Annotated in this window: 58 protein-coding genes and 3 tRNA genes (1 of these 61 running past the window's edge); all 61 read left to right on the top strand. The window is 60.7% G+C overall.

The window, feature by feature from the left end; all coding sequences use genetic code 11:
- A protein-coding gene (gene fliI / locus C8D99_RS00955) for a flagellar protein export ATPase FliI (protein WP_133955417.1) crosses the window boundary here: on the top strand, positions 1-827 show its 3' portion. Its footprint begins 502 nt before the window's first position; the window shows 827 of its 1,329 coding nt (coding positions 503-1,329); its start codon lies beyond the left edge, outside the window; the stop codon is at positions 825-827.
- A gap of 63 nt (positions 828-890) precedes the next feature.
- Positions 891-1,346 carry a flagellar export protein FliJ gene (locus tag C8D99_RS00960; protein ID WP_133955419.1) on the top strand — a complete coding sequence of 152 codons (456 nt, stop codon included), beginning with the start codon at positions 891-893 and terminating at the stop codon, positions 1,344-1,346.
- Positions 1,343-1,960, top strand: coding sequence for a lytic transglycosylase domain-containing protein (locus C8D99_RS15635; RefSeq protein ID WP_133955421.1), 618 nt, complete (start codon positions 1,343-1,345; stop codon positions 1,958-1,960). Before C8D99_RS00960 ends, C8D99_RS15635 begins: the two co-directional genes overlap by 4 nt.
- Positions 1,960-2,625, top strand: coding sequence for a MotE family protein (locus C8D99_RS00970; protein WP_133955423.1), 666 nt, complete (start codon positions 1,960-1,962; stop codon positions 2,623-2,625). Before C8D99_RS15635 ends, C8D99_RS00970 begins: the two co-directional genes overlap by 1 nt.
- Before the next feature lie 20 nt (positions 2,626-2,645).
- Entirely contained in the window at positions 2,646-4,127 is a 1,482-nt protein-coding gene (locus C8D99_RS00975; RefSeq protein ID WP_133955425.1) for a flagellar hook-length control protein FliK, read from the top strand.
- 11 nt (positions 4,128-4,138) lie between these two features.
- Positions 4,139-4,555 (top strand): flagellar hook capping FlgD N-terminal domain-containing protein, encoded by a 417-nt coding sequence (locus C8D99_RS00980; protein ID WP_133955427.1) that lies wholly within the window; start codon positions 4,139-4,141, stop codon positions 4,553-4,555.
- A gap of 153 nt (positions 4,556-4,708) precedes the next feature.
- Positions 4,709-6,601, top strand: coding sequence for a flagellar hook protein FlgE (locus tag C8D99_RS00985; protein ID WP_133955429.1), 1,893 nt, complete (start codon positions 4,709-4,711; stop codon positions 6,599-6,601).
- A gap of 14 nt (positions 6,602-6,615) precedes the next feature.
- Positions 6,616-6,846 (top strand): flagellar FlbD family protein, encoded by a 231-nt coding sequence (locus tag C8D99_RS00990; RefSeq protein ID WP_133955431.1) that lies wholly within the window; start codon positions 6,616-6,618, stop codon positions 6,844-6,846.
- 47 nt (positions 6,847-6,893) lie between these two features.
- A complete protein-coding gene (locus tag C8D99_RS00995) occupies positions 6,894-7,685 on the top strand; it encodes a motility protein A (RefSeq protein WP_133955433.1) in 792 nt (263 codons plus the stop codon).
- Complete coding sequence (locus tag C8D99_RS01000; RefSeq protein ID WP_133955435.1) at positions 7,685-8,407, top strand: OmpA/MotB family protein; 723 nt, start codon at positions 7,685-7,687, stop codon at positions 8,405-8,407. The genes C8D99_RS00995 and C8D99_RS01000 overlap by 1 nt, the downstream gene beginning before the upstream one ends.
- Positions 8,408-8,448: 41 nt before the next feature.
- The gene (locus C8D99_RS01005; protein WP_133955437.1) at positions 8,449-8,895 is read left to right on the top strand and encodes a flagellar basal body-associated FliL family protein; all 447 of its coding nucleotides are present in this window, start codon (positions 8,449-8,451) and stop codon (positions 8,893-8,895) included.
- 44 nt (positions 8,896-8,939) lie between these two features.
- The gene (fliM, locus tag C8D99_RS01010; protein ID WP_133955439.1) at positions 8,940-9,959 is read left to right on the top strand and encodes a flagellar motor switch protein FliM; all 1,020 of its coding nucleotides are present in this window, start codon (positions 8,940-8,942) and stop codon (positions 9,957-9,959) included.
- Positions 9,952-11,100 carry a flagellar motor switch phosphatase FliY gene (gene fliY / locus C8D99_RS01015; protein ID WP_133955441.1) on the top strand — a complete coding sequence of 383 codons (1,149 nt, stop codon included), beginning with the start codon at positions 9,952-9,954 and terminating at the stop codon, positions 11,098-11,100. Before fliM ends, fliY begins: the two co-directional genes overlap by 8 nt.
- 46 nt (positions 11,101-11,146) lie before the next feature.
- Entirely contained in the window at positions 11,147-11,509 is a 363-nt protein-coding gene (locus C8D99_RS01020) for a response regulator (RefSeq protein WP_133955443.1), read from the top strand.
- A gap of 10 nt (positions 11,510-11,519) precedes the next feature.
- Entirely contained in the window at positions 11,520-11,873 is a 354-nt protein-coding gene (locus C8D99_RS01025; protein WP_133955445.1) for a hypothetical protein, read from the top strand.
- The gene (gene fliP / locus C8D99_RS01030; RefSeq protein ID WP_133955447.1) at positions 11,830-12,627 is read left to right on the top strand and encodes a flagellar type III secretion system pore protein FliP; all 798 of its coding nucleotides are present in this window, start codon (positions 11,830-11,832) and stop codon (positions 12,625-12,627) included. Before C8D99_RS01025 ends, fliP begins: the two co-directional genes overlap by 44 nt.
- A 13-nt stretch (positions 12,628-12,640) precedes the next feature.
- A complete protein-coding gene (gene fliQ / locus C8D99_RS01035; RefSeq protein WP_243833792.1) occupies positions 12,641-12,910 on the top strand; it encodes a flagellar biosynthesis protein FliQ in 270 nt (89 codons plus the stop codon).
- A complete protein-coding gene (locus tag C8D99_RS01040) occupies positions 12,907-13,695 on the top strand; it encodes a flagellar biosynthetic protein FliR (RefSeq protein WP_133955449.1) in 789 nt (262 codons plus the stop codon). The genes fliQ and C8D99_RS01040 overlap by 4 nt, the downstream gene beginning before the upstream one ends.
- A complete protein-coding gene (gene flhB, locus C8D99_RS01045) occupies positions 13,692-14,837 on the top strand; it encodes a flagellar biosynthesis protein FlhB (protein ID WP_133955760.1) in 1,146 nt (381 codons plus the stop codon). Before C8D99_RS01040 ends, flhB begins: the two co-directional genes overlap by 4 nt.
- Before the next feature lie 65 nt (positions 14,838-14,902).
- Positions 14,903-16,996 (top strand): flagellar biosynthesis protein FlhA, encoded by a 2,094-nt coding sequence (flhA, locus tag C8D99_RS01050; RefSeq protein ID WP_133955762.1) that lies wholly within the window; start codon positions 14,903-14,905, stop codon positions 16,994-16,996.
- A complete protein-coding gene (flhF, locus tag C8D99_RS01055) occupies positions 16,997-18,382 on the top strand; it encodes a flagellar biosynthesis GTPase FlhF (protein WP_243833793.1) in 1,386 nt (461 codons plus the stop codon).
- Entirely contained in the window at positions 18,375-19,289 is a 915-nt protein-coding gene (locus tag C8D99_RS01060) for a MinD/ParA family protein (RefSeq protein WP_243833794.1), read from the top strand. Before flhF ends, C8D99_RS01060 begins: the two co-directional genes overlap by 8 nt.
- Before the next feature lie 3 nt (positions 19,290-19,292).
- Complete coding sequence (locus tag C8D99_RS01065) at positions 19,293-19,970, top strand: flagellar brake protein (protein WP_133955453.1); 678 nt, start codon at positions 19,293-19,295, stop codon at positions 19,968-19,970.
- 18 nt (positions 19,971-19,988) lie between these two features.
- On the top strand, positions 19,989-21,074 hold the full coding sequence (locus C8D99_RS01070; RefSeq protein ID WP_133955455.1) for a protein-glutamate methylesterase/protein-glutamine glutaminase: 1,086 nt from the start codon (positions 19,989-19,991) through the stop codon (positions 21,072-21,074).
- Positions 21,075-21,105: 31 nt separating this feature from the next.
- Positions 21,106-23,172 (top strand): chemotaxis protein CheA, encoded by a 2,067-nt coding sequence (locus tag C8D99_RS01075; RefSeq protein ID WP_133955457.1) that lies wholly within the window; start codon positions 21,106-21,108, stop codon positions 23,170-23,172.
- A gap of 19 nt (positions 23,173-23,191) precedes the next feature.
- The gene (locus C8D99_RS01080; protein WP_133955459.1) at positions 23,192-23,818 is read left to right on the top strand and encodes a chemotaxis protein CheC; all 627 of its coding nucleotides are present in this window, start codon (positions 23,192-23,194) and stop codon (positions 23,816-23,818) included.
- A gap of 3 nt (positions 23,819-23,821) precedes the next feature.
- Positions 23,822-24,316: a chemotaxis protein CheD gene (locus tag C8D99_RS01085; protein ID WP_133955461.1), complete on the top strand. Its 495-nt coding sequence runs from the start codon at positions 23,822-23,824 to the stop codon at positions 24,314-24,316.
- Between the two features lie 24 nt (positions 24,317-24,340).
- Positions 24,341-25,504 (top strand): hypothetical protein, encoded by a 1,164-nt coding sequence (locus tag C8D99_RS01090; protein ID WP_133955463.1) that lies wholly within the window; start codon positions 24,341-24,343, stop codon positions 25,502-25,504.
- Positions 25,505-25,515: 11 nt separating this feature from the next.
- Positions 25,516-26,268 carry a sigma-70 family RNA polymerase sigma factor gene (locus tag C8D99_RS01095; protein ID WP_338024392.1) on the top strand — a complete coding sequence of 251 codons (753 nt, stop codon included), beginning with the start codon at positions 25,516-25,518 and terminating at the stop codon, positions 26,266-26,268.
- Between the two features lie 122 nt (positions 26,269-26,390).
- Positions 26,391-27,986 carry a DUF342 domain-containing protein gene (locus tag C8D99_RS01100; protein ID WP_133955465.1) on the top strand — a complete coding sequence of 532 codons (1,596 nt, stop codon included), beginning with the start codon at positions 26,391-26,393 and terminating at the stop codon, positions 27,984-27,986.
- 21 nt (positions 27,987-28,007) lie between these two features.
- On the top strand, positions 28,008-28,331 hold the full coding sequence (locus C8D99_RS01105) for a hypothetical protein (protein ID WP_208321024.1): 324 nt from the start codon (positions 28,008-28,010) through the stop codon (positions 28,329-28,331).
- Positions 28,332-28,358: 27 nt separating this feature from the next.
- The gene (locus C8D99_RS01110; protein ID WP_133955469.1) at positions 28,359-28,928 is read left to right on the top strand and encodes a hypothetical protein; all 570 of its coding nucleotides are present in this window, start codon (positions 28,359-28,361) and stop codon (positions 28,926-28,928) included.
- On the top strand, positions 28,918-29,547 hold the full coding sequence (locus C8D99_RS01115; protein ID WP_208321025.1) for a hypothetical protein: 630 nt from the start codon (positions 28,918-28,920) through the stop codon (positions 29,545-29,547). Before C8D99_RS01110 ends, C8D99_RS01115 begins: the two co-directional genes overlap by 11 nt.
- Positions 29,548-29,658: 111 nt before the next feature.
- Positions 29,659-30,105 carry a S1 RNA-binding domain-containing protein gene (locus C8D99_RS01120; protein ID WP_133955473.1) on the top strand — a complete coding sequence of 149 codons (447 nt, stop codon included), beginning with the start codon at positions 29,659-29,661 and terminating at the stop codon, positions 30,103-30,105.
- Positions 30,106-30,200: 95 nt separating this feature from the next.
- On the top strand, positions 30,201-30,713 hold the full coding sequence (locus C8D99_RS01125; RefSeq protein ID WP_208321026.1) for a DUF501 domain-containing protein: 513 nt from the start codon (positions 30,201-30,203) through the stop codon (positions 30,711-30,713).
- 30 nt (positions 30,714-30,743) lie between these two features.
- On the top strand, positions 30,744-32,132 hold the full coding sequence (argH, locus tag C8D99_RS01130) for an argininosuccinate lyase (RefSeq protein ID WP_133955477.1): 1,389 nt from the start codon (positions 30,744-30,746) through the stop codon (positions 32,130-32,132).
- A gap of 336 nt (positions 32,133-32,468) precedes the next feature.
- Positions 32,469-32,544 (top strand) — tRNA-Lys (locus tag C8D99_RS01135).
- Between the two features lie 7 nt (positions 32,545-32,551).
- A tRNA-Glu gene (locus tag C8D99_RS01140) sits at positions 32,552-32,627 on the top strand.
- A gap of 14 nt (positions 32,628-32,641) precedes the next feature.
- Positions 32,642-32,717: transfer RNA gene (locus C8D99_RS01145), tRNA-Thr, on the top strand.
- A gap of 224 nt (positions 32,718-32,941) precedes the next feature.
- The gene (cobC, locus tag C8D99_RS01150) at positions 32,942-33,592 is read left to right on the top strand and encodes an alpha-ribazole phosphatase (RefSeq protein WP_166669943.1); all 651 of its coding nucleotides are present in this window, start codon (positions 32,942-32,944) and stop codon (positions 33,590-33,592) included.
- A gap of 60 nt (positions 33,593-33,652) precedes the next feature.
- A complete protein-coding gene (locus C8D99_RS01155) occupies positions 33,653-34,339 on the top strand; it encodes a sigma-70 family RNA polymerase sigma factor (protein ID WP_243833795.1) in 687 nt (228 codons plus the stop codon).
- 53 nt (positions 34,340-34,392) lie between these two features.
- Positions 34,393-34,998, top strand: coding sequence for a hypothetical protein (locus C8D99_RS01160; protein ID WP_133955481.1), 606 nt, complete (start codon positions 34,393-34,395; stop codon positions 34,996-34,998).
- Positions 34,999-35,036: 38 nt separating this feature from the next.
- Complete coding sequence (locus tag C8D99_RS01165) at positions 35,037-36,794, top strand: BamA/OMP85 family outer membrane protein (protein WP_243833796.1); 1,758 nt, start codon at positions 35,037-35,039, stop codon at positions 36,792-36,794.
- Between the two features lie 21 nt (positions 36,795-36,815).
- Positions 36,816-38,090 (top strand): hypothetical protein, encoded by a 1,275-nt coding sequence (locus tag C8D99_RS01170; protein ID WP_133955483.1) that lies wholly within the window; start codon positions 36,816-36,818, stop codon positions 38,088-38,090.
- A gap of 29 nt (positions 38,091-38,119) precedes the next feature.
- On the top strand, positions 38,120-39,187 hold the full coding sequence (gene lpxD, locus C8D99_RS01175; RefSeq protein ID WP_133955485.1) for a UDP-3-O-(3-hydroxymyristoyl)glucosamine N-acyltransferase: 1,068 nt from the start codon (positions 38,120-38,122) through the stop codon (positions 39,185-39,187).
- Positions 39,187-40,056: a UDP-3-O-acyl-N-acetylglucosamine deacetylase gene (lpxC, locus tag C8D99_RS01180; RefSeq protein ID WP_133955487.1), complete on the top strand. Its 870-nt coding sequence runs from the start codon at positions 39,187-39,189 to the stop codon at positions 40,054-40,056. Before lpxD ends, lpxC begins: the two co-directional genes overlap by 1 nt.
- The gene (fabZ, locus tag C8D99_RS01185; RefSeq protein ID WP_133955489.1) at positions 40,049-40,513 is read left to right on the top strand and encodes a 3-hydroxyacyl-ACP dehydratase FabZ; all 465 of its coding nucleotides are present in this window, start codon (positions 40,049-40,051) and stop codon (positions 40,511-40,513) included. The genes lpxC and fabZ overlap by 8 nt, the downstream gene beginning before the upstream one ends.
- On the top strand, positions 40,510-41,343 hold the full coding sequence (lpxA, locus tag C8D99_RS01190) for an acyl-ACP--UDP-N-acetylglucosamine O-acyltransferase (RefSeq protein ID WP_133955491.1): 834 nt from the start codon (positions 40,510-40,512) through the stop codon (positions 41,341-41,343). The genes fabZ and lpxA overlap by 4 nt, the downstream gene beginning before the upstream one ends.
- The gene (locus C8D99_RS01195) at positions 41,318-41,791 is read left to right on the top strand and encodes a KdsC family phosphatase (protein ID WP_133955493.1); all 474 of its coding nucleotides are present in this window, start codon (positions 41,318-41,320) and stop codon (positions 41,789-41,791) included. The genes lpxA and C8D99_RS01195 overlap by 26 nt, the downstream gene beginning before the upstream one ends.
- A gap of 1 nt (position 41,792) precedes the next feature.
- Entirely contained in the window at positions 41,793-42,902 is a 1,110-nt protein-coding gene (locus C8D99_RS01200; RefSeq protein ID WP_133955495.1) for an LptF/LptG family permease, read from the top strand.
- 21 nt (positions 42,903-42,923) lie between these two features.
- Positions 42,924-43,763 (top strand): LpxI family protein, encoded by an 840-nt coding sequence (locus C8D99_RS01205; RefSeq protein WP_133955497.1) that lies wholly within the window; start codon positions 42,924-42,926, stop codon positions 43,761-43,763.
- The gene (locus C8D99_RS01210; RefSeq protein WP_133955499.1) at positions 43,760-44,908 is read left to right on the top strand and encodes a lipid-A-disaccharide synthase; all 1,149 of its coding nucleotides are present in this window, start codon (positions 43,760-43,762) and stop codon (positions 44,906-44,908) included. The genes C8D99_RS01205 and C8D99_RS01210 overlap by 4 nt, the downstream gene beginning before the upstream one ends.
- On the top strand, positions 44,905-46,005 hold the full coding sequence (locus C8D99_RS01215) for a glycosyltransferase family protein (protein ID WP_133955501.1): 1,101 nt from the start codon (positions 44,905-44,907) through the stop codon (positions 46,003-46,005). The genes C8D99_RS01210 and C8D99_RS01215 overlap by 4 nt, the downstream gene beginning before the upstream one ends.
- A 5-nt stretch (positions 46,006-46,010) precedes the next feature.
- Entirely contained in the window at positions 46,011-47,780 is a 1,770-nt protein-coding gene (locus C8D99_RS01220; protein ID WP_133955773.1) for an ABC transporter ATP-binding protein, read from the top strand.
- Positions 47,777-50,059 (top strand): tetraacyldisaccharide 4'-kinase, encoded by a 2,283-nt coding sequence (gene lpxK / locus C8D99_RS01225; RefSeq protein WP_133955503.1) that lies wholly within the window; start codon positions 47,777-47,779, stop codon positions 50,057-50,059. Before C8D99_RS01220 ends, lpxK begins: the two co-directional genes overlap by 4 nt.
- A 648-nt stretch (positions 50,060-50,707) precedes the next feature.
- Positions 50,708-51,616, top strand: coding sequence for a 3-deoxy-8-phosphooctulonate synthase (gene kdsA, locus C8D99_RS01230; RefSeq protein WP_133955505.1), 909 nt, complete (start codon positions 50,708-50,710; stop codon positions 51,614-51,616).
- Position 51,617: 1 nt separating this feature from the next.
- The gene (locus C8D99_RS01235; protein WP_133955507.1) at positions 51,618-52,673 is read left to right on the top strand and encodes a KpsF/GutQ family sugar-phosphate isomerase; all 1,056 of its coding nucleotides are present in this window, start codon (positions 51,618-51,620) and stop codon (positions 52,671-52,673) included.
- A gap of 85 nt (positions 52,674-52,758) precedes the next feature.
- Positions 52,759-53,940, top strand: coding sequence for a 3-deoxy-D-manno-octulosonic acid transferase (locus tag C8D99_RS15510; RefSeq protein ID WP_274542658.1), 1,182 nt, complete (start codon positions 52,759-52,761; stop codon positions 53,938-53,940).
- The gene (locus tag C8D99_RS01245; RefSeq protein ID WP_133955511.1) at positions 53,937-55,148 is read left to right on the top strand and encodes a hypothetical protein; all 1,212 of its coding nucleotides are present in this window, start codon (positions 53,937-53,939) and stop codon (positions 55,146-55,148) included. Before C8D99_RS15510 ends, C8D99_RS01245 begins: the two co-directional genes overlap by 4 nt.
- Entirely contained in the window at positions 55,145-55,882 is a 738-nt protein-coding gene (gene kdsB / locus C8D99_RS01250) for a 3-deoxy-manno-octulosonate cytidylyltransferase (protein ID WP_133955513.1), read from the top strand. Before C8D99_RS01245 ends, kdsB begins: the two co-directional genes overlap by 4 nt.
- Positions 55,883-55,886: 4 nt before the next feature.
- On the top strand, positions 55,887-57,065 hold the full coding sequence (locus tag C8D99_RS01255; RefSeq protein WP_133955515.1) for a mitochondrial fission ELM1 family protein: 1,179 nt from the start codon (positions 55,887-55,889) through the stop codon (positions 57,063-57,065).
- Positions 57,066-57,159: the final 94 nt, after the last annotated feature.

Consider the following 57,159-nt stretch of genomic DNA (forward strand, 5'->3'; position numbering starts at 1 on the left):
TCGGCATCTTCGCGGGATCGGGAGTGGGAAAGAGCACCCTGCTCGCCATGATGGCCCGGTACACCGAGGCGGATGTGAACGTCATCGCCCTGGTGGGGGAACGGGGAAGGGAGGTCCGGGAATTTGTCGACCGCGACCTGGGCGAGGAGGGACGACGCCGTTCAGTGCTTGTCATTGCCACCTCCGACCAGCCTCCTCTCATCCGTCTCAAGGCATCCCTCACCGCCACCGCAATCGCGGAGTATTTTCGCGACCAGGGAAAAAACGTGCTCCTCATGATGGACTCGGTGACCAGGGTGGCCAGGGCCCAGCGTGAAGTGGGCCTCGCCATCGGCGAACCCCCCACCACCAGGGGATACACCCCGTCTGTCTTCGAAATGCTCCCCCGGCTGCTTGAACGGGCAGGGGCAGGAGAACGGGGGAGCATCACTGGAATCTACACCGTCCTGGTGGAAGGGGACGACATGAACGAGCCCGTGGCGGACACGGTGAGAGGCGTTCTCGACGGCCACGTGGTCCTTTCAAGGAAGATCGCCGCCCGGAATTTCTACCCCGCCGTGGACGTTCTCGAAAGCGTGAGCCGCGTCATGCCCTCCATCGTCGACCCTGAGCACCTGTCAGCGTCGGGGCGGCTCCGGGAGCTTCTCGCCGTCTACGGGGAGGCAGAGGACCTTATAAGCATAGGGGCCTACAAAAGCGGCTCCAACCCGAAAGTGGACTGGGCTGTAGAGCATCTCCAGGGGGTCCATTCCTTCCTCCGGCAGACAGTGGGGGAGAAAGTCCCCTTCGGGGAGATGGAAGGGCAGCTCCTTTCCCTTGTTCCCTGACCGGGGTCAAGGCTGGGCATCCGTTTGCCGATGAATATGTAAAGGCTGCAGCCGGAGGATTTCATGAACGCGAAAGTGAACAGGTTTGAACGTATTCTCAGGACGAAGGTCAAGGTGCGGGATGACGAACGAATCCTTCTCTCCATTGAAAAGAAGGAGGAAGAGCGTCTTCTCTCCGTCCTCGAGACCCTCGGAACAGAAAAGGAAGAAGCTCTCGCCTCCTTCGGTTCCCAGAAGGACGAAACCTTTACCCTGCAGGATATCTGGTTCAGAAGGAAGGCCATCGACCTCCTGGAAAACCGTATCTGCAGCGAGGGAGAGTCTCTTTGCGGGGTGCGGCAGTCCATCGAGGATACCGAGACCAGGCTGCTGGAAAAACACAGGGACGTAAAAGCGATGGAAAAATACATTTCCTTCATGGTCATGGACCTTCAGGACGAAGAGAAAAAACGGGAACAGTCGGAACTGGATGACATCGCAGGCATCCGCCACGGTTCACCGAAGGAGAGAAGACGATGAGAGCGAATCTTTCGGGAGTGTCGAGGGTTATGGGCCGCATAGAGGAGATTGAGCGCAAGATCCGGCCTCAAAAGGACGAAGAAGTGCGGGAAGAGAAGCAGGACCGCTTTGTGGATGTCCTTGAAAGGGCGGAGAAAAAAGAAAGAAACAGGCCGGAGGCGGATGAGAAGACGCGGCACCCCGTCGTTCCCGGCATTGTTTCGCCGGAAAGGACTGTGTCCGGCGGCTGGGAGAACCATATCGCCCCGCTGGCGGCGAAGTACGGCGTGGAAGAAGCCCTGGTCCGTGCGGTGATCCGGATGGAATCGGGCGGGCAGACCGGGGCCGTCTCCCCGAAGGGCGCCATGGGACTCATGCAGCTCATGCCCGGAACGGCACGGATGCTCGGGGTGGACGATCCTTTCGATCCCGTGCAGAATCTCGAGGGCGGAATTAAATACCTTTCACAACTGTCCGATAAGTATCAGGGAGACCTGGTAAAAACTCTTGCCGCCTACAATGCCGGGCCGGGCAGGGTGGACTCCTACGGAGGGGTGCCTCCCTTCGCGGAGACGCAGAAATATGTGAAAAACGTCCTCTCCATGTACCGAAAGAATTCAGGGAGCGATGACTGATGGCTGACGAACCCAGGAATCAGACGGAAGACGTCCTAGAGGAGAGCTCCCCCCGGCCGGTGCGGATAAAGGAAAAGAAAAAGAGCCGGAAAGGAACTCTCCTCTTTTTATTCTTTGTTCTCGCGGCGGGGGCTGCGGCAGGACTCCATGCCTCTGGAAGCTGGGATGCCCGACCGGTGATGTACTGGTCCATCCCCCGCATTCCATGGATCGGGAAGGATCTGGCAACCGCCCTCGGAATTCCCGGAGAATACTCCCTGACTGCCGGGCAGAGACGGACTATCGAGCTTCAGCGCTGGAACGACCGGCTCAACGAAAGGGAGAGGGAGCTCGAGGGGCGGGAAAGACGTCTCGCCGCCCTCTCGGCGGACCTGGAAAAACGGTCTGCTGTCCTGGAAAAAGTCGAGGCGGAACAGACTGCGGCCCAAATGAAACCTCCCGAGAACCTGCAGGAGGAAAAAGAGTACCTGGATATGCTCATGAAAACCTACCAGGAGATTTCTCCCAGGAGGGCGGCTCTCATTCTCGAGCAGCTGAGGGAAGATCTGGCGGTAAAACTCCTTGAGGCAATGCCCCGGGATGCCCGGGCATCCATTCTCGGCCGCATGGAGGCGGTGAGAGCGGCAAGGCTGACGGAACGGCTGGCGGCCGGCGGGTCGCGGTGACACATTCGGAGGTGCGGCCTATGATCTCGCCCATTCTTGCGGCAGGCCGGGAAAAGAGCGCTTCGGAGCTCTCCCCGGATTCAACCGCAACAAAACCGAAACCTGAAGGAGAAAAAAACGGCCTGTTCTCGCGCCTGCTTCACCGGTGCGAGCAGTGTTCCGAGACTCCCGTGCCGGAAGACAGCCGGACGGGTGTCCATTTACAGGTGATCCATGCAGTTTTTCCGGCGATACTCCGGGGAATGAACGGCTCCATCAAAGTTGACGACCCCTCCATGGAGAACGAAGGGGCGGAAGCAACACTTGCCGGCGAAGAACCGGACAGCCTTTTTTCCGGCGAAATCCAGGAAGAGAAAGTGTTTTCCGCGGAAGAAGCGCTTCAGTTTCCGGAGTACCTCCCCCCGGACGGCACAGCCCGCAACGAATCAGAGGCTGCAGCGGCGGTAATGATGGTCCGGGACGTCGTCTCTCTCCTCCCCGCGGGGGAAGGAATCCGGGGGCCTGAGAACGGAGCCGGTCCGGCTGAAGAGAAAGGGACGGTTGCCCTTCCCCCAGGTTCCTCGCCCCTTATTTCCTCCGGAGTAGTTCTCTCTGAGATAAAGGCTGAAACAGGACAAGCTGCTTTTATTCCAAAGGATGGTACGGAGAAGCAAGACGTCCCGGCTGAAAGGGAAGCAATTCTGGAGAAAAACGAACAAACGGCCCGGACTTCCCCTGAAAAACATCTCTCCGATGCTCTTGCAGGGGAAAAACGGGCAACCGATAGAGCTCCCGGTAACGGCGCGGACCTGGGGAACACTGCCGGAGCCCTTCCTGTGGACCATACTCACGGGGAACAGGAAAAGAACGGCGGCACCCAAGGCCGGGACAGCGTACCGTTGTCCTTTGCTTCAGGGAAAGATGCCGTTTTTCAGGGAACTTCAAGGGGCGGCGGAGAGAAGGGAGAGGGACGGCAGTCCCTTTTCGGAAAGAATGACGAGCCGGGCGCGGCCCTTTTCGCACAAAAACCGGCGCAGGGGGCGGACGGAGTCCGTGCCGAAAGACCCCCTCTTCCGGCCGGGTTCGCCCGGGAACTGGCTCTGGCCGGACGGGACGGTGCCGCCCTCGAGGACGGGATGCACAACGTGGTGAGGTTTATGCGGACCGAAGGACATCACAGGGCATCCATGATTGTTGATCCTCCCGCTCTCGGGCGGGTGGAGATCGAGCTTTCCGCTACAACCGGAGGCGTGGAGGCGTCCATCAGGGTCGGCAATGAACAGCTCCGTCAGCTTGTCCAGGACCAGATAACGGTTCTGAGGACCCATCTCCAGCAGCAGGGTGTTCAGGTGGCCGAACTGACGGTTGACATCAGGGACAGCGGCAAAGAGGGGCGCGGAGAAACCAGGGATGGCGCGAAAGACAGGAATCTCCGCGGATCCAGGATGGTCGGGGCGGCAGAAGAAGACATTCCATCCTTTGCGGTGGATCTTGAACAGGGCCTCCTTCACTGGGTGGCCTAGGAGGTGGAGAAATGAACGTATCGGCAGTGAACGGCGGAAATGAAACAAACTATACGGCGGCCGCGAACCAGGCTCTCAGGGAAACGAACAGCGAGCTCGGAAAGGAAGCCTTTCTGAAGATACTCATCGCCCAGCTCAGCAACCAGGACCCCCTCGATCCTCTCAAGGACAAGGATTTCATAGCCCAGATGGCCCAGTTCAGCACCCTGGAGCAGATGACCAACATGAACAAGAGCATCGAACAGATGAACGCCGTGACCAAGGGATCCGCGGTGAACTATATCGGCCGCGTGGTGGAATATCTCGACGACGAGGGGCTGAGTACCTACGGCACGGTGGCCTACGTCCGGTTCGACAAATCAGGGGTCATCCTCACCACCACCGAAGAAATCGAAATTCCCCTCGAAAAGGTCGTGGCGGTGGGCTGAGAAAGGGCTACAGAAAACAGCCGAAACCTCCGATTCAATAGAAGATCGGTTCAATGACGACAAGGACCAACCACCGCCCCCAGGGAAGGCCGGGCGTAACGGAAACTGCAAGGGACTGCGGCATCTCAGAATTGACAGGGAGGAAATAATACCATGCTTCGATCCCTTATGTCCGGCGTATCAGGCGTGCGGGGGCACCAGACCCTCCTCGACGTGGTCGGAAACAACATCGCCAATGTAAATACCGTAGGCTTCAAGAAATCGACCGTGACGTTCCAGGACCTCATGTACCAGACCAGCAAGGGCGCTTCCGCCCCCGGCGAAGCGCGGGGCGGCATCAACCCCATGCAGGTGGGCCTCGGTGTGAACGTGGCCGCCATCGAAACCATCCATTCCCAGGGGCAGCTCCAGTTCACGGGAAACAGGACGGACATGGCCATCGAGGGCGACGGGTACTACGTGGTCAGCGACGGAACGAACCAGCTCTACACCAGGGCAGGTAATTTTATCCTCGACGCGAACGGAAACCTTGTCCAGTCGGGCACCGGGTACATGGTGAAGGGCTTCGGCATGTCCGTGGACCCCAATAACCCTTCCTCCTACACCATGGGCTCCAATCTGATGAACATCAACATTCCCGTGGGGCAGAAGATCCCCGCGAAGGCCACCGAGCTCGCAGGATTCCGGTGCAACCTCGACAGCCGGGTGGATGCCTATCTTCCCATGGGCATCGAGACCAACGACTCTTCACTGACGGTGAACCTCGGGACCGACCGGTATGTTCTCAGCAACATTTCAGGGAACAGCACCCAGGCGGGATTTCTTACCCTGTCCACCGCAGCGGGGGCGACGGCTCCTGCCGGTATAGCGTGCGCCTACGACGGGATCGACGCTACATCAGGATACCCTCTGCTTGACGTCACCCTGACCGGAGCATTCGCCGACCCGGCGAACCCTCTCACCGCGAACTACGACTCGTCAACCGGCACCCTGACCCTGCTCAATTCTTCGAACCAGATTGTTTCGAAAATAGAGCTCTCCGGGTTCATGAACTTCCAGATGGTGACCGATTCCTCCTCGGGAACTGCCGTGAACTACCTCGTGGAATTTGACGACGATGCCGCCACGGGGAACCGTATCCTAAATCTCTGGAGCGAAACGGCCGCCGACCCCGAGACCCTTGAGATCACCATGAACAGCGACGGTACATTCCAGCTTGCCGCTGCGACGTCCGTCGGAGGGAGCCCGTTGAGCGCCCGGGCCACTGAGAACGGCCTCGGCATCACTCTTCTCAATGGAAGCGCATCCGTGGCAACCATCAACCAGAAGATCGCCAGCGTGCACAACACGAAACTCGATGTCTACGACAGCCTGGGAAACGCCCACACCCTCGAGGTGAGCTGGGAGAAGATCGACAACAACCAGTGGCGCTGGAGAGCCTGGCTTCCGTCCGAGCCCGGGATAACCATTTCGAACAATACGGGCATCATGGAATTCAATTCTGACGGCAAAATCACGGCGGGGTCCTCCGGGGTCATCGGGCTGAACTTTGCGTCCCTCGGCGCTGACGATGCCACCATCACCCTCGACTTCACCGGTGAGGCTTTCGGCAAGGATGTCATGGAGGGCGTGACGCAGTACGGTTCTTCCTACACTACCAAGGGATATTTCCAGGACGGCTATGCCATGGGCGTCCTGAACGATTTTGCCGCAGGCAAGGACGGCACCATAACCGGCGTCTACAGCAACGGCGTCAACATCCCGCTGTACCGGATCGCTCTGGCGCTCTTCTCCAACCCCACGGGGCTCACCAAGGTGGGGAGCACGGCCTTCACGGCGAGCAACAACTCGGGCCTCGCCCAGGTCGTGGCGGCGGGTGAAGGCGGAGCGGGCACCATTGCGGGAGGCACCCTGGAAATGGCCAACGTGGACCTTTCCGAGGAGTTCGTCCGGCTCATCGTCGCCCAGCGCGGTTTCCAGGCCAACGCCAGGGTGGTCACCACCAGCGACCAGGTGCTCGAAGAAGTCATCAACATCAAGCGGTAGGGGAGGCCTGAACCATGATCACCCTGCGCAGGATCAACGGCGAAGCCTTCACCGTCAACGCCGATCTCATCGAAACGGTGGAGTCCACTCCCGACACGGTCATCCGCCTCGTCAACGGTCACCGGTACGTGGTGGCCGAACCCATGGATGAAATAGTGGATTTAGTGGTAAAGTACAGGCAGAAGGTTCTTTTCTCCTTCTTCGGGGGAAAATCCCCCCTTCCGGAAGACGGGGAAAAAGACTGATCAATAGTTCCGGCAACTGACGCGGTAACCGGGGAGGCAGGATTTTCGTGGATCTTACAACCGTCATCGGCTTGGCTGTCTGTTTCATCCTCGTCATCGGAGGTGTGGTGGCGGGAGGGCAGGGACTCGCTTTCATCGACTTCCAGTCCATGCTGATCGTCCTCGGGGGAACGAGCGGCGCTCTCATAGTGTCGAATCCTCCCGAGAAGATCAAGGGTTTCATGAAGGTCCTGAAGATGGCCTTTACCGGAGGATCACCGGACCTGGTCTCCCTGGTGCAGACCATAGTGAGCTTCGCCGAGAAGGCACGGCGGGAGGGACTTCTCGCCCTCGAGGCCGATGCCTCGGAACTGGACAACGAATTCCTGAAGAAATCAATCCAGCTTGTTGTGGACGGCACCGACCCTGAACTCGTCAAGGCCATTCTCGACACGGAAATAGGCATTCTGGAGAACCGTCACTCGTCCAACAAGTATTTCTTCGATTCCATGGCCGAACTGGCGCCGGCCTTCGGTATGCTCGGAACGCTCATCGGGCTCATCACCATGCTCGGAAACCTCTCGAATCCGGACGCTCTCGGTCCCGGCATGGCCGTCGCCCTTGTGACCACCTTTTACGGATCGCTCATTGCCAACGGCTTTGCTCTTCCTATAGGAAAAAAGCTCGCCGTGCGCTCCTCCCAGGAAGTACTCTCCATGGAGCTCATGGTGGAGGGGGTGCTTGCCATCCAGGCGGGTGAAAACCCCAGGATAGTGGAGGAGAAACTGAAGGTTTTCCTTCCCCCGAAGCAGCGTCTTGACCTCGAGGAGAAGGCGGCAGAGGCGAAAGGAGGAGCCTGATGGCACGGAAGAGGAAAGAGGAATCATCTCCCGGAGCTCCGCTGTGGCTTGTCACCTATGGTGACATGGTGACGCTCGTCCTCACCTTTTTTGTGCTTCTGTTCTCCTTTTCGTCCATCGACGTCCAGAAGTTCGAGATGATGATCATGTCGTTCCAGGGAGCTCTTGGTTTCATGCCCGGAGGAAAGGCGATACAGCAGGACGCGGCTGTCTTCGGAGGACAGCCGGCCTCCCAGGCCGGAGAGTCCCGCAGGGTTACGCCCAATATCCAGCAGGTCGCCCAGAACCTCAGGAACTACCTCAGGAGCGAAGGGCTGGACAAGCAGGTGGTTGTGCGGATCGACCAGAGAGGCGTGACAGTCTCCCTTTCAGACCAGTTCCTTTTCGATTCCGGAAAGGCGGAACTGAAGCCGGAGGGAATGAGAGTTCTTTTCAAAATAGCGGAGTTCATAAAGGATTCTGTTCCTGCGGTAGCCGTGGAGGGACATACCGACTCCGTCCCTCTCAGGGGCGGAATCTACCGGGACAACTGGGGGCTTTCCTCCGCGAGAGCTGCGGCGGTAGCGTCGTACCTGCAGTACCGGGCAAATTTCGACCCCCGGAAACTGCAGGCAGTCGGTTACGGGCCTAACCGGCCCCTCGTGCCTAACGACACGCCTGAACACATGGCGCTGAACAGGCGGGTGGACCTGGTGTTCCTGTCCCAGCACCCGAAACAGTAAAGCCGGCTCGAGTCAGCGCAGCCGACAAGGGGGATGATCGAATGAAACGGATGTTGCTTTTTCTTTTCCTGGCGCTTCTTCTGCTGTCCCTCGGGTTCGGCGGCGGCGTGTTCGCAGGGAGGATGTGGATGACTCCGGAAGGAGGGGCCTCGGGGACGGTGATCGAAGAACCCGGTCCGGTCTTTTTCGTGGGGGACTTTATTTCCAATCTCGCGGGTGCCGGAAGCCACGTGGTCAACTTCAAGCTCTCCATGGAAATGAGCAGCCCCAGGGCTCTTGAGATGATCTCGTCCCCGAACTGGCTCGCAAGGGTGAAGAACGAGGTGATTCTCCTCGCCAAGGACAGGGTGTTCGAGGACCTGACGAATGCCGAGGGAATTCTTTCCCTCGCCGAGGACATCAAGAGAACGGTCAACGCCATTATGCCCCCCGTGCGGGACAAGGTTCCGGTGATCAGGGTCCTTTTCGAGGGATTTGTTCTGCAGTAGACCGGGCGGGTTTATCCGTACACCGGAAGGAGGTGGGGATTATAGTGACACCGGATGTGCTCTCACAAAGTGAAATAGACTCTCTTCTCGAAGCTCTTTCAAGCGGAAGCGTCGACGTGGACGCCATGCGGAAGGAAGACGAAAAGAAGATCAAGCTCTACGACTTCCGCCGTCCCGACAAGTTCAGCAAGGACCAGCTCCGGGCCATCCAGATGATCCACGAATCCTTCACCCGGCAGCTGACCACCACCATGTCGACCATGGTCCGGTCCATGGTTTCGGCGGAAATCGCGTCGGTGGACCAGTTCGCCTACGACGAGTTCGTCCGTTCCCTGGTCCAGCCCACGGTGATCGGGATCCTCGAGATGTACCCTTTCAGCGGGAATGCCCTCATCGAGATCAACCCGAACCTCGTGTTCGCCATCATCGACAGGATGCTCGGCGGCAAGGGGGAATTTTCGGGAAAGATCAGGGAGCTGACCGACATCGAGAGAACCGTGGTGGAAAGGGTCATCATGCGGATGCTCGAACTCCTGGAGGAGAGCTGGAGTACCGTGGTGGACGTCCGTTTCCGCTACGAGAACCTCGAGAGCAACCCCTTCTTCGTGCAGATCTGCCCGGGAACCGACATGGTGCTCCTGGTCATTCTCAAACTGAAAGTGGGCGACGTGGAGGGAATGGTGAGCATCTGCATCCCCTACTTCCTCATGGAGCCCATCATGGACAAGCTGAGTTCCCAGCAGTGGTTCGCCTCTACGGGCAGGAAGAGCGACGAAGGTTCGCGGGACTATATCCTGAGGCACATGCAGCACGTCCGCGTTCCCCTTGCCCTGGAACTGGGGCACACGGTGCTCAACGTGGCCGATCTTCTGCAGCTCAGGACGGGCGATGTGATAAAACTCGACGAGACCCTTGAGGATCCCCTGAGCGTCCGCGTCGGCAACCTCGTCAAGTTCAGGGCAGTACCGGGTTCGGTAAACGGCAGGTATGCCGCGGAAATTTCTGAGATTATCCCGGGCGAGGATGACCTGCCCGAAAGAGAGGGAGGGGCGGGCAATGATTGACGAACTTCTGAGTCAGGACGAAATCAACGCCCTCTTGTCAGGAGCCGATTTTGGCGGAGACGGAGGAGCAGGAAAGAATGAGGGGGGAATTTCCCCGGAACAGAGGAGCATTCTGGACGACCTGGCAGGTATCTTTTCCACGTCGGCGTCGAGCGTCTATGGCATGCTCGCGGGCAAGGAAGTCACCGCCCTGGTCCGCGAAACTGCGGTGCTTTCCCAGAGAGATTTCATCGCCAGGCCCGAAGGGGCGGCATTTGCCTTCCGGGTCACCTGCGGCGGGCTCAATGACGCCCCCCTGGTGCTCGTCATCACGGAGCGGGGTGCCCTTACCCTCGCCGACCTTATGATGGGCGGAGAAGGAAAGGATCTTCCCGAGGAAGCGGGGGAGCTTTACCTGAACGCCGCCCAGGAAGGACTGAGTCAGGTTGTGGGCGCCGCCTTCACGAGTGTGAGCGGCATGCTCGGAGGAAAGCGCCTCATACCGGAGAACATTTCCTCCGCCCTGGAGCCGGTCGACTGGCTTCCCTTTCCAGCCAGGTCTCCCGAAGAGGCAGCATGGACCATCTCTGCGGTCGTTTCCATCGAGGGGCTCGGCGATTTCCCCCTCTGGGTGCTTCTTCCCCTCGGCACGGCTACGGCACTGGCCGACGAGGTCCGGGAGCTCGTTGACGGGAAGGAGAAAAAAGAAGCTCCGGCAGCCGCCAAGGTTCCTTCGGCAGGACCGAAGCCCGCTCAGGCTGCTCCCCAGGGAGCTTCCCGGATGGATACATCGGCGCCGGAAGCGGATCATCCCTCCTTCGGAAACGTCTATGACCAGTCCTCCGTGGATGTCCGTCCTGCCGAGTTCGTTCCCCTGGTCCAGAAGCCCGGGACAGGATACGGCAGCAGCAGGATCGACCTCGTGGCGGATATTCCCGTCCGGGTGACCGTGGAATTGGGCAGGACGAGAAAAAATATCTCCGATATCTTGAACATGACACCGGGTTCCGTGATAGAATTAGACAAAATGGCCGGTGAGCCTGTGGATATTCTGGTCAATGGCAAGCTTGTCGCCAAGGGCGAGGTCGTTGTCATTGATGAAAATTTCGGCGTCCGCATAACGGAAATCGTGTCTTCCGCAGGAAGGGTCCATTCACTCTAGGAAGGATCCGCCGTTCAAGCTATTACCGAGAGAGGGATGTGGAAGTATGGGGAGGAAAGTGCTGATAGTCGACGATGCCGCCTTCATGAGAATGATGCTGAAGGACATTCTGACGAAGAACGATTTTGAAGTGGTGGCCGAGGCGGAAAACGGGAAAGTCGCCGTGGCCTCCTACCAGAAATTCAAGCCCGACATCGTCACCATGGACATTACGATGCCGGAAATGAACGGAATCGACGCAGTGAAGGCCATCAAGGCTATCGACGGGAGCGCCAGGATCGTCATGGTGAGCGCCATGGGGCAGCAGCCCATGGTCATAGAGGCGATCCAGGCCGGAGCGACAGATTTCATCGTGAAACCCTTCCAGCCTGACAGGGTGGTGGAAGCGCTCAACAAGGCTCTCGGCTAGAAGGATTGTCATGACCCGTTTCTGCGCCGCGGCCGCGCTTCTTCTGATACCGGCCGCCGCGGAGGCTTCTCCGGCTGAATCCCCCTCTCTGACCGGGTACATGATCCGGATAGGGCTGAGTCTTGCCATTCTCGCTCTCGCGGGGTACGGCATGATCCTTTATTCCCGGCGAACAGCTCCCCTGAAGGCCAAGGGAGCCGTAAGCGTACTGGCATCCTTGCCCCTCGGCAAGGATGTTCTTTTTATCGTCCGGCTGGGACCGGACGTGGTTGCCCTGGCATCGGGAGGTGCCGGGACGAGGGTGATCGGCAGGTGGCGATATGAAGACTGGAAGCAATACGGGGACGAAGACCGTCCTCAATAGGATCCTTTTCCTTTTGCCGGTGCTCCCCGCCCTGGCGGCAGCAGTTCCCGCCTTCGGGCAGGACGGGGCTCCGTTCATCCCTCTGCCGGCGCTCCAGTTCGGTGTCCGCATGGCGGAATCTCCCTCCGACGTGGCGGTGACCCTCCAGATTCTTGCCCTCCTGACCGTGCTGAGCCTGGCCCCGGCCATCATTCTCATGGTGACGAGCTTCACGCGTATTCTCGTGGTCCTCGGGTTTGTCCAGCGGGCCATCGGACTCCAGCAGACTCCGCCCAACCAGGTGATCGTGGGCATCGCCCTGTTTCTTACACTTTTCGTCATGGCGCCCACGTGGGGAAAGGTCTACGACGGCGCCCTCTCCCCCTACCTCGCCGGGAACATCAGTTCCGCCCAGGCCTGGGAGGGCACCATACAACCCGTGAGGGAATTCCTTTTCAGGTTCACCAGGCAGGAGGAGCTGTCCCTCATGGTCACCATGGCGAAGATGGAGCAGCCCAGAAACCAGGACGACATCCCCACCAGGGTGCTTCTGCCCGCCTTCATGCTCAGCGAACTGAAGACCGCCTTCCAGATGGGGGTGGTCATCTTCATCCCCTTCATAGTGGTTGACATGATCGTGGCCAGTGTCCTCATGGCCATGGGAATGATCATGCTTCCGCCCATGATGATCTCCCTTCCCTTCAAGGTGCTGCTCTTCGTCATGGCCGACGGCTGGAATCTCGTGGTGACGAGCCTGCTGAAAAGTTTTACCTAGGAGGCGGTGAACGGTGTTTTCGGTGAACATGTACGATGTGCTCAGCAACGCCATCTGGACCACTCTCGTCACTTCCCTCCCGGTCCTCCTCGTGGCCATGCTCGTAGGGCTCGTCATAGGCATTCTCCAGACCGCCACTTCCATTCAGGAGCAGACCCTCATCTTCATTCCGAAGATCGTGGCCGTGCTTCTCGCTCTCGTGGTCTTCGGTCCCTGGATGTTCGGCCGGGTGGGGGACATGGCGAGGCTCATCTTCGGGCAGCTTGAGCGTTTTGTCCGATGACGGCTGAACAGACCAGGTTTGTAACCCTCCTCCTTTTCTACCTCCTCGTGGGGATCCGGTTTACGGGGATGATGTTCTCCGCTCCTGCTTTTATGGCGTCAAGCATGCCCCTTCCTCTCCGCTTCTGGTGCGCCTTTTTTCTCACTCTCGCGGCGGTGGGAACCATCCCTGACGCCTCGGTGCCCGTCGCGGTTTTTGAAAACTGGACCTCCATCCTGCTCGCGGCGGCAAGGGAGTTTCTCGTCGGAGTGGTCATCGGCTTTCTCGCAGCGCTCCCCCTGTACGCGCTGCAGATCTCGGGAGAACTCATCGGCATCTCCATGGGACTCTCCATGGTGAGCCTCATGGATCCCCTGAGCGAGACCCAGGCCTCCATTATCGCCCAGCTCCAGTTCCTCGTGGGACTCTGGTTCTTTTTCCGCTGGAACGGGCATCTCCTGATGACCCAGTCCGTGGTCGAAAGCCTCAGGCTTGTTCCTCCCGGAAAGCTTGCCCTTTCCGTTTCCTGGGATCTTGGTATCGGAGGGTGGCTGCAGCAGGCCTTCGTTCTGAGCCTGCGGTTCGTCCTTCCCTTTTACGGGGCGATTCTCCTGGCGGACGTGGGGCTCGGGTTTCTTGCCAGGACAGTTCCCCAGATGAACATCTTCGTCCTCGGCCTTCCCCTGAAGATCGCCCTCGGTTTTTTCGTGCTCATGGTGGTCCTTCCCGTCACGGTGGAGATCATGGCGGAGCAGATGGAGCGGTTCGTGGAATTCGCCCTCCAGGGAGCGACCGCGTGGCGATGACCTTCGATCTCCAGTTCTTCTCCCAGGAACGGACTGAGCCCGCCACCCCGAGAAAGAGGCGGAAGGAGCGGGAAGAGGGGCGGGTGGCGAAAAGCCAGGACCTCGGAGCAGCGGCCGTCATCCTCGTGGGACTCTTTGCCCTCCTGGTCTTCGGGAGGTTTCTTTTTTCCCGGATCCTTGCTTTCACCACGGACATGATCGCCTTCATGGGAGGGAACACCCTCAGGGAGGACGGCTGGTTTTCAGTGATCCGGGACGAGACCATGTACGCCCTTGTGGTTCCCTGGCTTCCCATCGGACTTGCCGCCGCCGTGGGAGCCCTCATCGTCACCGTATCTCAGGTGGGTTTTTTCATTACCGCGAAGCCCCTGGCTCCCAAAATGGACAGGTTCAATCCCGTCTCGGGACTGAAAAAAGTCCTGTCCCTCCGATCCCTGGTGGAGATGGTGAAGGGGCTGCTCAAGGCGGCCCTGTTCGCCCTGGTGATCTATTTTTCCCTCCGGAAGGACACCCCCGAACTGGTCCATGCCATCCGCTTCCCCCTCGAGGCGGGGGTTTCCCAGCTCCTGTGGAAGCTTCTTGGGCTGAGCTTCCGCCTGGCCTTCCTGCTCCTCGTCATCGCCGTGTTCGACTACGCCTACCAGAAGTGGGAGTTCGAGCGGTCCATAAAGATGAGCAAGCAGGAGCTGAAGGAAGAGTACAAGCAGATGGAAGGAGACCCCCAGATCAAGAGCAAGATACGGCAGAAACAGCGGGAGCTTGCCCGGAACCGGATGATGTCCTCCGTTCCCAAAGCGGACGTGGTGATTACCAACCCCACGCACCTGGCGGTGGCCCTCGAATACGACAGGAAAGTCATGGACGCCCCGGTAGTCTGTGCAAAGGGCAGCGGTTTCCTTGCCCGAAAAATACGGGAGGTCGCCGAAGAAAACAGTGTTCCTGTCGTGGAGAACAAGCCCCTGGCCAGATCCCTCTTTGAAACGCTCGAGGTGGGGGAGGAGGTCCCGGAGGAATTTTACAGGGCCGTGGCAGAAGTGCTCGCCTTTGTCTACAGGATCAGAACGGAAAAACGGCCCGCTTCCCCCGGCGGTAAACGGGAGGGTCCGGAAGAAAAGGACGGGCAGTCCCCGGTTTTCATGTAGAATAGAACGAATCAGGCAGGGTCTCCAAGGGAAGGACGGATAGCGTGGCGGAATCGACGACGAACATGTCAGTGTTCAAAAAGATGCTCCATTATTCGGATATAGGCATGGCAGGGCTCGTGATGCTCATCGTGGTGATGATGATCATCCCGCTGCCCACGTGGCTTCTGGACGTGCTGCTGACGGTGAACATCACCCTCGGCGTGGTGGTCCTGCTCTCCACGTTCTATGCCCAGAGGGCCCTCGACCTCGCCGCCTTCCCCACCATGCTCCTGATCGTGACCCTTTTCCGCCTCGCCCTGAACGTCTCCACCACGAGACTCATTCTGCTGAACGCCGATGCGGGCCAGGTCATCAGCGCCTTCGGCAATTTCGTGGTGGGTGGAAACTACGTGGTCGGAGCCGTGGTCTTCCTCATCCTCGTGATCATCCAGTTTCTCGTCATTACCAAGGGCGCCGAACGGGTAGCTGAAGTTGCGGCACGGTTCACCCTTGATGCCATGCCGGGCAAGCAGATGGCCATCGACGCCGACCTGAACGCCGGGCTCATCGATGAGTCCGGCGCCAGGGAGCGGCGGCTCACTATCCAGCGGGAGGCGGATTTCTACGGCGCCATGGACGGAGCCTCCAAATTCGTCAAGGGAGACGCCATCGCAGGTCTCATCATCACTCTCATCAACATTATCGGCGGCCTGTCCATCGGGGTGCTCCAGCGGGGACTTCCCCTGGAGAGGGCCCTCGGCCTGTACAGCCTCCTGACCGTGGGAGACGGCCTCGTCTCCCAGATTCCCGCCCTCCTGTTCTCCACCGCCACCGGCGTCATCGTCACCCGGGCGGCAGGGCAGACGGACCTTGGAAAGGATATTTTCACCTCTCTGACCAACTATCCCCGGCCGCTCTTCATCGGCGCCGTGCTGCTCTTTGCCCTTGCCATGGTGCCGGGGCTTCCCACCATTCCCTTTCTTCTCCTGGGTTCCTTCCTGACACTCATGGGCTACTGGGTCTACAGGGAAGGGAAGATCCAGGAAGCCGAAGGCGGGGAGAAGCGGCGGGAGGGAGGGAAACCCCAGGCGCCGGGCGCTCCCGGAGAAGGGGCAAAGCCTCAGGGGGCCCCGTCCTCACCGGAGGATGTCATGCGTCTCCTGACCGTGGATCCCATGGAGGCGGAAATCGGGTATGCCATCATTCCCCTCGTGGACCCCGGCCAGGGAGGGGACATGCTGGACCGCATCGGGACCATCAGGAAGCAGATGGCCATGGAACTCGGTCTCATCGTGCCCCCCATACGGATCCGGGACAACATCCAGATCAAGCCCACGGAATACATTCTGCGGGTCAAGGGGGCGGAGACGGGACGGGGAGAGCTTCTCCCGGACCATTATCTCGCCATGAACACCGGGTCCGCGGAAGAGGAGATCGTCGGGGTTCCCGCCGTGGAGCCCGCCTTCGGGCTGCCCGCGGTGTGGATCTCTCCGGAGATGCGGGACAAGGCCGAATCCCTCGGGTACACCGTGGTGGATGCTCCATCGGTTCTGGCGACCCATCTCTCGGAGGTCATCAAGCGGTTCGGCGCCGACCTGCTCACCAGGCAGGAGGTACAGAAACTCACTGACATGGTGAAGGAAGCCGCACCGGCCGTGGTCGAGGAGATGATGGCCGCCCTGTCCCTCGGCGAGATCCAGAAGGTCCTCCAGAATCTCGTCAGGGAGCAGGTTCCCATCCGGGACCTGGTGAGCATCTTCGAAGCCCTGGCCGACTACGGCAAGACGTCCCGGAGTGTGGATTTCCTCACGGAACGGGTGCGGGAATCCCTGGCCCGGCTGATTACGATACGCATGCAGGATGAAACCGGCACCGTTACCGTTGCCACCCTTTCTCCCAACTGGGAGCAGAAGATCAAGGCCGCCATGGAAGGCGACCTTCTCCGGGGATGGCAGTTCAACATGGATCCCAGGGAAGTCCAGAAGATGATGGGAGCCGTTTCGAGAGCCGCGGAGGATATGTCCGTGAAGGGCATGGTTCCCGTTCTGCTTGTTCACCCCGATGTACGGCTCGTCATGCGGCGGATTCTTGAAGGATCGTTGCCAAGCCTGTTCGTGATATCCTATAATGAAATATCGCAGGGTGCACAGCTTAAATCGGTCGGGATGGTGGAATAATTGGCAATAAAAATCAAGAGGGGGACGCAGATCACCTTCGAAGCGAAAGATGACGCTGAAGCACTCCGGACCGTCAGGGACCGTCTCGGGCCGGACGCGGTCATTCTTTCCTCCCGGCAGGTGAAGACCGGTGGTTTTCTCGGTCTCTTCCGCCGCACCGTCCTCCAGGTGAGCGCCGCTGTTCTCGAGGAAGAACGCCGTTCCGAGAGCGACACGGAGAAAAAGGAACGGCTCGCGGCATTCCAGAAACTGCTGGAGATAAAGCAGGCCATGGTTTCACCCGGAGAGGGCGTTACCGGCGGTGAAGCTTCCGTTCTCGACGGAGCGCCGTTTCGGGGAGATCAGGTTCTTTCCGCGGCGGGCGTCTATTCCCCCCGGCCGCCGAAAGTGAAGAAAGAAGTTCTCCCCCGTGAGACTGTCTCTGACGGCGTGGATTTTTCTCGGCAGGGGCTTGCCCTGGCGTCGGAAAAAACGGCCCCTCCGGCGGATCCTCCGGAAACGGTCTCCCCGGAGAAGCTCCAGAACGAAGTCAACGAAATTGCCCGAAGACTGGACCTCGTCCTGAAACGTCTCGAAACCGAGCGGTCCGAACCGGCCCCTCCTCCGCCACCGTCCGACGGGGGGAAGGATATCCTGGCAAAACTTCTTGCCGCGGACGTGAGTGAAACCCATGCCCGTTCCCTGGTGGAGCGGTTCAGGGACGACCCCCAGGGGAAAGATTTTCCCCAGTGGCTCGGAAGAATGATACCCGTGGCTGCCCAGGAATCCTGGGAAGCCCTGGGAGGCCGGAAGATTATGCTCATCGGCCCCACCGGGGTGGGGAAAACCACCACCATTGCCAAGCTGGCGGCCATTCATTCCCTGTGGAAAAAGAAAAAGGTCTTCCTGCTCACCGCCGACACCTACCGAATCGCAGCGGTGAAGCAGGTGGAAACCTATTCCAAGATCCTGGGAATCCCCATGGACGTGGTGGACGACCCCAGGCATATCGGTCCCGTCCTGGAGAAGACCGGCGAGGCGGACCTGGTTCTCCTTGACACGGCGGGACGCTCCCAGAGGGACGGGGCCCGCATCGAGGAAATGCGGGAACTTTTCCTGGCCTATCAGCCTGACGTGGTCCATCTCGTTCTCGCCGCGAACATGAAATACCGGGACATGCTCGACGTGGTGAAACGAATGGGCGTGGTCCCCATCTCACGGGTCATCTTCACCAAGACTGACGAGACCACCACCTACGGCGCCCTTCTCAACATTCTTCTGGATTTTGACCGTCCTGTCTCTTTCATCACCACCGGACAGAATGTTCCCAACGATATCGAGGTGGCATCGGGAATGCGGCTGGCCGAAATGCTCCTCGGGGAAGAGAGGCGAACAGGCAGTGCCTGACGTCGGGACCAGGAAGGGAGACCAGGCGAAAGACCTGCGGCGTATCGTCGATATGCAGCGCAGGCCTGCCGGCAGACTTACCGGGCTCCGCTCCCTTGCTGTCCTGAGCGGCAAGGGAGGGGTGGGGAAAAGCAACATCTCGGTGAACCTTTCCCTGGCCATGGCCGGGAGAGGCAAACGGGTCGTCCTTCTCGACGCCGACCTCGGGATGGCGAACGTGGATCTGCTCTGCGGCCTCTCGCCCAGGTTCAACCTTGCCCACGTCATTCGGGGACAAAAGCAGGTCCGGGATATCCTTCTTCCCCTCGGGGAGAACCTTTCCGTTCTTCCCGGAGGGCCCGGGGTCCGTGAGCTGGCCGACCTCGACGAGGAGGCCCTTTTAAATCTCATTGACAGCATGTCAATCCTTGAGGGCCTGGCAGATGTTCTCGTTATCGATACCGGGGCCGGCATCCACAGGAACACTATCTCCTTCGGTGCCGCTTCCGATGCAGTGCTGCTTGTGACCACCCCGGAACCCACGTCCATCCGGGACGCCTACGGCGTGCTGAAAGCCCTGGTTTCGGCCACGGCGGGCAAGACGGAGGTGACCGTGGTGGTGAATATGGCGGCCTCTCCGGAAGAAGGGGAGGATGTCGCTGACCGCATCAGGAGCGCCGCGTCCCAGTTCCTCGGCATCTCGCCGGCCTTCGGGGGCACTGTGCTTCGGGACGAGACTGTTCCCCTTTCGGTGAAACGGCGGACGCCGCTCCTTTCCGCCTACCCGGACAGCGACGCCTCCCGGTGCATCAGGGCAGTGGCCGGAAAGATTCTCGGCCTCGGCGGCGAGCAGGAACCTCTTCCTCCGGGCAAGGGAGTCAAGTCTTTCTTTTTCAGGCTTGCCCGCGGGCTGGGATTGGGGCAGTAGGCCATGGAGACCATGACTCCCCGGGCGTTCCTGTCATTCCTGAACGGCAGGATAGGCTCGAAGGTCCTTCTCTTCAACGAAGCGGGGCTCTACAAGGGAACCTATCCCTCCCGGGTGGAAGATGTGAAGGGAGATCTGATCGGCCTTTCCCATCCCCTTCTCCGCGGGGCTCTTCTTCCGGTTCTCCGGAACGTGGAGCTCAAACTCAAGGTGGAGACGGATGGAGCCCTGTACCAGACCACCGTTTCCGTCGCGAGGGGAGGTCCCCAGGACGGTGTCCCCATGCTCTGGGTTGCCCCCGTATCGGATGCGGAGAGGGTCCAGCGGCGCTATTTTGTACGGGTTCCCTGTCTTCTCAAGACATCTTTTTTCCGCCTTGAGGGAGAGGGATTGAAACCCGAAACAGAAGGGTGGGTTTCCGCTGTCTCGCGGGATATCAGCCTGGGCGGGGTCGGGGTTCTGGTGCCCGAGTCCCTTTCGGGTGGTTTCGCGGAACAGGATAGGGTTCTGGTGAGACTTCCCCTGCAGGATGGGACGTTCTATCTCTCCGGAAAAGTTGCGAGAAAGCTGAGAAAAGAGGATGTCTGGGAGATTGGATTCGCTTTTGAATCCATGCCAGGGTCCGTGGAAAAACCGCTCGGCGCCTTCATCCGCCAGCAGGAGCTGGCGGGACGCCAATAAATCAATGAAGGGATTGCCATGACAGAGTCGAGAATACGTGTGCTTGTGGTGGACGATTCGTCCTTTATGAGGAAGGTTCTGAGCGATATCCTCGGAGGAGACCCCCGCATCGAAGTGGCAGGAACTGCCAGGGACGGGGAGGACGCCCTGAGGAAGATCGCGGAGCTCTCCCCCGACGTGGTTACCCTTGATGTGGAGATGCCGAGGAAGGACGGGCTCTCCACCCTCGAGGAGATCATGAAGCAGCGTCCCCTTCCCGTGATCATGGTGAGCAGCCTGACCCAGGAGGGGGCCCAGATTACCCTGCGCGCCCTATCTGCAGGAGCAGTGGATTTCGTGGCCAAGCCGTCGGGGCATATCTCCCTCAACATGAGGGACGTCTCGGCCGATCTCGTTGCCAAGGTCATCGCAGCCAGCACAGCCAGGGTGGGGGGCAGAGAACGGAAGGGAATACGTCCCATGGTGCCTCCCTCCGTACTGCAGCCGGCAAAACCGCGGCTCCAGCCCTCTTTTCCTCCCAGGGCCGGCCGTCCGGAGATCCTTGCCATTGCCGCTTCCACGGGGGGCCCGCGGGCCCTGCAGCAGGTCATTTCCCAGATTCCCGGAAATTTTCCCGTGCCCATTGTCATCGTTCAGCATATGCCGAAGGATTTCACCCTGTCCTTCGCGAAACGCCTCGATGCCATGTCGGAGCTTGACGTGGCAGAAGGCACGGAAGGGATGGATTTGAGACCGGGACTAGCCGTAGTCGCTCCCGGAGGGTATCATATGATAGTACGGCGGAATCAGGCGGGCCGCCTGAGCTGCGGCCTGTCGGACGCCCCGCCCCTCCTCTCTGTGAAGCCGTCGGCGAACATCATGTTTCTGAGCGTAGCCGATGAGCTTGGGGGCAGGGCAGTCGGCGTTATCCTCACGGGAATGGGACGGGACGGTGCAGACGGAGCGGCCGCCCTGAGGTCGAAAGGGGCCAGAATAATCGCCGAATCCCAGGAAACCTGCATTGTGTACGGCATGCCGAAGTCGGCGGTGGAACTTGGAGTGGTGGACGAGCTTCTCCCCCTGTATTCCATACCTGAAGCCATGATCCGAAGCGTGAGAGAATGAACAGACTTTACGAAGCCGGAGATGATCAGCCATGACGAATATGGATATGAGCCAGTACCTGGGGGCGTTTCTCGACGAGGCGGGAGACAATCTGAAACACCTCGACGACCTCATCCTCGCCGTAGAAAAAGACCAGACGGACATGGACAACATCGCGGAGATCTTCCGGTCCGCCCACACCCTCAAAGGCATGTCGTCCACCATGGGATTCGAGAGGATGGCTTCCCTCACCCACGCCATGGAGGACATGCTGGACTCGGTCCGAAGGGGGGCATACACCCTTCGGGCGAAGGATATCGATCTCCTCTTCAGGTCCCTGGACACACTCCAGTCCATGGTTGATTCCATCCGGAACGGAGGCGGGGACGGTTCGGTAGAAACTGAAGACCTCGTGTCCGCCATGAGGAATGCTCAGAAAGAGGATAAAGCGGCCGCCGGGAAACCGGAGGAAGCCCCCTCTCCCGGAGAGGAAATGGATTTCTCAGGGCAGGAACTGCAGTGGATCTCCGAGGCCTCCGGCCTGGGGCTGAACGTATATGAGGTCCGGGTTTCCCTTTCTCCGGACTGCCTCCTGAAAGCCGCCCGGGCCTATATGGTGGTGAGCAGGCTCGATGAAATGGGAGACATCATCAAGACGATTCCTCCGGTGGAAGCTCTCGAAAACGAGGAATTCGACCACGATTTCCTGGTCTATGCCGCCACCTCCCAGTCTCTTGAACAGGTCCGGGAAGCCGTTGCCAGGGTCAGCGAAGTGGTCGGCGCAGATGTCCGGGAGGTCAGCCGCGACAGGGAGCCCCTTCCCGGGGCATCCGCCGCCGCCGAACCCACGGAAGAAAAAACTCCGGCGGCAGGAACACCCCTTGAAGAAAAGGCTCCTCCTGCCGGCGGGAGCTCTCCTTCCGCCGCCGTCCAGCCCCAGCGAAAATCCGAGTCTGCCAAAAAAGCCAACCAGACAGTCAGGGTCGACATCGGACGGCTGGACAAACTCATGAACCTTGTTGGTGAACTCGTTATCGGGCGGGCGCGGATCGAGCGCCTGGTCCAGGAGGCGCACCTCAGGGAGTTTGACGAACCCCTCTCCCAGCTCGGGAGAATTTCCGGGGACATCCAGGAGCTTGTGACCAAGCTCCGCATGGTGCCCGTGTCCTTCATTTTCGAACGGTTCCCCCGCCTCGTGCGGGACCTTTCCAAGACCCTCGGCAAGGAGATCGAGCTGGTTATGGAGGGGCAGGAGACCGAACTCGACAGGACGGTCATCGACGAGATCGGCGACCCCATGGTGCACATCATCCGGAACTCCATCGACCACGGCATCGAAATCCCTGCGGAACGGAAAAAGGCAGGCAAGCCCGAAAAGGGTCTCATCAAGATTTCTGCCTACCAGGAAGGCAGCGGCGTCATCATCGAGGTCACTGACGACGGAAAGGGAATCGACGCGTCGAAGGTCAGGGCGAAGGCCCTGGCGAACGGCACCATCACCGAGGAAGAATCGGCGGCCATGTCCGACGAGGAAGTGGTGAACCTCATTTTCCTGCCCGGCTTCAGTATGGCGGAGAAGGTCACCGACGTCTCGGGGCGGGGTGTCGGCATGGATGCGGTGAAGACAAAGGTTGAGTCTCTCGGCGGCCAGTTTGACGTCTCCACGGAAGTAGGGGTGGGGACCAGGGTCTTCGTCCGCCTGCCCCTCACCCTTGCCATCGTTCTTGCCCTGCTCATCAAGGTCGGGGACGAAACATACGCCCTTCCCCTGGAGAACGTGGAAGAGACGATTCTCGTCAAAAAAGAAAACGTGAAGACCGTCCACGGAACCCCCGCCACCCTCCTCCGGGGAGACGTGCTCACCCTGTGCAACCTTGCGGAAATGCTGGGCACCTCCAGGAACGGGGAGGAGGCAGGGGACGAGTATCCCGTGGTGGTCGTCAAGACGGGGAAGACGCGGATCGGCTTCATCGTGGACGAACTGATAGGCCAGCAGGATATCGTCATCAAATCCCTCGGCCGCTTCCTGTCGAAAATCCGGGGAATTGCCGGCGCGACCATCCTCGGGGACGGAAACGTGGCGCTCATCCTTGACGTGGCCGGTCTGTACGGCAGATAGGGAAAGGAGCCGCCCTTTCATGGATCTTGCAAACTTCAGCAGCCTGCAGCTCGACGCCATGCGGGAAGTGGGCAACATAGGCGCGGGAAACGCCGCCACCGCCCTCTCCATGATGCTCGCGCGCCCCGTGGACATGGATGTCCCCAAGGCGGAACTGGTGTCCATCTATGAACTGGCGGAGTACTACGGAGACCCCCTGACCATGGTGTCGGCGGTGTTCGTCCGTTCCGAGGGCGAGTTCACCTGCAGCCTTATTTTCATCCAGGAAGAGGACGAGGGCAGAAAGCTCGTCGATCTTCTCATCAGCCACCAGATGGGCGGCATGGATCCCGCCTCGGTTCCCGAAGAGATGCGGGACAGCGCACTGACGGAAGTGGGCAACATCATCCTCAGTTCCTTCCTGAACGCCATCAACGTCCTCATCGGGGGAACCCACAGCATTTCGGTTCCCGGAATCGCTCACGACATGCTCGGTTCCATCCTCGACGTGGTGGCCTCCATCTTCGGCCAGTCCGGGGAACACGCCCTGATCGTGGACACGGCGCTGAAAGTGGAGAACGTGGAAGGGGGCATCTCGGGAAAAGTAATCATGCTTCCCGACCCCGGATCTTTGGAAATACTTCTCGGAAAGCTGCAGGTGCTCTGACGAATGGAGAAGGCGCATCACGTCGGGATGGCCGATATGGTGGTCGTATCAGCTCCCGAGTCCCTTGTGACGCTCGGGCTGGGCTCGTGCATCGGACTTGTGCTTTTTGACCAGGCGGCAAAGGTGGCGGGTATGGCTCACATTATGCTTCCCGACAGCCGCGGTGCCGGGCAGAAGGCGCTCGAAAAACCGGGAAAATTCGCCGACACGGCTGTGCCTGCCCTGATCGCGGAGGTCTGCCGGAAGGGGGCCGTCCGGTCCCGCCTGAAGGCCAAGATGGCCGGGGGGTCCCAGATGTTTGCCCTCCCCGGGGCCCAGACCGACTTCCTCGCGGTGGGCAGCAGGAATGCCAGGGAGACGGAGGATCTGCTCAAGCAGCACGGAATTCCCGTGGCAGCCATGGATACGGGAGGAAACAAGGGAAGGACCGTGGAATTCTCCACGAAAACATGGATGCTCACGGTAAAGGTGCTGGGAAAGGGAACGGCGGAAATATAAAACTTCGTCCTGACAGGAGGAGCCATGGAACAGGAACGGAATGAAGTTCGGGAAGACCTGCGCGAGGAAACCGATCTCTCTTCCGCCCCCGCGCCGGATGGCGGAGGACAGGATGCCGGTGGACAGGGGACTCCCGAAGAGACTCCCTCCCTTTCCCTGCTGGATGCCATCCCGAAGGAGACGGCGGACGAGCTGTGCTCCCTCTTCTCCTGCTCCCGGGAGGCCCTTGAAGTCATCCTCCAAAGCACCTCCGGAGATCCGGCCAGGATCCTTGCCCTGGTCAGTGCCCTGACCCCCGAGTATATCGCCGTCAAGGCCCGGTTCGACGCCCGGAAAAGGGGAGAGCTGGGGGGTGCACTGTGTTTCGTGGCCCGGGGCAACACCGGCGAGATCCTGGACGAGAGCTTCTGGGTCAGCGGAAAGAGCCTTCCGGAAACTTTCGACATCGATGCAGGCTGGGAGTCCGTTCGAACGGCCATAGCCACCATAGGGGGCACTCCCGACCGAAATCTCTACACCCGCATGCTCAAGGCGGCCAAGGCCGTCCTTTCCCCCACTGCCGTCAACAAGCTCTACCAGCCGCAGAACTCCCGGGCCGTGAAGGATGAGATACTTTCCGCCCTCGGAGAAGCCTTCGCCGAAATCGTCCATTACGATCTTGTCTACGACCTGAGGACGGAGATCTTCAACAAGGCACGGCTTGAAGCCGGGGGAATCACCCTGGAGGACAAGCCGAAGGAGGCCCCGGCCCGGGAAGAGGAGGGCGAATCGTCGGCTCTCGGCGCCCTGGGAACGGTCCAGGTGCTCTGCAGGCCGGTCCTTGACCCTGTTCACGGCAAGGCGGTCTCCGACCTCAAAAGAGGCGATATCGTCATGGTGGGACTCGAAAAGACGGGCGGTGTTTCCGCCATAATATCAAAGGTTTTCGAACGGTCCGGGGATACTCCGGCTTTCCCCGTCCTTTCCGTGGAAAGGCTGCCGAGCGGGCAGCTTCTCGTGAAGCTCCACATCAGCACGGGCATCGAAGGGGTGCTGAGGGCCGGAACCGACCTGAAACTCAAAACGGGCGGCACGGCGTCGGGGAAGACACAGGGAAAGGACGCGCCTTTCACGGTCGGAAAGGTGTTTACGGGAACAGCGATCTTTCTGCTGCTCGCCGTTATCTTCTATTTCCTCTTCGGACGGTAGGGGGTGCCTTTTTGGTCCTGAAAGCCTCGGATGCCGAACTCTGGGATGAATATCTCCGCACGGGAAGTTCCCGGGCCAGGGAAAATATAGTCAAAAGGTATCTTCCCCTCGTCAAGTACGTGACTGCCAGGATGGCCGTCTCGCCTCCGTCGGGGCTGGACTATGACGATCTTCTCAGTTTCGGCGTATTCGGACTTCTTGACGCCATTGACCGGTTCGACGTGTCCAAGGGGTTTTCCTTTCAGACCTTCGCCGTTCCCCGAATCCGGGGGGCGGTGCTTGACGAGCTCCGGAAATACGACTGGATCTCGAGGACGGGCAGGGAGAAGCTCCAGCGCCTGGGAAAAGCCATGGAGACTGTCCTCCAGGACAGGGGAACCCTTTCGGACCAGGCCCTCATGGACGCCCTGGGAATGGACGAAAAAGAATACAGGGAGACCCTTGAACTGTCCAGCAGGAGCTACATCGTCTCCCTCGACGAAGTGCTCTCCCTGGAGGACGGCGACGTCAGCAGGGAAGGAATCATACCCGACGACGGTGAAAGTGCCGCCGACCTGCTGGAGGATGAGGACGAAACGGTCCGGGTGGCGGGCGCCCTGAAAAGACTGCCTGAACGGGAAATGCAGGTCATTTCGCTGTATTATTATGAAGGACTGACACTCAAGGAAATCGGGAAGGTACTGGGAGTCACCGAATCCAGGGTTTCCCAGATTCACGGCAAGGCCCTCGCGGCCCTTCGGGGGATTCTCGCAGCGAAAGGGTAAGGAGAGCATCACCGGCAATATCCCGGGACTGTGGGGAGTTCCGGGAATCGGAACAGACGAGGCGGGGCGGCGCGGCAGCACTGCGGTTCGCGGAAATGTCCCGGCGCCAGGGAGGGTAAGGGATGGCAGACGACAGGTTTCATCTTGAATTCAGGGAGGACGGAGTCTATCTTTCGGCGTCCGAAGGAGCTGACTATTCCATGCCTTCGGTGGTGGGTTTTCTCAAATCGAAGGGCGTGGAAAACTACAACGGCGACGCGGTGATGACCTTTCTCTCCCGGAAGGACGGCGTTCCCGCCAAGGTGGCGGAGAGAGACCCGGAGCAGGAAAAGGAAGCCTCCCTCGAAGTGAAGATCTCTTCCGATGCCATGGCCGCCGAACTCTGGATCGAACCTCCTTTCGGCGACAAACCCTGGCCCTCGGTGGACCAGGTCGTGGAATTCCTTTCCGCTCAGGGGGTTGTCGAGGGAGTGGACAGGGGGCTTGTTTCCGAAGTGCTGTCCGAAAAAAAAGCAAGATCCTGGACCGTTGTAGCCTCCGGGACTGCGGCCATCGACGGGGCTGAAGCCGACTTCGACTACAAGGTCCAGTTCGGGTCCGCAAAACCGAAGGAAGAAGACGAATCCGGAAGGGTAGACCTCAAGAACCTGAGTTCGGTGACCGTGGTGATGAAAAACCAGATGCTCGCCGAGAAAATTCCGGCCACCGAGGGTATGGACGGCGTCACTGTCAAGGGCCTTGTTCTCAAGGCAAAAAAGGGCAAGGACCGGCCGCTGCCGGCAGGAGCCGGGACCTACGCTTCCGAGGACGGCATACATCTCTTTTCCCTTATCGACGGAAACCTTGTCCTGAAGGGCGGCAAGCTCCACGTGGTCCCCGTCTTTCAGGTGGACGGAGACGTGGATTACAGCGTCGGGAACATCAACTTCATCGGTGCCGTCCTGGTCAACGGGGCTGTCCGTGAGGGGTTCGAGATCGTTTCCTCCGGCGACATTGAAATCCGGGGCGTGGTGGAGGGAGCCCACCTTGCCAGCAAGGGAAGCATATCGGTTACCGGCGGCATCCGGGGCATGAACAAGGCGAAGATCGAGGCGGACGGCAATATTACCGTCGGCTTCATCGACCAGGCCCATGTCCGGAGCGGCCAGAACATCACCGTGACCAACGCCGTTCTGCACAGCGACCTTGCGGCTCACGGCAACGTCACCGTCCTCGGCGGCCAGAAATCCCAGATCGCCGGAGGAAAAGTGCAGGCAGGTCTCGAAGTGCTCTGTCTCACCCTGGGCAGCGAAATGGGAACCAAAACGGAAGTTGTGGTCGGCGTGCTCGCCGAACTCACGGAGAGAAAGAAGCACCTCCTTTCTCTGCTCGCCGAGTCCGAGGAAAAAGGCGAGAAGATCGAGGCGAACCTCTCCTTTTTGAAGAAACTGGAAGCTTCGGGCCAGCTTGACGAAAACAAGCGGGCTCTCATGATCAGTCTCACGAAGGCCAAGTTCCAGCTCCAGAGCCAGCTTGGAAGCGCAAAGGACGAACTCCGGATCATCGAAGAGCAGATGGAGAACAGCAAGACCAAGGGATGTGTCCGGGTGAAGGGAATCTGTTACCCCGGGGTGACGGTCTCCGTCCGGGGCCTGACATACATAGTCCGGGAAAAGCAGCAGTTCTGCTCTTTCGTCTATGACGGAGGAGAAGTCAAGGTCAAACCCTTCGACTACTGAACGGAAGGAAGGTGAACGACCGTGGTGACGCCAGTGAATATGCAGCTCGCCCACTGGAATCTCGAGCATACCGCCCAGCAGCTCCGGGATCCGTCCGCCGCTGCGTTTCAGGCCGGCCGCCAGGGAGAGGGTGCGGCTGCGGCCGTGCACAGGGACAATTCCGTCCAGGGGGCGGAGCAGTCCGCCGAGGAAGAACGTCTCGGGGCGAAGAAAAAGAGGGACACATCGGAAAAAGACGGCAGAAGAGGCAGAAGAAACCTGTCACCCCGGAACGGGGAGGAAGGGGACGACGACGCCCGGCCCTCTTCCGGGGAGGAAAAGGGACGGCTTGATTTTTACGCGTGAACGGACATCCCTGAAGGAGGAAAAGGTGTGGCATCCCAGGCAGCAGGCAAAAATATCGGGTACGTGCTCGTGGACGGAACGGAAGGGACTTTTCGGGGAGCCGTCCTTGTGACGGACTTTCGGGGCATTCCTGCCGACTTCCGGTACACTGACCCCATAACCCCTTCCAAAATCGAAAAAATCCTCTACGGGAACGCCCTCGACGTCTACATCAAGGAAGAACTGATCCTCGAGAGTCTCGTGGGAGCTGTGGAGGTCCCCCCGGTGCTGTGGATCTGCAGAGACGGGGATCTTCTGGACCCGCTGGCGAAACTGGCCAAATCAAAGACGATCCTCCTGGCCCCCACGGCGAGAGCTCCTCTCGATGCCACGGGGGATATGGAGAAGCAGAATGATCCGGGGTCCTATATCGTTCAGGCCGACGGGGTCAGCGCCCCGCTCCGCTTTACCCTGCCCGGGCAAAAGGGCAGGGAGGAGGATGCCAGGTCGGCTGCCTCCATTCTCGTGGAGGCAGCCGCTACCATGGACCTTCTGGAGCCCTTTTCCCGAATGGGGAAGGCCATGAATGCCCTGGGCGAGGAAAAGAGTGGATCTTGACCGGCTCCGGGAGAATATCGCCAGGCTTTTTCTCGGGAAGGTATCCGTCCGTTCCTGGCACCCGGAAAGAGGCGGCGTTGAAACCAGATCTCTGAAACGGAAGACGGACGCCCATGCTCTCAGGCCGCCCCGGAGGGTGCTGGGTACGGTCCTGTACGGAGCGGCCATGGAGTCCATGGTTTCCGGAGGCGTCCTTCCTCTGCCGGAAATGGCCGAAAGGGCCCGGCCGGAAAAAATAACCCTCTCCGTCAGGCCTCCATCGGTGTACGGGTGGAGAAGAGAGGAGACCGGCGGAAGAACACCGGGAAAAATGGAACCCCTGAAAACCGGTCCGGCAAGAAAAGGACTGCGGCTGGCGGCAGGTCTTCCCCAGGAAAGGGAAAACAGACTGCCCCACGCCCGGGGAAAAATCCGGTCACGGGAGGGGGAGATCTCCCTCGCCTTCTATTATCCGGTCATCCAGGACGGTGTGGCGAAAAGTATTCTGAACAAAGAGAAAGGAACGCTCCTTGTTTGGTATAATTCCTACAGTCGAGCTTTTTCTTCCCGGGGCCTTCTCCTTGTCCGCCTGCTGCGGCAGGGAGGGGGGCTCGAATGGAGATGGACCGAAATACAGTGACACAGCCAAACCTGCGGAGGTGGTTTCTACCGGAAACATTCAGCACCACGGCGTTTCTTTTTTCCAGGAACATACATCCTGATCCAATACTCGTGGAGGGTAGAAAACCGCATGGCAGATGAAAGAAAAGCAGAAAGCACCCCCCTCGCTCCCGGGGAAGTGGTGACCTGTACGGTGGAACAGATCATGCCCTACGGCGCTTTTGTCCGGATGAAGACGGGGCAGAGGGCCATGATCCACATTTCGGAGCTTTCCCACAGCTTCGTGAAGAAGGTCGAGGACGTTCTCTCCCTCAGCCAGGAAGTCCAGGCGAAGGTCATCAAAATCGACGAAAAGGGGAGGATCGACCTCTCCCTCAAGAAGATGGAGGCCCCGAGACCCGCTTCCGCCTCCAGGGGCTCGTCGTCCTTCGGGCCGGCCGCGCCTGAGGACACCAGGGACTCCTTCGAGAAGAAGCTGTCCAACTACCTCAAGGCCAGCGAGTCAAAGATCGCCGACCTGAACAACAAGCTCAACAACTCCAGGGCGGCGAAGAAGAGAGGCAAACCGGCGAAGTGAACCGGCTGAACGGAAAGCTTTCAGGGGGGCGGATCCGCCCCCGTTCCTTTTTTGAGCCGCCCCGAGCGGAGGACCTTCCGACCGTCTCACTCCAGATGAAGGGACGAAAGTTTGACCCTGGAATGGTCATCGGCACCGCCCGCCGGTGCGTCTTTGGTCTCCCGTCCGTCATTGTCTGCAGTCCCCTCCGGGACGGGAAGCCCTTTCCTACCACCTTCTGGCTCACCTGCCCCCACCTTGTGAAGCTGTGCGGCGCCCTGGAATCGGAGGGAGCCGTCGCGGAACTCGAACGGCGGAGGATGGAGCGTCCTGATCTGTGGACGGAATACAACCTGTTCCATGCCAGGCTGCGCCTTCTCCTGGTGCAACCCGCCGCCGCACGCTTTCTTCGGAAATACCGCCGAGGAGTGTGGGATACCCTGCGACGCGGAGGGGCGGGAGGAATCGACTATCTCTCCCGCGCACGGGGCGGGGCGAAATGTCTCCACCTCCAGGCGGCATCGTGGCTTGCCCTCGGCTTTCATCCTGCGGGAGAGTTCCTGCACAAAGCCCTCGTTCCCCTGCACTGCGCGGCGCCGGCGGCCTCCGGATGCGTCCGCCGCTGCTGAAGACATTCACCCCTGAAAGGAGACACCTCCATGTGGAAGGGCAGATTTTCCGAAAATACCGCCCAGGCAGTCCAGAAATTTACCCAGTCTCTCGATCTCGACTGGGCGCTCGCCTCCTATGACATCGACGGGAGCATAGCCCACGCCAGAATGCTCGGTTCGGTGGGCCTGATCCCTGCGGACGAAGCCCGGCAGATCGAGGACGGGCTCAGCAGGATCAGGGAAGAAATCGCCTCCGGGGCCCTCGTCCCCGCCCAGGAACTGGAAGACGTGCATATGAACATCGAAAGCCGCCTTATCGAACTCCTCGGTCCTACAGGGGCCAGGCTCCACACCGGGCGGAGCAGGAACGACCAGGTGGCGGTGACCATGCGCCTCTTCCTCCGCGACCGGCTTCACCGCATCGGTTCCGGGATGGACGCCCTTCTTGCCGTGCTGCTGGAACGGGCCGCCCGTCACAGGGACATCATCGTTCCCGGCTTCACCCATCTCCAGCAGGCTCAGCCCATCTCCATGGGGCACTACTGGATGGCCCACTTTTCCGCTTTTTCACGGGACTGCGACCGGCTGCTCTTTGCCCTTGAATCTCTCCGGGAATGCCCCCTCGGTGCGGGAGCCCTCGCCGGGTCCACCCTCCCCCTCGACCGGGAGATGACCGCCCGGGAACTCGGCTTTGCCCGTCCCACGAGAAACAGCCTCGATACGGTGGCCCAGAGGGACTACATGGCGGATTACCACTCCTTCGCCGTCACCTTCGCCACCCACTGCAGCCGGCTCGCCGAGGACTTCGTCATCTACTCCTCCCGGGAGTTCGGATGGCTTCTTCTCCCCGACGCCTTCTGCACCGGCTCGAGCATGATGCCCCAGAAAAAGAATCCCGACGTCCTGGAACTGCTCCGGGGCAAGACAGGACAGATCCTCGGCCATTTCCTCGACCTTCTCGTGACGCTGAAGGGTCTTCCCATGACCTACGACCGGGACCTGCAGGAGGATAAGCGGGGGCTCCAGGCCTCCCTGAGGACCGTGGAGGACATGCTGGCCGTTCTGGTTCCCCTCCTGTCGGCGGTGGAAGTGGACGGGGAAAAGGCCGCTGAGGGAATGAACGACGGATTCCTCCTGGCCACCGATGTGGCCGAATACCTCGTCGCCAGGGGCGTTCCGTTCCGGCAGGCCCACGGAATGGTGGGGGGCCTGGTGAAGGAATGCATCGCCCGGAAAAAAGGGCTGTTCGATCTCACCCGGGATGAATGGAAGGCACTTCTTCCCGAAGCCGGGGAGGATTTGTTTCCTCTCCTCTCGCTCCGCTCGGCTGTGGAGCGGAGGAACACCTACGGGGGCACGGCCTTCGACCAGGTGGCGAAGCAGATTGAAGAAGGAAAGACGTTCCTGGAGAGCTTCAGGGAATCTGTCGAACGCTAGAGATATTAGAGATAGTTCCCGTTCCGGATGAGGCTCGGCCTCTGTTTGTCATCCTGAACGGCCGAAGCGGTCTGTCATCCCGAGGAGCTGTTTCGGCGACGAGGGATCTCGTTTTTAGTTTTGCCGGATTCAAACCCGAGATCCCTCGCGGTCGCTAGGGATGACAACAAGAGCAACACCGAAATCCTCCCCCTCCGGGTATGCTGCGTGATCGCATTCGCTCGGGATGATAACCTTGATAATAAAAAAAGACTATTTTTTAGAACAATCGGTTTTTCGGCTTGACGCCCTCCGATTTTTGTGTAAAATAATCACTTGCGCACGCCGGAAAGAGTCGAGCCGTTAGCTCAGATGGCAGAGCACCGGACTTTTAATCCGGGTGTCGTGGGTTCGACTCCCACACGGCTCACCAGTTTTACGGTCCCATCGTCCAGTGGCCTAGGACACAGCCCTTTCAAGGCTGTGACACGGGTTCGAATCCCGTTGGGACCGCCATTTTTTTATTACGTGCCGGTGTAGCTCAGTTGGCAGAGCAGCGCACTCGTAATGCGCAGGTCTCCAGTTCAAGTCTGGACACCGGCTCCAGTAACAGCAAGGGTTCCCGAAAAGCTCGGGGACCCTTTTTTGTTTTCTGTATGTCACCCGTGTGTACCAGCCTCCACATAGCTTCCAGTATCCGTTCCTCCGGAAAACACCTCTTCAAATCAGAAGGGCATCCTCATAGTACCGTTGCATTGAAAAAGACCTGCGGCAAGCCTCTTTTCGTGCTATCATCGTCGTATCAAAAAGTCCGCTCTTCGGAGGCTATTGTGCCCAGAAAAAGAATACTCCTCGTGCGCCATGGAAAGACGGAATGGAACGGTCTCTCCCGTTTTCAGGGAAAAAGCGATATTCCCCTCAATGACGAAGGAAAATGCCAGGCTGAGCTGCTGGCGGCAAGGCTGGAAGGCTGGGAGCCTGCCGCCGTCTTTTCGAGCCCCCTGTCGAGAGCCCGGGAGACGGCGGAAATTATCGCCTCCCGCAATCCCGGAGTATCTCCTGTCCTCCGTGAGAATCTGGCCGAGATGGGGTTCGGCACCTGGGAAGGCCGTTCGCTCCATGAAATAGAGTCCGCCGACCCCGAATCCTTCTGCCGGTGGAAAGAATCCCCCTTCGAGTGTCCCCCTCCCGGGGGCGAGACCTTCGAATCTGTGAAATCAAGGGTGAGATCCGCCCTGGACGAAATTCTGTCGAAGGACGGGGACAGGACGGTGGCGGTGAGCCACGGAGGAATACTCAGGATGATGCTCGTTCTTCTGCTGGATCTGCCCCCCCGGCAGGTCTGGAGAATGAAAATCTCCAACTGCTCGGCCACCGGTATCGATGTGGGGAAAAGAGGGTCCTCCCTTGCCTTTCTGAACGACGACCTGCACACCAGGATGTCAGGGTCGGATCTGAAAAAACTGCCTTTTCCTGTTTAGACTTCTCTTTCTGTTGCTGATACAATGAACCGAGTTGCGGAACAAAGGAGGCGCTGGGCAATGCCCGACCGGGAGCAGAATGCGCACACCATGGAATCCCATCTCTTCCCCGGAAAAACGGAGGAGGAGGACCGTAACGTCCCCGGAAGAAGGGAACCCCGGGGTCATTCCGGCAATGAAAGAAACCTTTCCCCCGAAAGAGAAGAAGAATTGTGGCGAAGGCTCTCATCCCAGGGCGACGAGGACGCCAGGGACGAGATCATTGTCGCCTATCGGCCCCTTGTCTTCTGGCTGGCCCGGAAATTCCGGGTTCGGCCCTCCTCTTACCAGGATCTCATCCAGGAGGGAATGGTGGCGCTGATACGGGCGGTGGACAAGTTCGAACCCGAACGGCATCTCCGGTTCACCACGTATGCCTTCTACCGGATCAAGGGACAGATGGTGAACTTTCTCCAGAGGAGCGAACTCAAGGCCCCTATTCCCGTGGACGAGGAGTACCTCATGCCTGAGGATTCCTTCACCCCCGATTCCTTTGAAACCCTCATCGCCGTTTCCGAGGAAATGCACCGTCTTCCCGCGAAGGAGGAAGAGATGGTCCAGGCCCTTCTTGTGGAAGGTCAGGACGCGAAGGAAGTGGCCAGGAAGCGGGGCATCGACATCAGCCATGTATACCGGCTCAAGCGGAACGGTATAGCGAAGCTCCGCAGGTGGCTCGGTCCGGAGGGAGACGCCACAAACAGGGCCTGAGACGGGATAAGAGTAATGCGGAAAAGACTTTTATCCCCGGGGGGAACTGACAGATGGAAAAAAAGATCGCCCGGATCACCCGTTGGCTCGACAGATGCGCAAAAGCATGCTCTGCCAGGTCGTGGCAGAGCGCCCTGCTTGACATGGAATGCGCCAAGGCAGAACTTGACGAAGCCCGGAGCGAACTTTGGGCCAGGGCCGAGGGAGGTTCCCAGGCTTCTCCCGTGATACGCAAGGCGGGGCGGTTGACATTGACTGCGGCGCTGGGGCTTTTTCTCGTCCTTTCGGTTGCCGGGCCCCTGGCAGTCCAGACAGCCAGGGAGGCGGTGTCCATCGCTTCAGGCCCCTCCCTGGAGTGGGTGTCCACCGATGAAAAGGCCCTTCTTTCAGCTCTCCGGCGGAGCCTGAGCGACGCAAACCTGGCCCGTCTTTCCGCGGAACCGGGAGATAAAATCAAGCATCGGGAACCAGCAATAACAGCTGCCGCAAGGCCTTCGGACAACAGGAGAAATCTGTCCGTCCTCCAGGGGCGGGAAAATGAAAACCTGCAGAATGGCTCCTCTTCCGGCAGGGAATTTGATACAATAATCACTCTGGTGCAGATCGGGCAGAAGGCGCTTCGGGAAAGAGAGTCCGCGATTCGTTTCGATGCCCCGTAACGAAGATTTTTCTCAATTTCCGGAAGGAGAGATCGTGCGTGAATGAACATCTGAAAAAAACGTGGCGGATCCTGCTGTTCCTCTTTGTGGTGCTCCTGCTGCCGAATGTTGCTGCATCCGCTGCAGAACCGCTGGTTTCTGCCCTTGGCGTGGACGGAAACGACCACGTGGTGGCGGAACATATCCTCGGGGTCGTGGGAACCCGGGTAGGGGAACCCCTGAGCAGGGAGCAGCTCCAGTCCGACGTGGAGGCCATTTACAATCTCGGTTTCTTCTCCTTCGTGGACATCAACCTGCAGAGCATAGCGGGCGGAATCGGCGTAACCTACATCGTCAGGGAGAACCCGGTGGTCGAACAGATCACCTTTTCCGGCAACAACATCTACAAGGACGAGGATCTCCTGAAGGTCGTTTTCACCATGCCCGGCACGGTTTTCAACAGGGTCTTCTTCCGGAACGACCTTGACCGGATCCAGGAGAAATACCACAAGGACGGCTACGTCATGGTCAAGATCGCCGACGTTGTCGTCGAAGGCGGCCTTATCGACGTGAAGATCGTGGAGCCGAAGGTCGGTAACATCATAATCCAGGGAAACAGGAAAACGAAAACGAAGGTCATTGCCCGGGAGATCAAGCTGAAGAAGGGGGATCCCTTCAACACTACAATCCTTAGGCATTCTCTGAACAAACTCCAGAACAAAGGTTTTTTCGATGACGTTAGTATCGGTTTTGAACCGGGTGAGAATGAAGAAGAGACCGATATCATTCTAACGGTCTCGGAACAAAAAACTGGACGAGTTGGTCTTTCAATCAGTCATGGAACAGAAAGCGGCTGGTCGGGCGGCTTGGCTTACACGGATTCAAACTGGAAAGGGCTGGGGCATATTGCGGAAGTGGGTTTTGAAATGGGAGATAACGAACAGTATTGGATTTCCTATGCTGAGCCATACATGGACTCGCAGAATTTTGCCTGGAAAATAGGTTTCTCTAAACGAAAATGGGAAGACCGATACTATTATCGCCGCGGAGTGAAGCAGCTAAAATATGACGATGATGTCAAAAATATCTACCTCGGAGCGGGGAGAAAATTCGGCCGGGATGAAAAATTCAGTTGGTTCCTTACTCTGGATTGGAAAGACGTAGACGCTTTTAATTTCAGAGAAAGAATCCACCCAGGGATCGAAGATGAACTGACGAGGGGAAAAATTTTTGCTCTCATCGGAACTGTATCCAGAAACAACACCGATCCGTACCTTAGCTATTCTAAGGGGGATATCATTGATTTTAATATTGAACAAGCTCTTGAGGCGCTCGGAGGGGAGTACAGCTACACAAAATATTGGCTCCAGGCCAGGTACTATACTCCAGTAAAGGGGCTTGGTGATCTTTTCGACAGGCAATTCGGTGACGAGGACAATCCTGCCATTTTTGCGGCCCGGATAAGGGCAGGCTTCTCGTCTGGTGATGTTCCTACAGCAAGCCTCTATTCTCTTGGTGGTTCAAGTACGTTAAGAGGCTATGACTCAGGATATTTTCTTGGGAGTGAGATGTTTCTCGCAAACTTCGAATTACGTATTCCAATCGAAAAGGCCTTTAGCTTTGTTTTATTCTATGATGCAGGAAATGCATGGAAAAATCCTTGGGACACAAATGGTGGTTCGTTTAGTCTTTCAGATCTCCATGATTCATGGGGAGTGGGTGTCAGGGTCAAGACTCCTTTGGGGAATTTTAGGCTTGACCATGCCACAGGTGAAGATGAATCTAGAACGCATTTTAGCTTCGGGGAAATGTTCTAGGGGAGCGGAGGGCGGAACGCGGTGTCCCCGACAGGGACAGTAATCGGAAACAGCAGAATTTTCATGAGGGCTGTGGCGGTGCTGATCCTCGCCGCAGCCCTCCTTTTTCCGGGGCCGGCCAAGGCGTCCGTCGTCATTGAAGGAGCCCCCCCCTGGCTCAGGGAAAGGATGGAGCGGAGCGCCGCCTCGGTGTGGGCGGAAATCCGGCAGGGCGGCTCTGCCTCGGCGAATGACAGTCTCCGCCTGCTTTCTCTTGTAGCGGAGCGTGTTTTTGCAGGGTTTGATGTGGCGGATTCCTTTTACCGGGGAGAGAAGGCCGTTCTGCAACTCAGGCCCCAGGAAGGAACGGCACCCTGGAAGGTGGAGATCTTTACCCCCCAGCTGGCTTTTCCCGTGGACGGTTGGTTCCGGGAGGATGTTTCGGGACTCGGAGAAAAAATCGTAAGTCACCTGGGTCACCTTCCAGTGGATGCCCTTTCATGGGCTGACGGTTCCCTCAAAGAGCTCATCGACACGCTGTGTTCGCCCCGCCTCCCCGGCTGGAGCGCCTCCCTGCTTGTGAGGCTCGAAAAGGAGGGGCCCATCCTCAGGGTATCCTTTGTTCCCAAGCCCCCCTTTGTCCTGGCCGTGGTTCCCAGGGTCTCATCGGATACCCTTCCGGTGATGCTCCGGTCCGACCTGAACGAAAACATCCTGCGCACCCTTTCTCCGGTGGTGGGGCTGCCCATCGAATGGGTCTCCGTCCACAGGGGCAAGGTGGAAGAAATGGCCGCCGGATCGCTCCGGCAGACGAATATCGTGGGGAACACCCGGTCGGCGGTGGAGGTTTCCTTCAAGGCTGCCCAGATTGCCGCAGCCGACGCCTTCGTGGACAGTCCGAAGTACTCAGTCCGGGCCTGGGTGGCCGCCTATGCCGGATCCGACACGAAATATCCGGAGATCGGTCTCCACATGGGCCGGAAATTTCTCCCCGTATCGGGATGGGACATGGAGTTGTACGGCGAATGGATCCTGTCCGCCAATGATTTTTCCCTCGAAAGCCGGTGGGGAATCCGCTGGAGTCCCTGGAAAAATATCCTTGCCGGCGTTGAACGAGCTTTCCCCGGGAACGTCACCTGGTACCGGATCTGGATTGAAGGCGGCGTTCGGGCTCCCTATCTCTGGTGGCGAATCAGCGAAGACGGAGATCATCACGTGGGTGCGGGGTACAGGCTGAATCAGCGGATTTCACTGGAAATTCACTATGATGGCCGTGACGAGGACAAGGTCAGCATCAGGGCGCTGAGCGACCTCTGAGCGACGGAGCAGAAAGACGGAGAGATCGTATGAAAAGTGAAAAGAAATCCTTGGGAGATATTGCCCGGTTACTCGGAGGAACGGTCATCGGCGACCCTGCGGCGGAATTGAACCGGGCGGCATCGCCTGCAGGGGCTCTCGCAGGCGATATCTGTGCGGTGTGGGAGGTCCGGGATCTGGAAAAAATACAGGGCGGGGTTCACATCCTTGCTTCCCCCGATGCCTTTGTCTCACGGTCCGGACTGACCGGTATTTCGGTGAAGGACCCCCGGGCAGCCTTTCCGGTCCTTCTTTCCCTTTTTCAGCCCGTTCGAAAGGGCAGAGGAGTTCATCCGTCAGCGGTGATTTCTCCCGGCGCCGTTGTGTCTCCCGATGCCTGGATTGGCCCTCTCTGCGTAGTGGAAGACGGCGCCGTGATCGGGGAAGGTGTCCGGCTCCGGGCCAATGTCTTCGTGGGAGAGGGATGCGTCCTTGGCGCAGGGACGGTGGTCGAACCCGGCGCGGTTCTCCTCGAAAAAGTCCGTACCGGAAAGGACTGCCTCATCCACGGCGGTGCGGTCCTCGGGTGCGACGGTTTCGGAATTCTCCCCGCCGCGGAAGGGAACGGGCCCGTTAAAATCCCCCAGCTCGGCGGCGTGGTTCTCGGCGACGAGGTGGAAATAGGAGCTTGCACCACCGTGGACAGGGGGACCCTGGACGACACTGTGGTGGGCAGTTTCACCAAGGTGGACGACCACGCCCATATCGCCCATAACGCGGTTATCGGAAAGAACTGTATCGTGGTAGCCATGACGGGTATCGCCGGAAGCGCCGTTCTCGAGGACAACGTTATCATGGCGGCAAGGAGCGGTGTGAAGGACCATGCCCGGATCGGCAGGGGAGCCACCGTGGCCGCCAACGCCGGGGCCATCAAGGATGTGCCTCCCGGGGCCGTGGTGTCCGGATTCCCCGCCCGGGACCACCGGGAGAACTTCCGGGTTCAGGCGGCCCAGCAGCGCCTCCCGGAACTGCTTCTTCGGGTCCGGAAGCTCGAACAGGCTGTGTTCTCTCCGGATGAAAGCCGCCCCGAAAAAAAGAAGAACGGGGACGGAAAGTAATGGAATACCGGCGGCTGACCCGGGACATTGTTTTTTCCGGTAAGGGGCTCCACACGGGGGAAGACTGCCGTGTGACCCTGACGCCGGGAGTTCCCGGAGAAGGGGTGACGGTGGACCGGGGGCGGGGTTCTTTTCCCCTCGAAACCTGCTCTTTCTCAGGAACCGGGCGGGGGACGGAAGTCTTCCTTCCTGCCGGGCAGTCCGTGAAGACCCCGGAGCATCTTTTCGCCGCCCTCTACGGCCTCGGCATCTGGTCCGTCCGCATTTCCGCGGAAGGGCCCGAAATTCCAGCCCTGGACGGCTGCTCCGCCGCCTTCACGGAGGCCCTTCTGGCAGGCTCAAGCCCGATAGCGGAAGGGGAGGAACAGCCGAAGCCATTCGCCCCTTCAGTGCCCCTGGCAGTGGAGGATCCGGCGCGGAATGCCGTTCTTTTCGCCTTTCCTTCCTATGAGCTGTCCCTTTCTTACGTTATCTCCTACGAGGGGACTCCCATAGGAACCCAGGCGTTCGACTTCCGCCTTTCCCAGGAAAGCTTCCGGTCCCTTCTCGCTCCTTCCCGCACCTTCGCCCTGGCGTCGGAAGTACAGGCCCTTCTCGACCGGGGGCTTGCGAAAGGAGGAAGCCTTGAAAACGCCGTGGTGGTGGGAGAAACATCCGTTTCCGCCGCCGGAGGGCTTCGGTTTCCCGACGAGTTCGTCCGCCACAAGATTCTTGACCTCCTGGGCGACCTCTATCTTCTCGGCCGGCCTCTCCGGGCCCGGGTGGTCGCCCTGAGGGCCGGTCACGACCTGCACTGCCGCCTCGCGGAGAGGCTGATGTTTCTGTCCCGTTCCAGACATTCCCGAAAAAAGGAGACGAACCATGTTTGACATCCAGAAAATCATGAAGTTCCTTCCCCACAGGTACCCCTTCCTTCTCGTGGACAGGGTGCTTGAAATCGACGAACAGCATGCCGTGGGCATCAAGAATGTCACCATCAACGAGCCCTTCTTCCAGGGGCATTTCCCCTCGGAACCGGTCATGCCCGGTGTCCTCGTCCTCGAGGCCATGGGACAGGTGGCGGCCATGATGATGTCCGCCCGGCCCGGAAGTGAAAATCTCATCACCTTCCTCACCGGGGTGGAGAAGGCGAAGTTCAGGAAGCCGGTGAAGCCGGGCGACCAGCTCGTCACCACCGCCGAGATGGTAAGGCTCCGGGGAAAGATGGGCAAGGTCCGCACAGTGGGCCGCATCGACGGGGCTGTGGCCGCCGAGGCGGAGTTCAGCTTCGTGGCCGCCGAAACCCTGGCAGCCCCTGCGGGGAAGGAAGAGGCGGAAAAAGCATGAGCTTTATCCATCCCACGGCTCTCGTTTCTCCGGGGGCCGAACTCGGGGAGGACGTGACCGTCGGCCCCTACTGCATCGTCCAGAACCATGTAAAAATCGGGAACGGTACGGTACTCTCCTCTTTCGTCACCCTCCTCGACTTCGTGGAGATCGGCGGCAACTGCCGCATCGCCCAGAACGCCGTAATAGGAGGCGAACCCCAGGATCACGGCTTCAAGGGGGAGGAATCCTGGGTCAGAATCGGCAGCGACGTCATTATCCGGGAAAACGTCACCATCCACAGGTCCACCGGCGAAGGCACCGCTACCGAGGTGGGCGACGGCTGCTTCATCATGGAGGGCGTCCATCTGGGACACAACGTGGTCATCGGGAAGAACGTCACCATGGCCAACAAAGTGGGCATGGCGGGGTTCTCCTCCGTGGGCGACGGGGCGGTCCTGGGCGGCATGGCCGGAGTCCACCAGTTCGTCCGGGTGGGGAAGCTGTGCATGATCGGCGGCCTGTCCAAGATCGTGAAGGACATCCCCCCCTTCCTCATGGCGGACGGACATCCGGCGGGCATTTTCAGCCTCAACAAGGTGGGAATGCGCCGGGCGGGGTACGACGGTCCGGCACGGGCGGCGGTGAAATCCTTCTACGATCGCCTGTTCCACGGCGGGCTTCCTTTCCGTAAATCCCTGGAGCAGCTGGCTGCTTCGGAGGAAGGAATGAGCGGTGCCGCCCGGGAAATAGTCGAATTCTGCACCGGGTCGAAACGGGGGGTCTCCCTGTGGCACCGGCACCACAGGGGAGGAGAGGACGGGCATGACGATCAGGCTCCTGGCGCTTGACGTGGACGGCACTCTCACCGACGGGGGCGTCTACATGAACGGGCAGGGGGCCGAGTTCAAGCGGTTCGATATCCGGGACGGCATGGGGATTGTCCGCCTCAGAAAGGCCGGAGTAGAGATCGCCCTGATCAGCGGGCGGCATTCGGCGGCCACGGAGCAGCGGGCCCGGGATCTCGGCATCACCCGCCTCTGCAACGGCGTGGCCGACAAGATGCCGGTACTTGCCGCCCTCGTGGAGGAGCTGGGGATAACCTTCGCCGAAACGGCCTACATGGGTGATGACGTGAACGACGTGGAATGCCTCCGGGCGGCGGGCCTGGCCCTGGTTCCGGCCGACGGCGTGCCGGAGGCCCGGGCGGCCGCCGATTACGTGACTTGTTCCCCGGCGGGAAGAGGGGCCGTCCGCGAGGCAGCCGAACTCATCCTCGCCGGAAACGGAGGGCTGTGACGTGGCGGGAAAGGGCAGGACCTTCGGTCTTCTCGACAGGTACATTCTGAAGGAGCTTTCCGGCTCCTTTCTTTTCGGCGTCACGGCCTTCACCATGGTGTTCGTGGCGGGGGACCTGCTCTTCCAGGCGGCGAACCTCATGATCGAGCAGGGGGTCTCCCTTTCGGTGGTGACGCGGCTCTTCGTCTATCGCCTCCCCGAGGTGGTGGCCATGACCCTTCCCATGGCGAGCCTGCTGTCGTCCCTGCTCACCTTCAGCCGCCTGTCCACGAACAGCGAACTCGTGGCGCTCAAGGCGGCGGGCATCCCATTCCACCGCATTCTCCGTCCCGTCTTCCTCGCCTCCATACTGGTGGGCATCGGGGCCCTTGCGGGCAACGAAACCCTGGTCCCATTCTCCAACAGGGCGGCGGAGAACCTCATGAAGTTCGAGGTCATGCGGGAGAAACCGTCCCTGCTCAAGGAAAAAGTCTTCCTCCGGGAGGAGAGCAGGGGGGTCCTCCAGCGGGTGATCTACCTGGACCAGCTCAAGGCCCGGGAGGGCACCATGAAGGACGTGATCATCCAGGAGTTCGAGGGTGGGCGCCTCAGCCGCATTTCTTTGGCCGACAACGGGATCTGGGGGGACGGTGAATGGTGGCTTCAGGACGGGCAGGTCTTCGAGGTCACCCGGGAAGGGCGGGTCAACCCCCTTCTCCGGTTCCAGCGCCAGAAGCTCCAGCTGAACCTGACCCCCGCCCAGGTGGAAAAAGCCTCCCGCAAGCCCTCCGAGATGAGTTCCACGGAACTTCTCGTCCAGATTGCACTCCTCTCGAAGGAGGGCCGGAACCTTGCCCCCCTCAAGGTGATGTTCCATCTCCGGCTCGCCCTTCCATGGGCAAGCGTGGTTCTTGCCGTCCTCGGCGCCAGCCTGGGAGTCCGGTCGAGCAGGGCGGGCCCGGGGATCGGCTTCGGCCTCAGCGTCCTCATCGTGTTCGCCTATTACGTCACCATGTCCTTCAGCCGCGCTCTCGGCGAAGCGGGATACCTGTTCCCTGCCATTGCCGCCTGGATACCAAACGTGGCATTCCTCCTCGTGGGGGGATACTTCGCCCGCCGGGCAAACGGCTGACACGCTGAAAGGATTGATCTCATGAAAAACATGCCAGGTCCCGCCGCTCTCATCGCCGGAAATGGAGCCCTTCCGGAGGAAACCGCCCGGCAGATGGCCGGATCGGGGATGGACGTCACCGTCTATTCCTTTCCGGGCGGAGCGGAGGACCGGTTCCCCTTCCTTCCGGAGGACCGGGTGCTTTCTCTCCTCTCCCTTCCCGGAGGGGACGGGAAGCTGAGCCTTCAGGCCCTCCTTGCCGACCTCAGGAGCAGGGGTATACGGTCCGTCTGCATGGCGGGGCTCATCCCCAAGACGATGATGTACGGTGCCGCCGCTGACTCTTCTCTGCTCGGCATGCTCTCTTCGGACGGGAACGATGATCACAGCCTCCTGGGCCGCATCGTGGGTGCCTTTGAGAGCTTCGGCCTCCAGGTTCTCCCCTATGCGGGATTCGTAGGTGAAAGCCTGGCCACGGAAGGTTTTATTGCGGGCCGGGAACCGTCAGGGAAGGAGCGGGAGGACGTGAACTGCGGAAAGCGGATTCTGTCCGTCACCCTTCCCCTCTCCTTCGGCCAGTCCGTGGTGGTGGCCCGGGGCGCGGTGGTCGCCGTGGAAGCCATGGAAGGCACCGACGAAATGATCCGGCGGGCGGGCGCTCTTCTTTCGGGAGCGCCCGGCGTGGTGGTGAAGATGATGCGCCCCGACCAGGACATGCGGTTCGATCTCCCCACCGTGGGGACGGGAACCCTCCGGGCCATGGCGGCAGCAGGACTGACCTGCCTTGCCGTGGAGGCCGGGCGGACCATCATCCTGGACCGCCCTGAATTCGCTTCCCGGGCTGAGAGCCTGTCCATCGCCGTGGAGGGCATCATTCCGTGACACCGGCCGGGCGGGGGATTTTTTTCAGTTGCGGCGAGGTCTCCGGAGACGGGTATGCCGCCGCCGTTCTGGAAGCCCTGCGAAGGAGGGGATTTTCAGGCCCCCTCTTCGGCATGGGGGGATCCCTGGCCGCAGGGGCGGGAGCGGAGATCGTCTCCGACTCCAGGGCCCTTCACCTCATGGGCGTGGCGGACGTCCTTCCGGCCATTCCCCGGCTTCTCCGGCTCAAACAAAGCCTCGTCGGCCTCATCCTCTCCCGGCGGCCCGGTGCCGTGCTCCTCATCGACAGCCCGGACTTCCACCTTCCCCTCGCCGCCTCGCTCCGCAGGAGCGGATGGAGGGGCCCCATCGTGTACGCCGTGCCTCCCACGGTGTGGGCCTGGCGTTCGGGGAGGGTGAAGAACCTCCGCCGGGACACGGACCTCTGCCTCCCCCTGTTCCGGTTCGAGCACGAGTATCTTCTCAAGGCCGGGGTCAATTCGGCATGGAAAGGGCATCCCCTGGTGGACGAATTTTCCTCCCCCCTCCCGAAGGAGACTGATCCGAAACAGATCGCCCTCCTTCCGGGGAGCAGGCGGTCCGAAGTGGTCCGCCTTCTGCCCCCTCTGAAGGAATGCGCTTCCCTTTTGAAGGACAGGGGATACCGTCCGGTGTTCTCCATCGCTCCCGGAATGCCGGAAGATCTCAGGAACCGCCTCCGGGACGAACTGAAAGGCCATGAAACCTGGGAAGGCCCCGGGCGGGATCTCCTGGCGTCGAGTGCCGCGGCGGCGGGGGCGAGCGGCACTGTGGCCGTGGAGGCCATGATGCTCGGCAGATTCATGGCCGTTCTCTACAGGGGAGGCTTTCTCTCATGGCTCGCCTGGAAGACCCTGGTGAAGACGCCCCGCATTTCCATCCCCAACCTCCTTGCGGGGGAGGAGCTGTACCCCGAGTTCATCCAGGGCAGGGCCACGGGCAGGAACGCCTTCTCGGCCCTTCTGGGCTTCCTGGAGGACGAGCGAATCGCGGAGCATGTCCGGGCGGGCCTCCTGTCGGCCAGAAGTGGCATGGGATTCCCCGGGGCCGTGGATTTCTGGGCTGAGCACCTTGAAGCCCTGGTTTCGGGACAATCGGCCTTCCAGGGGAAAGGCGGTGACCCATGAAGTCCATTCTTCTCCTTGCCAACGGCCCGGGAGAGCTCTGGGGGTGGGTCCGGCCCGTGGCGGCGGAACTGAAGCGCCGTTCCCGGAAGGTCTCCCTCCTTCTCCTTCCCTGCCAGTTCGCCTCCGGCGAGGAGCGAAGAGTGGCGGAAAGCCTCGTCCCTGACGAACTCCGGGGGCCTTCGGGTCTCGCGGGAACGCTGAGGGACGCACTGTCCCTGGGCCGGACGGCGGAGGCTGTCCTTCAGCTCGGGGGTGACCTGGTCTGGGGGCGGATAGCCGCCGGGGCTGGACGGGCCCCTCTTTTGTGCTATGCTTACGGCAGAAAAAACGGCCTGTCCCGGTGCGACAGGGTTTTCACTGCCTTTCCTGCCATGGCGGAAGCCATGGGGGAAAGGGTACGGGTTGCCGGAGACCTGGTCAGGGATTCACTTGCCCTTGACGGACCCTTTCCTTCGGGTGAAGGTGAAGACCGGTCAGTCCTGTTTTTTCCCGGCAGCCGGGCCGCCATCCGGGAGTTTTCCTTCCCCTTTCTCAAGGAAATGCTCCCTTTCCTGAAGAAGAACGCTCCGGAATGGCGTTTCCGCATCGTCCTCTCCCCTTTTTCCACGCAAGGCGAGGAGGCAGTGTGGCAATCCGCAGGCTTTTCCACTGCCAGGGGAGCCGAAGCTTTCCGGGGAGCGGGGTTTGCCGTCACCCAGCCGGGGACCAATACCCTGGAACTCATGCACAGGGGAATTCCCTTCTGCGTGCTCGTTCCATTCGCTTCTCTCCGGAAGGTGCCCCTTCCGGGGCTTCCCGGGCTGATCGCCTCCCTTCCGGGAATCGGGCCGAGGTTTCGTGAGGCGGCGCTCAGGCGCCGGAGGAGAAAAATGGAGCTTCTGGCCTGGCCGAACCGCCTCGCCGGAAGGATGATGGCGGAAGAATGTATAGGGGACTATTCCCCCGAAACGGCGGCGGAGGCGGTGATTCCCTGGCTTCGGGACCGTTCCAGGCGGGACACCCTCCGGGACGCTCTCGGGGAAACGGCCGCATCCGCACCCTCCGGCGCCGCCGCGAGGATCGCCGACGAAACAGAAAGGATGACTGTCCGGGTATGAGCCTGATGACAACGCAGCAGGGCGGCGAAAGCCCGGGAAAAAAATCCGTCTACCTTCGGCTCCTTGCCAGCGCACGCCCCTACCGGAAACGTTTTTTCTGGGCGGTGGGGTGCATGCTCCTCGCTTCGGCATGCAACGTGGTCCCTCCCTGGCTTCTCAAAAACGTGGTGGACGACGTCCTCATCGCCCGGAACCTGGCCATGCTCAACGCCCTCCCCTTTCTCCTGGTGGGCCTCTTCGCAGGAAAGGGCATCGCCTCCTACGGCCACCAGTACCTGATGAACTGGGTCGGACAGAACGTGGTCATGGACCTCCGCCTGCGGCTCTACGACCACCTCCAGAGAATGTCCCTCCGGTATCTCCACGGAAACCGCCTCGGGGAGATCATGTCCCGGATCACCAACGATGTGACCATCCTCCAGAACCTGGTCACCTCAGTGGTGGTCAACCTTGTGGTCCAGTCGGTCACTTTCCTCGGCATGGTGGGGTTTCTCTTCTATATCAACTGGAAGCTCACCCTTATCACCTTCGCCATCCTGCCCCTCACGGTGCTGATCCTCGACCGGGCGTCGAAGAAGCTCCGGATCGTGGGGCACGCCATCCAGAGCGAACTCGCGGGACTCTCCGCCGTGGTGCAGGAGGCCTTTTCGGCGGTGCGGGTCGTCCGGTCCTTCGCCACGGAGGACCTGGAACTTTCCCGATTCCGCAGAAGCAACCGGGAAAACTTCAGGGCGGTGATGCACGGCGTCCAGGTGCAGGCGGCCCTCGCCGCCATCATCGAGCTGGTCCTCATCGCCGCCCTGGCCCTCATTCTCTGGCTCGGCGGAAGGGAAGTGGTGGGAGGCGGCCAGACACCCGGAGAGCTCATCGCCTTCCTGGGGTACCTCGGTTTCCTTGTCCAGCCCATCCGGGTCTTCACCTCCGTGGTCAGCTCCATGCAGCTCGGCCTTGCCGCCGCGGAGCGCATCTTCAGCCTCCTGGACATTCCCGGGGAGGTCGAATCCCCGGTGAACCCCGTCCCCCTGGGGGTGCTGGAAGGGCGTGTCACCTTCCGGAACGTCACCTTCTCCTACGCGGAGGGGCAGCCGGTCCTCAGGGATATCTCCCTTGAAATCGTCCCGGGGGAAAAGGTGGCCCTGGTGGGCCCGACGGGCTCGGGCAAATCCACCCTGGCCGACCTCATCCCCCGGTTCTACGATCCAGACAGCGGAACCGTCCTTGTGGACGGCGCGGACCTCCGGCGGGTCAACCTCCGGGAACTTCGGAAGCAGATCGGCATCGTCCCCCAGGAATCCCTCCTGATGAAGGGGACCATCGCCTTCAACATCTCCTACGGCCTGCCGGAACTTTCTTCTGAACAGATACGGGAGGCCGCGGACATCGCGGGGATCCTCTCTTTCATTGAATCCCTCCCCGAAGGGTTCGAAACCGAGGTGGGAGAGCGGGGCGTCACCCTGAGCGGAGGGCAGAGGCAGCGCATCGCCATAGCCCGGGCGGTGGTCCGCGACCCGAGGATCCTCATCCTCGACGAGGCCACCTCCTCCCTGGACCTCGAAGTGGAACGTCAGGTCCAGGAGGCCATGAACCGGGCCATGAAGGGACGGACCTCCCTCGTCATCGCCCACCGCCTTTCCACCGTACGGAATGCCGACCGTATCGTGGTCCTCGACGGCGGGCGCATTGTCGAGCAGGGACGGCACGAGGAGCTTCTCACAGGCGGAGGAATGTACGGCAGGCTCTACCACCTCCAGTTCGACCGGGGAACGGGACAATGAGCCTCCTCAAGAGCTACCTTTCCTTCGCCCGGGGAGAAGCGCCCCTCTCCCCCTGGGGGATCACCTACCCCTTCGGGCTCGTGGCAAGAGCAGTGGTAACCCTCCGGAACTTCGCCTACGACCACGGCTTCGTTCCTCCCGTGGAGCCCTCCCTCCCCGTGATCAGCGTGGGGAACATCACCCTGGGCGGGACGAACAAGACCCCCTTCGTGGAAATGCTCTGCCGCATGCTCCTCGAGGCGGGTATCCCCGTGGGGATTGTCAGCAGGGGGTACGGCGGAACGACCGAGGACCCTGTGGTCCTCTCCTCGAACACCCTTCATGGAAGCGACGGCTTCTGCGCGGACGACATCGCCGCCCTCCGGGGGCTCGTGGGCGACGAACCGCTCCTGCTGGCCTCCCGGCTGCGGGGCGTTCCCGTGGCTGTTTCCAAGGACCGGCTCCGGGACATCGAAGCCCTCTCGGACAGGAATGTGAAGCTCATCGTCGCCGATGACGCCTTCCAGCACCGGCGGATGGCCAGGGATGTGGATATCGCCCTGGTGGACGCCTGCTGCCCCTTCGGGAACGGGTGGGTGGCCCCCGCGGGTATCCTCAGGGAGCCCCCCGCCGAGCTGTCCCGGGCCTCCCTGGTGGTGATCACCAAGTCGGACCAGGTTCCGGAGGAAAAGCTGCGGACCCTGGCGGATGAAATCCGCCGGTTGGTGCCGGAGGAAAAGGTATTCTACTCCAGGCTCTCGGTTCCCACCTGGCGGCGGTGGAACGGGTGCTGGAGCGGAGAGCGATGCGCCGCCCCCCGCACCGTCCTCGCCTTTTCCGCCATCGGAAGCCCTGAAAGCTTCCGGAGATCCCTGGAGCAGCAGGGAATCGCCATTCTCCGGGAACACAGGTTCAAGGACCACCACCGGTACGGCCGGGAGGACATGGAAATGCTGGAGGAGGCCTTCGCCGGGAGCGGGGCGGAAGCCATGACCTGCACCGAGAAGGATATCTACAATCTCCCCACCGACTGGAAACCCTCCCGGGACATCCTCGTCCCCCTCATCTCCACGGAGCTCGACGACGAACCCCGCTTCAGGAAGGCCCTCGCGGAAGCTCTGCGGCCGAGGATCGTGGTGGCGTCCAACGGCTACGGCGAAGACTCCATGGGAGCACTCCTTGCGCGGAAGCTCAGGGAGCGGTTCCCCGCTGCGGCGGTCTCCTCCTTCCCCATCGTGGGCAAGGGGGAGCATTACCTCAAAGAAGGCATTCCCGTGGACTCCGTGCCCGAGGATTCCCCCAGCGGCGGGGTCATCAAGTACCGCCTGTCCGACCTCTGGAGGGACCTTCGGTCGGGTCTTCTCCGCTCCATCGCCCGGCAGATGGGGGCGTGGAAGCGGCTCCGGGGGGCCATCCGCACCCCCGTCTGCGTGGGGGACGTCTACCTCCTGCTCCACGCCCTGTGGGGCCAGGGACAGCTTCCTGTCCTTGTGGCCACCGCCAAGACGGTCTACCTCAGCGGGCACTGGCGGCTCGAGCGGTTTATTATCAAGCACAGGAGCCGCATCGCCTGGACCCGGGACAGGGACACCGCGGAGGAACTTCTCCGGTCCGGCGCCGCCGCCCGGTTCGACGGCAATCCTATAATGGACCTGACCTGTGATAATACTATCGAGAAGGTCTCATGGGGCAAAAAGGGCGGTTTCCGGATCCTGCTCCTGCCCGGCAGCCGCCGGAGGGCCTACGAGGACGTCCGCCTCCTTCTCGACGCCGTGGAACTGCTGAGTGAACGGATGGCCTGCTCGTACCTCATGGTGATCGCCCCCACCCTCGACATGGAGGAGCTGCTGGCCTCCTGCCGGGGCTGGACCTCCTTCGAGGAGGACGGACGGATGGGAATACGGAAAGGAAAGACCTCCATCTCCTTCTTCTTCGGTCCCCTTCCCGCCGTTACCGAGGGAGCCCACCTGCTCATCGGCCTGGGCGGCACGGCGAACCAGGTCTGCGCCGGCATGGGGGTCCCCGTGGTGTCCATAGAGGAGAAGGGGAAGTTCGTGCAGAAAAAGCTCCTCGGCGAATCGGAGCTTCTCGTCCCGGCCACGGCCCGGGACCTTGCCTGCGGCGCGGAGAGAATACTCACCCACAATGAACTCCGCCTCCGGATGGCCAGGGAGGGCCGGGATCGCCTCGGCGGCCCCGGCGCCCTCGACATGGTGGTGGAGCACACTGCGTCTGCCATGGGATGGGGACTGCGGTGCGAAGTGTATTCAATGCTGTCGGAGCAATGGGGCCGCGAATGATTTTGTTGTCCTGAAGCATTTGTTTCTGTCATTCTGAGGTGTTTGTTTCTGTCATCCTGAGGCCGGCCTCTTGGCCGAAGGATCTCGGGCCTGATTTTGTGATTCCTCAAAACCAGATTCTTCGCTCCGCTCAGAATGACAGCACGGTTTGTCATCCCGAGCAACGCGAGGGATCTCGGGGTTGGTATGTCATACTGAGGCAGTTTCACCGCCGATCGCGTCCCCGGAGGGGAAGGATCTCGAGCTTGATTTTGTGACTCCTCAAAACCAGATTCTTCGCTCCGCTCAGAATGACAGCACGGCTTGTCTGGTTTGTCATCCTGAACGGAGTGAAGGATCTGTTCCTAGGGCTTCAAAAAACCAGATTCTTCCCCTCCGGGGATGCTTCGCGATCGTCGCCTGAAACCGCTCCTCGGGATGACAGAAAGGCTTGTCATCCCGAGCAACGCGAGGGATCTCAGGCTTGATTCTGTCGTTCTTGAGGTTGTTTTTTTGTCATCCTGAACGGAGTGAAGGATCTGTTCCTGGGGCTTCAAAAAACCAGATTCTTCCCCTGCGGGGATGCTTCGCGATCGTCGCTTTGCTCCTCAGAATGACATAATTACGGACAATTAAAGGATGAGTACTAACACTAGGAGATGATTGTTCATGAGCGATAACGCGAAAATTCCTACCTTCACCCCTGTCCGGGTGGAAGACCCCTCCGGCGATGGGCGCTGGAATTTCACCATAGGGGAAGGTAGCCTCGCCCTGATCGCCGGGCCCTGTGCCCTGGAAACCCCCGAACTGGGACTGGAGATCGCCGAGACGGTGCGGGACCTCTGCAGGCCCCTGGGGATCAACTACATCTTCAAGGCCTCCTTCGACAAGGCCAACCGCACGTCCCTGAAAGGATTCCGGGGCCCGGGCATGGAAGAAGGGCTCGTGCACCTGGCCCGTATCGGCCGGAAGGCGGGCGTTCCCGTGCTCACCGACATTCATGAATCATGGCAGGCCGATTCCGCCGCCCGCTCCGTGGATATCCTCCAGATACCGGCCTTTCTCTGCCGCCAGACGGACCTGCTCCTCGCCGCGGCCCGCACCGGCAGACCCCTCAACGTGAAGAAGGCCCAGTTCCTTGCCCCCTGGGACATGAAGAATGTCCTGGAGAAGTGCCGGGAGGGCGGAGCCCCTTCGGTGATGCTCTGCGAGCGGGGGACCACCATGGGGTACGGCCAGCTGGTGGTGGACATGCGGTCCCTTCCGGTCATGCGCTCCTTCGGGTGCCCCGTGGTCTTCGACGGAACCCACAGCGTCCAGATGCCCGGAGCGGCCGGCAACGCCAGCGGAGGCGACCGGAGATTCATCCTTCCCCTGGCCAGGGCTGCTCTTGCCGCCGGGGTGGACGCCCTTTTTCTTGAAACCCACCCCTGCCCGGAAAAGGCCCTCAGCGACGGCCCCAACCTCGTCCCCCTCGGGAAGATGAAGTTCCTCCTGGAGCAGCTTGCCGAGCTCCATGCCCTGGTGAGGGACAGGCTCGGCATGCCCTCTCTCGAGTGGGCGGAGGAGGACCGCTGATATGTTCTGCCTTCCCTGGGAACGGGAGGGGCGATGCCTCTCCGACGAACAGCTTCTCGAGGCCGGAAAGGGGATTCTCCGGTCCGAGGCGGCCGAGATCCAGCGGGCAGCGGACAGGATGGACATGGAACTCGTCCGTGCCGCACGGATTATCCACTCCTGCAGGGGGCGCCTCGTGGTGGCGGGCATGGGAAAGTCGGGGATCATCGGCAGGAAAATCGCCGCGACCCTCGCCTCCCTCGGCACGCCCTCCTTTTTCCTGCATGCCGCTGAAGGCTCCCACGGCGACCTGGGGATGGTCTGCCGGGACGACGCGGCCCTCATCCTGAGCAACAGCGGGACCACGGCGGAGGTCCTCTCCATCCTTCCTCACTTCCGCAGGCTCGGGGCGCCCATCATCGCCATAACCGGAGGGCTGAAATCGCCCCTGGCCCAGAACGCCGACGTGGTCCTCGATTCCTCGGTGCTCTCCGAGGCCGGCATCCTGGCGAAGATCACCCCTGCCGACGGCCCGGGACAGGACGAGGATGCCCTGAACCTGGCCCCTCTCTGCAGCACCACCCTCCAGCTCGCTCTCGGGGACGCTCTCGCGGGGATGGTGACGGAACTCCGGGGGCTCCGCCCCGAGGATTTCGCCCTCTTCCACCCCGGCGGAGCCCTCGGCCGGAAACTGCTGACCAGGATCCGGGACGTGATGGCCACAGGGGACAAGCTTCCCGTCGTGGGACTTTCCGTGAAGGTGAGCGACGCCCTCTTCGAGATGACCAGCAAGGGGTACGGGGCCACCATCATCGTTGACGACCGGGGGGACCTGGCCGGGATCTTCACCGACGGCGACCTCCGGCGGCTCATCGCCCGGAAGGGCGTGGAATGCCTCTCCGAGGCTGTGTCGGGGGTCATGATTGCCACTCCCCTGGTGATCGCTCCTGACAGGCTTGCCGTGGAAGCGGTCCGCATCATGGAGCAGCGGGAAATCTCCGCCATTATCGTGGTGGAAGGGAAACGGCCCGTGGGCATCCTCCACCTCCACGAACTTCTCAAGGCGGGGGTGGCCTGACCTGAACCCCCTGCTGTACCGGGCCCTCGTCTCGGCGGCCTACCCGTTCCTTTATCCCTGGCTGGCGAAGAAATACGCCGTCGGACTGGAGGAGCGGCGGGCTCTGTATCCAAAGGACAAGGCGGAAAGGCTCCCTGAACGGCCTCTCTGGGTCCATGCGGTCTCGGTGGGGGAGGTGCAGTCCGCCTGGCCCCTCCTGGATCTGCTCGCCAGGGAAAACCCCGGGGAAATAGTTCTCCTGTCCACCACCACCGCCACGGGCCGGGAAACGGCCTTTCGTCTCGCTGACGGACTCTTCGGAGAACACCTCTACTACCCCTGGGACGTTCCCCGGATCGTCCGGCGGTCTCTCGACCGGATCCGCCCGAAGGGGTATATTGTGATGGAGACGGAAATCTGGCCCGTCATGCTCATGGAGCTGAAGAAGCGGTCCATCCCCGCTTTTCTTGCGAACGGACGCTTCTCCGAGAGGACGGCCCGGAACGTCAGGAAGCGTCCCGCTTTCTGGAGACAGGCCTACGATCTCTTCTCCCTGCTGCTGGTGCGCTCCGCCGCCGACCGGGATTTTCTGGCGGACCTGGGGGTGCCGGAGGAAAAGCTGCGGGTCACAGGCGACTGCAAGGTGGACGCCCTGCTGCTCCGGAAGCGGGCGACCGATCTTTCCCCGGTCCGGAAAGTTGTGGCTGGGAAGGGCCCCGTCTTCGTGGCGGGAAGCACCCACCAGGGGGAGGAATCGATTGCCCTCGCCGCGTTCCGGAAAGTGCGGGAGCGGATCCCCCAAGCCCGCCTGGTCATTGCTCCCCGCCATCCGGAGAGAAGCGGGGACGTGCTGGAAGCAGCCTCCCGGACGGCGGAAGCCGCCCTTCTGTCACAAACCGAAGGACCCGGCGGGGCATCATGGGACATCCTCGTGATCGACCGCATCGGGGTGCTCTTCGACCTCTACGGCGTGTCCGACGGCGCCTTCATCGGCGGAAGCCTGGTGGACAAGGGCGGGCAGAACATCATGGAACCCGCCGCCTTTGGTATACCCTTTTCCCACGGCCCCTTCATGCGGGATTTCGTGGAATCGGCCGGGGAGCTGGGAAAACTGGGGGCGGCAACCCTCGTTCAAACAGATGCTGAAATGGCCGCCCACTGGGAGCGGTGCCTGGACCAGAATGAACAGGAGAAGGCGCGCCTCGGCTCCGCAGCCTACTTTCAGGCCGTGGGGGGAGCGGCGAAGGCCACTCTCGACGAAATCCGCAGGGAGATGACAAAGAAATGACCATCAATGAACAGCTTCTGAATGAATTCTACGAAGGCCTCGACGAACGGTCCAGGGAAGCCCTGGACCAGGCGGCGGAGAAAATGACCGCCGCCAAGAAGCGGGGAGGAAAAATCGTCGTGGCCACTGGGAGCGGCCCCAACATCCACGAGGGGGTGACCACCCTCATCGCGGAGCTCATGGACAAGGGCATCGTGGACGGGGTCACCACCAGCTCCGCCGTGGTGGGGCACGAGATGGGGGGCGCCCTGGACCTGGTGAAGATGTGCAAAGCCTCCGCCCTCGGTTTCGATGAACGGTACATGCCCAGAGGCGACGTCTTCGAATTCACCCAAATGCCGGAAGAACTGCTGGCAGCCCTGCGGAACGAGATGGTCCTGGACGATGACCTTCTTGCACGGGGGGAGAAGGCCGAGGGACGGCTTGTGATCAAGGCCGCCGGCAACATGGCCTATCCCGTGGGCCTCCGGAACGAGAACCTGGCAGGGGAGATCCTCGTCTTCTGCAGAACTCTGGGCCTTCCCTTCGAGACCGTGGCCGGATGGGGCGCCGACCGGCGGACCATGATCGGCATGGGTGCGGAAAAGAACATCCCCGTGCTGGTGAGCATCCCCCAGCTCGTGGGCAGCGGCCATATCGGCATGGCCATCGGCGACAGCATCCCGGTCTTCGAGCGGTCGAAACGAATCGCCGCCATGCTGGCAAGTGCGGACGTGATCATCGAATCGGCGGTGGTCCTCAGCCAGGAGATCCACGACGGCCCCTTCGAGTGCTACACGGGCCATGGGATCTGGTCCTGGTGGAAGGGGTACCCCACCTACTCACTGAAGGACAAGACCCTGGTCCGGATCGACCTGGACGAAAACCTCAGGAAGGCTCGGGACCTGGAGACCGGCAGCTCCCTCATCCAGGAGGCCATCAACCGGGGACTGCCAAAGACGAAGATATCGAAGATCCCCTTCCGGATGGAGATGTCCGCCTTCGCCCGCCACGAGGGGAGCATTCCCGTCATCGGGGACATCGGGCAGGTGTGGCCCGTCCTGGCATGGAAGGTCGCCGGCGCCCTCGGGATACCCCTTGATTTTATGAGCTACGCCCAGCACACCCCCGAAGGGAAGGCTATGAGGGAATGGATCGTGAAGGAAGTGAAGCCCGTGGACAGGGAGAAGATTCTGGCCCGGGCGAGGAACTGCGGAGCATCGTTATGAAGGTGCTCGGCGTCATCCCGGCCCGGTACGCCTCCACGCGCCTGCCCGGCAAGCCCCTGGCGGACATCTGCGGCAAGACCCTCGTCCGCAGGGTTTACGAACGGGCTTCCCTTTCACCGATACTCCACCGCCTCGTGGTCGCCACGGACGACGAGCGTATCGCCCATGAAGTAAGGAGCTTCGGGGGAAACTGCGTTCTCACGTCCCCGGACCACCCCAACGGCACCTGCCGTGCGGCGGAAGCGGCCGAAAAGGAAGACGCCGACGTGGTGATCAACATCCAGGGAGACGAACCCTTCCTGGACCCCGTTATGATCGACGAAACGGCATCCCTTCTTTCGGAGGACGGCTCCGCCCTCTCGTCCACCCTCTGCGAACCTCTGGCCGACCCGGAATCCATCCGGAACCCTAACGTGGTGAAGGTGGTCATGGACAGGTTCGGCAGCGCCCTGTACTTCAGCCGGTCCGTTATCCCCTATCCAAGGGTGGAAACGGGCGTTCCAGTCTACAGGCATATCGGCATCTACGGCTTCCGCCGGGAGTTTTTGTTCACTTACGCCTCCCTGCCCCCCACGCCCCTTTCGGCGGCGGAATCTCTCGAACAGCTCCGGATCCTGGAGCACGGCTATTCCATGAAGGTGGCCGTCACCCGGGGGCGGTGCGGCCCGAGCGTGGACACGCCCGAGGACCTGGAGAACGTGCGGACAATCTTCCGGGGGATGGAAAAGGAGTGATACCGTGACGGCCTGTCCCGCCCTGGTCTTTCTTCTGAGCGACGGCATCCGGGGACACCTCTTCCAGGGAAGAGGTGTCGCAGGATGGCTCTCCCGCTTTACCGGGGCTGACGTGGTGGAGATGGACGTTCCGCGCCCCACAGGATGGGAGCGGACCCGCCTCTTCAAGTGGAAGGCCCGGTTTCTTCCTTTTGCTGACGGTTCCGGGGCTGCCCGGTGGATTCAAGAGGCAGGCGCGTCCTCCCTTCTGGAGAGGGCAGGGCACGAACTGGCCGCAAGGAACTGCGGTGAGAACTCCGCCCTCTTTCTTTCGGCAGGGAGCGGCGCTGCGCCCTTCGCCCTCGCCCTCGCCAGGGTGACAGGGCAGAAGTGTTGCACCCTCATGACTCCGTCGGTGTTGGGGACGGCTCCCTTCGATTTTGCCGTTGTCCCCGAACACGACCATCCGGAGAAAAGGGAGAATATCCTGGCTACCCTCGGAGCGCCCAACGCCATCTTCCCCGACGAACTCGAGCGGCAGGGATGGGAACTCGCCCAGAAATACCCTCCCAGGGAATCGGGCGTGCGTGAGAACCGGTGGGGAGTCCTCGTGGGGGGCGACGACGCGAATTACCGCGTATCCTCCGAATGGGTGCGCCGGACACTGGGGCCGATACTCGAGGCCGGGGCACAGGCGGACGCTGACCTCTACATCACCACCTCCAGGCGAACCTCCCCCGGGGCCGAGGCCGAACTGCTCAGGCTGACGGAAGGCAACCCTGCTGTCAGGATGGTCCTTCTTGCGTCAAAGGATTCCTTCAATCCCGTTCCGGGCATGCTCGGACTCTGCTCCCGCATTTTCGTCACCGAGGACTCCGTCTCCATGGTCTCCGAGGCCGTCACCGCCGGCAGGGAGGTCTTCCTCCTCAGGACGGAGCGGCAGAGCCGCGGCAGGACGGCCTTTCAGGATGCAACGTATTTCCTGGTACAGAAGAATATTCTTCCTGGGAGCTGCCTCTGGGGTATTCCACGGTTCGATGCCCTTTTCTCCAGCCTTGCCTCCAGGGGATTTCTGAAAGAAGTCCACTATGATAGACTGTATACGTCAATAGGGACATCGGTGTCCCTTCACCCGGATGGCCCTGTCCTCAACGAAGCGAAGCGTGCTGCTGAGTGGATCATAGAGAGATGGAGCAAAGAATAGGACACCTGAAATATCCCGATTATTTCGCAAGGAGGGAATTTCGGGGTGGAACCTTTCGAAGAACTGGGCTTGTCACAATGGTCACTGTTCATGC

The organism is Aminivibrio pyruvatiphilus (assembly GCF_004366815.1).
Lineage (GTDB): Bacteria > Synergistota > Synergistia > Synergistales > Aminobacteriaceae > Aminivibrio > Aminivibrio pyruvatiphilus.

Coding starts and splice junctions, on each gene's coding strand:
- fabZ (WP_133955489.1), top strand. CDS start 40,049: ATGTTTGACATCCAGAAAATCATGAAGTTCCTTCCCCACAGGTACCCC.
- C8D99_RS01085 (WP_133955461.1), top strand. CDS start 23,822: ATGGAGAAGGCGCATCACGTCGGGATGGCCGATATGGTGGTCGTATCA.
- fliP (WP_133955447.1), top strand. CDS start 11,830: ATGAAGACTGGAAGCAATACGGGGACGAAGACCGTCCTCAATAGGATC.
- C8D99_RS01020 (WP_133955443.1), top strand. CDS start 11,147: ATGGGGAGGAAAGTGCTGATAGTCGACGATGCCGCCTTCATGAGAATG.
- C8D99_RS01120 (WP_133955473.1), top strand. CDS start 29,659: ATGGCAGATGAAAGAAAAGCAGAAAGCACCCCCCTCGCTCCCGGGGAA.
- C8D99_RS01215 (WP_133955501.1), top strand. CDS start 44,905: ATGAAGTCCATTCTTCTCCTTGCCAACGGCCCGGGAGAGCTCTGGGGG.
- lpxA (WP_133955491.1), top strand. CDS start 40,510: ATGAGCTTTATCCATCCCACGGCTCTCGTTTCTCCGGGGGCCGAACTC.
- argH (WP_133955477.1), top strand. CDS start 30,744: ATGTGGAAGGGCAGATTTTCCGAAAATACCGCCCAGGCAGTCCAGAAA.
- C8D99_RS01025 (WP_133955445.1), top strand. CDS start 11,520: ATGACCCGTTTCTGCGCCGCGGCCGCGCTTCTTCTGATACCGGCCGCC.
- C8D99_RS01220 (WP_133955773.1), top strand. CDS start 46,011: ATGACAACGCAGCAGGGCGGCGAAAGCCCGGGAAAAAAATCCGTCTAC.
- C8D99_RS01245 (WP_133955511.1), top strand. CDS start 53,937: ATGACCATCAATGAACAGCTTCTGAATGAATTCTACGAAGGCCTCGAC.
- C8D99_RS01090 (WP_133955463.1), top strand. CDS start 24,341: ATGGAACAGGAACGGAATGAAGTTCGGGAAGACCTGCGCGAGGAAACC.
- C8D99_RS01235 (WP_133955507.1), top strand. CDS start 51,618: ATGTTCTGCCTTCCCTGGGAACGGGAGGGGCGATGCCTCTCCGACGAA.
- kdsA (WP_133955505.1), top strand. CDS start 50,708: ATGAGCGATAACGCGAAAATTCCTACCTTCACCCCTGTCCGGGTGGAA.
- flhA (WP_133955762.1), top strand. CDS start 14,903: ATGTCAGTGTTCAAAAAGATGCTCCATTATTCGGATATAGGCATGGCA.
- C8D99_RS01005 (WP_133955437.1), top strand. CDS start 8,449: ATGAAACGGATGTTGCTTTTTCTTTTCCTGGCGCTTCTTCTGCTGTCC.
- C8D99_RS01075 (WP_133955457.1), top strand. CDS start 21,106: ATGACGAATATGGATATGAGCCAGTACCTGGGGGCGTTTCTCGACGAG.
- lpxK (WP_133955503.1), top strand. CDS start 47,777: ATGAGCCTCCTCAAGAGCTACCTTTCCTTCGCCCGGGGAGAAGCGCCC.
- C8D99_RS00970 (WP_133955423.1), top strand. CDS start 1,960: ATGGCTGACGAACCCAGGAATCAGACGGAAGACGTCCTAGAGGAGAGC.
- C8D99_RS01205 (WP_133955497.1), top strand. CDS start 42,924: ATGAAAAACATGCCAGGTCCCGCCGCTCTCATCGCCGGAAATGGAGCC.
- kdsB (WP_133955513.1), top strand. CDS start 55,145: ATGAAGGTGCTCGGCGTCATCCCGGCCCGGTACGCCTCCACGCGCCTG.
- C8D99_RS00980 (WP_133955427.1), top strand. CDS start 4,139: ATGAACGTATCGGCAGTGAACGGCGGAAATGAAACAAACTATACGGCG.
- C8D99_RS00975 (WP_133955425.1), top strand. CDS start 2,646: ATGATCTCGCCCATTCTTGCGGCAGGCCGGGAAAAGAGCGCTTCGGAG.
- C8D99_RS01000 (WP_133955435.1), top strand. CDS start 7,685: ATGGCACGGAAGAGGAAAGAGGAATCATCTCCCGGAGCTCCGCTGTGG.
- C8D99_RS00990 (WP_133955431.1), top strand. CDS start 6,616: ATGATCACCCTGCGCAGGATCAACGGCGAAGCCTTCACCGTCAACGCC.
- C8D99_RS01125 (WP_208321026.1), top strand. CDS start 30,201: ATGAAGGGACGAAAGTTTGACCCTGGAATGGTCATCGGCACCGCCCGC.
- C8D99_RS01160 (WP_133955481.1), top strand. CDS start 34,393: ATGGAAAAAAAGATCGCCCGGATCACCCGTTGGCTCGACAGATGCGCA.
- flhB (WP_133955760.1), top strand. CDS start 13,692: ATGACCTTCGATCTCCAGTTCTTCTCCCAGGAACGGACTGAGCCCGCC.
- C8D99_RS00985 (WP_133955429.1), top strand. CDS start 4,709: ATGCTTCGATCCCTTATGTCCGGCGTATCAGGCGTGCGGGGGCACCAG.
- C8D99_RS15635 (WP_133955421.1), top strand. CDS start 1,343: ATGAGAGCGAATCTTTCGGGAGTGTCGAGGGTTATGGGCCGCATAGAG.
- lpxC (WP_133955487.1), top strand. CDS start 39,187: ATGGAATACCGGCGGCTGACCCGGGACATTGTTTTTTCCGGTAAGGGG.
- lpxD (WP_133955485.1), top strand. CDS start 38,120: ATGAAAAGTGAAAAGAAATCCTTGGGAGATATTGCCCGGTTACTCGGA.
- C8D99_RS01100 (WP_133955465.1), top strand. CDS start 26,391: ATGGCAGACGACAGGTTTCATCTTGAATTCAGGGAGGACGGAGTCTAT.
- C8D99_RS01195 (WP_133955493.1), top strand. CDS start 41,318: ATGACGATCAGGCTCCTGGCGCTTGACGTGGACGGCACTCTCACCGAC.
- fliY (WP_133955441.1), top strand. CDS start 9,952: ATGATTGACGAACTTCTGAGTCAGGACGAAATCAACGCCCTCTTGTCA.
- C8D99_RS01070 (WP_133955455.1), top strand. CDS start 19,989: ATGACAGAGTCGAGAATACGTGTGCTTGTGGTGGACGATTCGTCCTTT.
- C8D99_RS01155 (WP_243833795.1), top strand. CDS start 33,653: ATGCCCGACCGGGAGCAGAATGCGCACACCATGGAATCCCATCTCTTC.
- C8D99_RS00960 (WP_133955419.1), top strand. CDS start 891: ATGAACGCGAAAGTGAACAGGTTTGAACGTATTCTCAGGACGAAGGTC.
- C8D99_RS01065 (WP_133955453.1), top strand. CDS start 19,293: ATGGAGACCATGACTCCCCGGGCGTTCCTGTCATTCCTGAACGGCAGG.
- C8D99_RS01080 (WP_133955459.1), top strand. CDS start 23,192: ATGGATCTTGCAAACTTCAGCAGCCTGCAGCTCGACGCCATGCGGGAA.
- C8D99_RS01040 (WP_133955449.1), top strand. CDS start 12,907: ATGACGGCTGAACAGACCAGGTTTGTAACCCTCCTCCTTTTCTACCTC.